Source organism: uncultured Mediterranea sp. (assembly GCF_902493215.1).
Lineage (GTDB): Bacteria > Bacteroidota > Bacteroidia > Bacteroidales > Bacteroidaceae > Bacteroides.
Window position 1 is genome coordinate 1 of sequence record NZ_CABUOL010000004.1, and the last position, 57,671, is coordinate 57,671.

Sequence of the window (57,671 nt, forward strand, 5' to 3'; positions counted from 1 at the left end):
AACTCGCGACCCCAACCTTGGCAAGGTTGTGCTCTACCAACTGAGCTATTTCCGCGTTTGCGGTTGCAAAGGTAGGCATTTTCCTTAAACCTGCAAACATTCCAGCCACTTTTTTCTGAAAATAATTTCAAGTTGGCAAACAGCTGTCTGATTATCAGCTCATTCTGTCACGATAATCTTCGTAAGAAAATTGCTTGAAGACTTTGGCCTCACCCTTTTCGGTCCACATTCCGATGGCCGGATGGTGGATTCCGTTGAACATATTGGTCTTGACAGTGGTGTAATGGATCATGTCCTCGAACACAATCCGCTCGCCAATCTGCAGTTCGTGGTCGAAGCTCCAGTCGCCCATATAGTCGCCGCTCAGACAGGAATTGCCTCCCAGCCGGTAGACGTACGGCCCCTCCTTCCCCATCTGTGCGCCGCGAACGGCAGGCTGATAGGGCATCTCCAGGCAGTCGGGCATGTGACAGGTGAAGCTCACGTTCAGAATAGCAGTGCGGATGCCACGGTTCTCCACGATGTCCACCACCTCGGACGTCAGCACGCCCGTCTGCCACGTGAAGGCCGAACCGGGTTCAAGGATGATGCGCAGGTTAGGATAACGCTTCCTGAGTCCCTGCAGCAGGCCGATGAGATGCTCCACGTCGTAGTCCTTGCGGGTCATCAAGTGACCGCCGCCCAGGTTGAGCCACTTCAGCTGGGGGAACCAGCGGGCAAACTTCTCTTCCAGGTGCACCAGCGTGCGCTCCAGCTCGTAGGACGACGACTCGCAATGGCAATGGCAGTGGAACCCCTCAATGCCCTGTGGCAGGCGGTCGGGCAGCTGCTCGGCCATCACGCCGAAGCGGGTGCCGGGAGCGCAGGGATTGTAGAGTTCGGTCTCTACCTCCGAATATTCGGGGTTCACGCGGATGCCGCACGAGATGCCGCTCCCCTCTGCCTCCACCATCGGATAGAAACGATGGAACTGCGACAGGGAGTTGAACGTGATGTGGCTGCTGCAACGCATGATTTCAGGGAAGTCGGCTTCGGTATACGCCGGCGAATAGGTGTGCGCCTTGCTTCCGAACTCCTCGAGCGCCAGACGTGCCTCATAGACGGAGCTGGCCGTGGAGTGGTCGATGTACTCGCGGAAGATGGGGAACGAACGCCACATGGCAAACGACTTGAAGGCAAGGATGATTTCCACACCGGCACGGTCGGCCACACTCTTGATGAGCGTCAGGTTCTTGCGCAGCAACTCTTCTTCCATAATGTAGCAGGGAGAAGGGAAAAGGGTAAAGTCTATCATGTATCTGTCTTTATTTATTGTTCTTACAAATTATTTATATCACTGATATTCAACTCATTCATTCATCTCATCCGGAAGCGGCCTTCCGCCGCCCGGAATCAGGCAATGTTCTGCCTCAAAGAAAGCAATGTTTCGGGGCAAAGAAAGCAATGTTTTCCCTCGAAAGAAGCAATGCTTTTCCACGGCTCATCCGATGACCTTGAAACGGGCAAAGCGCAGGAGCAGCTGTTTCTCGCCCGCATGCTCGAAGCGGATGGTGGCCTTGGCATTGTCACCCGCACCTTCCACCCGCAGCACCTCGCCGCGGCCGAAGCGTTCGTGCTCGATCAGTTGCCCTGTCTGCAGGCCTTCCCCGCCCGACGGAGCCGGAGCGCCCCCCGTCACGGCCTCCACCCGCTTCAGCTTGCGGGGCACGGTGGGCGCAATGAGCGGTTCGCGCGAGAATTTCCGTTCGCCTGCGGGCGATGGAGCTGACGTGCCATACTGGGGACGTGCGGCGGAATGGAACAGGTCGTCCGACGAACGGCGGAAGCGTTCGGCTCCCTCGTCCACCCGCCGGCCCAACAGGGAGTTCTGCGGCAGGCTCAGGTAGCGGGCGTCGATGTCGTGCAGGAAGCGGCTGGGACTGCCGAACTCGGTCTTGCCGTAGCGCATGCGCGTCTTGGCATACGACAGGAAACAGTGTTCCTCGGCCCGGGTGATGGCCACATAGAACAGGCGGCGCTCCTCCTCGAGGGCACGGGGCGAGTCACCTGCCATGGCACTGGGGAAAAGGTTCTCCTCCAGCCCCACCACGAAGACGTTGCGGAATTCCAACCCCTTGGCCGAGTGGACGGTCATCAGCGTTATCTTCTCGCCGTCGTCGTCCTTGTCCGAGTCCTGGTCGGTGAGCAGCGACACTTCGGAGAGGAAGTCGCCCAGGGCGATGCGTTCGTTGCCCTCCTCCAGCCGCTCGGCGCAGAAGTCCTTCAGGCCGTTCATCAGTTCCTCGATGTTCTCCTTCCGGCTGAGGTTTTCGGGCGAATTGTCCTGGCAGACGTCGTTGATGATGCCCGCCTGCCGCACGATGTCCTCGCCCAGCTCGCTGGCATTCTTCCGCCCCAGGTCTTCCATAAAGGAAGCTATCAGGTCGCGGAAGCCCTGGAGCTTGCCCGCCGTGCCCTTGTTGAAGTTCAGGCCGTAGGTCAGCGGCTCGCAGAGGACGGTCCACAGGCTGACGTTGTTCACCGTAGCCGCGGCCACAATCTTGCCCACCGTCGTGTCGCCGATGCCACGGGCCGGATAGTTGATGATGCGCTTGAAGGCCTCCTCGTCGTTGGGATTGGCCACAAGGCGGAAGTAGGCTATCACGTCCTTGATTTCCTTGCGCTGGTAGAAGGACAGGCCGCCGTAGATGCGGTAGGGCATGTTGCGCTTGCGCATGGCCTCCTCGAAGATGCGGCTCTGCGCATTGGTGCGGTAGAGCACGGCAAAGTCGGCATATCCATAGCCCGACTGGCGGCGCAGGGCGGCTATCTTGTTCACCACCATCTCGCCCTCCTCCACGTCGCTGTAGGCCTGGAGGACGCCGATGGGTTCGCCGAGGTCTTTCTCGGAAAACACGTCCTTGTGTATCTGCCGCTGGTTCTTGCTGATGAGGCTGTTGGCGGCGGACACGATGGTCTGTGTGGAGCGGTAGTTCTGTTCCAGCTTGAAGACGCGTGTGCCGGGATAGGTCTTGGTGAAGTAGAGGATATTGTCGATGTCGGCCCCGCGGAAGGAGTAGATACTCTGCGCATCGTCGCCCACCACGCAGACGTGCTGGTGGTTCTTGGCCAGCTGGAGCACGATGCTGTGCTGGGCCACGTTCGTGTCCTGATACTCGTCCACCAGGATATAGCGGAACTGCTCCTGGTAGCGGGCCAGCACGTCGAGATGGTCGCGGAAGAGCAGGAAGGTATAGAACAGCAGGTCGTCGAAGTCCATCGCGTCGGCCTGGCGGCAACGCTCCCAGTAGCGGCAGTACACGTCGCGCAGGGCGGGCACCTTGGCCGCACAGTCGTACTCATACGCTTCCTTGTTGCGGGCATAGTCGGCAGGCGACACGAGGTGATTCTTCGCGTTGGAGATGCGCGACTGGATCAGCCCCGGCTTGTACACCTTTTCGTCGAGCTGCATCTCCTTGACGATGGAGCGTATCAGGCTCTTGCTGTCGGCCGTGTCATAGATGGTGAACTGATGCGTGAAGCCCAGCACATCGGCCTCGGCATGCAGGATGCGCAGGAAGAGGCTGTGGAACGTTCCCATCCACAACCAGCGCGCCCGTTCGGGACCCACCTGCCGTCCGATGCGCGTCTTCATCTCGCGCGCCGCCTTGTTCGTAAAGGTCAGGGCCAGGATGTTCCACGGCTGGTAGCCGTTCTCCAGCAGCCAGGCTATCTTGTAGGTCAGCACGCGGGTCTTCCCCGAGCCCGCCCCCGCTATCACCAGCGAGGGACCGTCGTTGTAGAGCACAGCGGCCCGCTGGCTCTCGTTCAGTTCGTTGATATAGTCGGACATCATCAGTCTGTTTTTTCCTTATTATATAATGCGATGCAAAGATAATGCAAAGATACGGAAAAGCCACGAACATTTCCCCCGCCGAAGTGTTGTTATTACAAAGCATTCTTCCTATATTTGTACTACAGAGAGGAAAAAGGCAACTTTTTAACAACAACCAGATATGACACTCATTACACTAATAACAAGCATTATGATGTTCAACATGCCCACACTTCCGTATGCCCACAACGCATTGGAACCTGTAATCAGTCAGGCCACCATCGACTTCCACTACGGGAAGCATCTGCAAACCTATGTAAACAACCTGAACAACCTCGTACCGGGCACGGCTTTCGAAGGCAAGACGCTCGAAGAAATCGTGGCCACCGCCCCCGACGGCCCTGTGTTCAACAATGCCGGACAGGTGCTGAACCACACGTTCTACTTCCTCCAGTTCGCTCCTGCCCCAACCCGCCACGAACCCGAAGGCCCTCTGGCCGACGCCATCCGCCGCGACTTCGGCAGCTTCGACAACTTCAAGAAAGAGTTCACGGCAGCCGCCACCGGCCTCTTCGGCTCCGGATGGGCCTGGCTCTCGGCCGACAAGGACGGCAAACTGCACATCACGAAGGAAGCCAACGGCAGCAATCCGCTCCGCGCGGGCCTCACGCCCCTGCTCACCTTCGACGTATGGGAGCATGCCTACTATCTGGACTATCAGAACCGCCGTGCCGACCATCTGCAGGCATTGTGGAACATCATCGATTGGCCCATTGTAGAAGGACGTTTCAAATAAAGGATATGAAGCTCATCGTTGTGACACCGCCCACATTCTTTGTGGAAGAAGACTAGATCATCACCGCCCTCTTCGAAGAGGGACTGGACATCCTGCACCTGAGGAAGCCGGAAACCCCGGCCATGTACTCGGAACGCCTGCTGACGCTCATTCCCCAGAAATATCACAGGCGCATCGTCACCCACGAGCACTTCTACCTGCAGGACGAGTTCAACCTGATGGGCATTCACCTCAACGCCCACAATCCCAAGGAGCCTCACGACTACGCAGGCAGCCTCAGCTGCACCTGTCACTCCTTCGACGAGCTGAAGGCCAAGAAGCATTTCTACGACTACGTCTTCCTGAGCCCCGTGTTCGACTGCATCACCAAGACCGGTGTCACCGCCGGCTTCACTCCCGAATCACTGCGTGCCGCCGGACGCGAAAAGCTCATCGACAGCAAAGTGATGGCCTTCGGAGGCGTCACGCCCGACAACATTCTTCAGATCAAGGACTTCGGATTCGGAGGCGCCGTCGTGATGGGCGACCTCTGGAACAAGTTCAATGCCTGTACCGACCGCGACTATCTCGAAGTCATCCGCCACTTCAAGCACCTGAAGGAGATGGCCGACTGATCAAGCCAAGTCATATTATACACAAAAGGGGGCGTCCATTACTGGACGCCCCCTTTCTTATTATTCCATTTTTGATGTGTCATCAACCTTCAATGGCAGCCTGCGCCGCAGCCAGACGTGCGATGGGCACGCGGAACGGTGAGCAGCTCACGTAGTTCAGACCTACCTTGTGGCAGAACTTCACGGACGACGGTTCACCGCCATGCTCGCCGCAGATACCGCACTTCAGATCCGGACGGATGGCACGGCCCTTTTCGGTAGCCATCTGAACCAACTGGCCCACACCGTTCTGGTCGAGCACCTGGAACGGGTCTACCTTCAGGATCTTCTTCTCCAGATAAACCGGCAGGAAGGAAGCGATGTCGTCACGCGAGTAGCCGAACGTCATCTGTGTCAGGTCGTTCGTACCGAACGAGAAGAACTCGGCCGACGAAGCGATGCGGTTGGCTGTCAAGGCTGCACGCGGCACTTCAATCATCGTACCTACCTTGAACTCGATGCTGTCTCCCACTTCTTCGAACAGCTTGGCAGCTTCGGCACGGATTACCTTCTCCTGTTCCTTGAACTCGTAGAGGATACCCGTCAGCGGCACCATGATTTCGGGATGTGTCTCCACACCTTCCTTTTTCAGCTCAAGGGCTGCACCCAGGATGGCACGGGTCTGCATCTGCGTGATTTCGGGATACGTGTTGCCCAGACGGCAGCCGCGGTGACCCAACATCGGGTTGTGCTCGCACAGAGCCTCTACACGCTGCTGGATGTATTGCAGACTTACGCCCATGGCATCAGCCATCTCCTGCTGTCCCTTCAGATCGTGGGGCACGAACTCATGCAAGGGCGGGTCGAGCAGGCGGACAGTCACCGGATAGCCGGCCATCGCCTTGAAGATGCCCTTGAAGTCGGCCTGCTGGTAAGGCAGAATCTTCTGCAGAGCCTTACGGCGTCCTTCGGCGTCTTCGGCCAGAATCATCTCGCGCATGGCCTTGATCTTTTCGCCTTCGAAGAACATGTGCTCCGTACGGCACAGACCGATACCAACGGCACCGAAGTTACGGGCCACGGTAGCGTCGTGAGGCGTATCGGCATTCGTACGCACCTGCAGTCTGGCATATTTGTCGGCCAGCTTCATCAGTTCGGCAAAGTCACCGGACAGTTCGGCAGCCTTCGTTTCCACTTTTCCTTTGTACACTTCACCCGTACTTCCGTTCAGCGAGATGAAGTCACCTTCCTTCAGCACTACGCCGTCCACTTCCACCGTACGTGCCTTGTAGTCGATGTTCAGGGCACCTGCACCCGATACACAGCACTTGCCCATACCGCGGGCCACTACGGCAGCGTGCGAAGTCATACCGCCACGGGCCGTCAGGATACCTTCGGCCACAGCCATACCGGCCAAGTCTTCGGGCGAAGTCTCGATACGTACCATCACCACGCGCTTGCCGGCAGCACGCCATTCGGCAGCATCATCGGCAAAGAACACAATCTGTCCGCAAGCAGCACCCGGAGAAGCCGGCAGGCCGCGTGTCAACACCTTGGCCTGCTTCAAAGCCGACTTGTCGAATACGGGGTGAAGCAGTTCGTCCAGCTTGTTGGGCTCGCAGCGCATCAGGGCTGTCTTTTCATCAATCATACCCTGGCGGAGCAGATCCATGGCAATCTTCACCATAGCGGCGCCAGTACGCTTGCCGTTACGCGTCTGGAGGAACCAGAGCTTGCCTTCCTGCACGGTGAACTCCATGTCCTGCATGTCGCGGTAGTGGTTCTCCAGCTTCGTCTGCAGAGCATCCAGTTCCTTGTAGATTTCGGGCATGGCCTCTTCCATCGAAGGATACTTGGCGGCACGCTCCTCTTCGCTGATACCTGCCAGTTCGGCCCAGCGTTGCGAACCGATCTTGGTAATCTGCTGCGGTGTACGGATACCGGCCACCACGTCTTCACCCTGTGCGTTGATCAGGTATTCGCCGTTGAACAGGTCTTCACCCGTAGCGGCGTCACGGCTGAAGCATACGCCCGTAGCCGACGTGTCGCCCATGTTACCGAATACCATGGCCTGCACGTTCACAGCCGTACCCCATTCGTCGGGTATGCCTTCCATCTTGCGGTACAGGATGGCACGTTCGTTCATCCACGAGTTGAACACGGCGCAGATGGCGCCCCACAGCTGTTCGTAGGCGCAAGTCGGGAAGTCCTGTCCGGTCTGTTCCTTCACGGCAGCCTTGAAGCGCTTCACCAGCTCCTTCAGGTCTTCCACTTCCAGTTCGTTGTCCAGCTTCACGCCCTTGGCATGCTTCACTTCCTCGATGATGGCTTCAAACGGATCGATGTCCTCCTTGTTGCTCGGCTTCATACCCAGCACCACGTCGCCATACATCTGTACGAAGCGGCGGTAGGAGTCCCATGCAAACCGTGCGTTGCCCGTCTTGCGTGTCAGTCCTTCCACAACCTCGTCGTTCAGTCCCAGGTTCAGGATGGTATCCATCATACCCGGCATGGAAGCGCGGGCACCCGAACGTACCGATACAAGCAGCGGATTTTCTACGTCACCGAATTTGGATGACATCAAGCCTTCCACATGGGCAATGGCTTTCTCAACATCCTCTTTCAGCAGTTCCACCACCTTGTCGCGTCCCATTTCGTTGTATTCGGTACACACTTCGGTGGTGATGGTGAAGCCCGGAGGTACCGGTACACCGATCAAATTCATTTCGGCCAGGTTCGCACCCTTGCCGCCCAACAGGTTTCTCATGTCGGCCTTGCCTTCTGCATGGCCGTTTCCAAATGTATAAACTCTTTTTCTATCCATAATATTGAAAAGGTTTGAATGTGATTCTTTCATTTACTGTCCGCAAAGCTAAATATATTTCACATACTATAAAACTTTTTGCACAGAAATTTTAGCGAAAAATGCAATTTCGACATTGCAATCCTTATTATTTCCGCAAAAACCCGATATTTGAGGAAAATTGTCTATTTTTGCACCGTAATTAATTAGATTGGTGTAAAAGTGGCAAGAAAAAGAAAAGAACTTCCCCTGCTGGAAGAAGTAACCATTACGGACGTGGCTGCCGAAGGCAAGGCCATTGCGAAAGTCAACGATCTGGTCATTTTCGTCCCCTACGTCGTTCCCGGCGATGTGGTCGACCTGCAGATCAAACGGAAAAAACATCATTACGCCGAGGCCGAAGCGGTCCGGTTCCATCAATATTCACCGCAGCGGGCTGTCCCTTTCTGCAGCCATTACGGTGTATGCGGCGGATGCAAGTGGCAGGTACTGCCCTACTCCGAACAGATCCGCTACAAGCAGAAGCAGGTCACCGACAACCTCACCCGCATCGGTAAGATCGAGCTGCCCGAAATCTCCCCCATCCTGGGTTCGGACAAGACCGAATTCTACCGCAACAAGCTGGAGTACACCTTCTCCAACAAACGCTGGCTCACCGCTGCCGAGGTGGAGCAGGACGTAGTCTACGACCAGATGAACGCCGTGGGCTTCCACATCCCCAATGCGTTCGACAAGGTACTGGCCATCGACAAATGCTGGCTGCAGGACGACATCTCCAACCGCATCCGCAACGCCATCCGCGACTATGCCTACCTCCACAACTACACGTTCAACAACATCCGCACGCACGAGGGCATGCTGCGCAACCTCATCATACGCACCTCCTCGACGGGCGAGCTCATGGTCATTCTCGTCTGCCGCATCGAGCGCGACGAAGAGATGGACCTCTTCCGCCAACTGTTGCAGTACGTGGCCGACTCGTTCCCCGAAATCACCTCCTTATTATATATAGTGAACAACAAGGTCAACGACACCATCACCGACCTCGACGTCTTCACCTTCAAGGGCAAGGACCATATCTTCGAGGAGATGGAAGGCCTGCGCTTCAAGGTAGGCCCCAAGTCGTTCTACCAGACCAATTCCGAACAGGCCTACAAGCTCTATAAGGTAGCCCGCGACTTTGCCGGGCTCACGGGCAATGAACTTGTCTACGACCTCTACACGGGTACGGGCACCATTGCCAACTTCGTTTCCCGCCAGGCCCGCCAGGTCATCGGCATCGAGTATGTCCCCGAAGCCATCGAGGATGCCAAGGTCAATTCGCAGATCAACAGCATCGGCAACACTCTCTTCTTCGCCGGCGACATGAAGGACATCCTCACACAGGACTTCGTTGCCCGGTACGGACGCCCCGACGTCATCATCACCGACCCGCCCCGTGCCGGCATGCACCCCGATGTCATCAACGTCATCCTGGGCGCACAGCCCCGCCGCATCGTCTACGTCAGCTGCAACCCCGCCACCCAGGCGCGCGACCTCCAGCTGCTCGACGGCAGCTACCGTGTCAAGGCTGTCCAGCCCGTCGACATGTTCCCCCACACCCACCACGTGGAGAACGTCGTCCTGCTCGAACTGAGAGAACAACCCGCATCCCAGACAACCGCTTAACCCCTATCCGCTCATGGCACAAGAAAAGAGAACCGCAAGAGCCCGCACCCAATACACGGACTATCTCGTCCGCGAACCGATGGAACTGATGGAGTTTCTGGCTGCCCGCATGCCGCAGGCCAGCCGCACCAAGCTCAAGACACTGCTCAGCAAACGCGTCGTGTTTGTCGACAATGTCATCACCACCCAGTACAACTTCCCCCTGAAGCCCGGCATGAAGGTACAGATCAGCCGCTCCAAGGGTAACCACGAGTTCCACAACAAACTGCTGAAGATTGTCTACGAGGATGCTTACCTCATCGTGGTCGAAAAGATGCAGGGCCTGCTCTCGGTCAGCACCGAGCGCCAGAAGGAACGCACCGCCTGCACCATTCTCAATGAGTACCTCAAGCGTTCGGGCCGCAACAACCGTGTCTACGTGGTCCACCGCCTCGACCGCGACACGTCCGGCCTGATGATGTTTGCCAAGGACGAGAAGACGCAGCACACCCTGCGCGACAACTGGCACCAGATAGTCTTCGACCGCCGCTACGTGGCCGTTGTGGCCGGCGAGATGGAGAAAGACCAGGGCGTTGTCCACTCCTGGCTCACCGACCGCACCCTCTACGTCTACTCCAGCCCCACGGACGACGGCGGCAAGGAAGCCGTCACCCACTACCGCACCATCAAGCGTGCCAACGGCTATTCGCTCGTGGAGCTCCACCTCGAAACCGGCCGCAAGAACCAGATCCGTGTCCACATGCAGGACCTCGGCCATCCCGTCATCGGCGACGGACGCTACGGCTTCGAGGACCTCAATCCCCTCGGCCGTCTGGCACTGCACGCCTTCAAGCTCTGCTTCTACCACCCCGTCACGGGCGAACAGATGCAGTTCGAGACGCCCTATCCCGCCAGCTTCAAGAACCTGCTGGTCAAAGGCTGAAACACCGCAACGTCAACTACCCACCCTCAACTAAAAAGCCCATAAAGAGGGTGTGTCAAAATGAAGTGAGACAATTTTAACTCCCCTCCTTCCGGAAGGAGGGGTGCCCAAAGGACGGGGTGGTAGGTCATCGCAATTTGCTATGAATCTTATGCTCTATGTTTTCACCTACCACCTCCCCCTGTCGGGTACTCCTCCTTCCAGAAGGAGGAGAGTTTCAGATACCTTTATTTTGATACAACCTCGCTTCGGAGTAGCCCCGGAGGTTCAGCCCTTGACTTTTTCTTTTGGTATCTTTTCTTTTGCGTCAAGGCAAAAGAAAAGTACAGCAACTCTCAACCCTCAACTCTCAACCCTCAACTCTCAACTCTCAACTAAATTAAGATTTCCCCTCCTATCACAAACCTCTTTTCATTTTCCATTCTAAAAAGTTCATTTTAGTTCTTTTCCCCCTTTTTTTCAAGAATAAAAGAGTTTTATTTGTTACTAAACGAATATTTTCCATATATTTGCCGCAGTTTTCAGCGTATGGGCGCCGTCCGGCTGCAGCAACCATGTACACATGGCATTTTATTTTCCCGCACTGCAAGCCATAACTTATTCCAACTGAAAACCTTACACACCGGTATCACCTGCTCCGGAAAGCGCCTCTGCCTGCAAGACTAAAACAAACAAAACAAACAAAAATTACATTTTTTCGGATGAAACAAAGTTTACAATTCAATAACAAGTTATTGAAGTGTATCATTATTTTTGGAGATCTCTGTGTCATGAATCTCCTGTTTGTGCTTCTCTACCGCCTGTTCGATGAAGGGACGTTGGGGACAGTCTTTGTACACTCCATCCCCCAGATTCTTATCCTGCTCAATCTGGTCTACCTTATTTGTAATTATTCCCACGGAGTCATCCTGCACCACCGCATCGTGCGCCCCGACCACATCGTGCGCCGTTCGGCCCGCAACGTGCTGGTCCATGCCCTGGCCTTCGGCACCCTCTTCTCGCTGGCCGATTTCGGTCAACTCTCGCTCCGTTTCTTCGTTGCGTTCTATGTGGCCTTCTTCATCTGCCTGGCCTCTTACAGGCTCCTGTTCCGGGCCGTCATCAAGTGTTATCGCCGCCACGGCGGAAACTCCCGCACCATCATCCTTATCGGTTCGGACGAGAACATGCACGAGCTCTACGGCGAAATCTCCATCGACCCGGCCTACGGTTTCCGCGTGATGGGCTACTTCGCCCCTGCCTCGTCATTGGTCTATCCGGACAATGTCCCCTATCTGGGCAACGTCGACGACGCCCTTCCCTGGATCCGCCAGCACGGCGTCGAGATGGTCTACTGCGGTCTTTCCTCCTCCTACGGCCCGCAGATACTCCCCATCATCAACTATTGCGAGAACCATTTCATCCATTTCTACAGCGTTCCCAGTATCCGCAACTACCTCAAACGCCGCATGTACATGCAGCTCGTGGGCAACACTCCCGTGCTCTCCATCCGGCGCGAACCGCTGGCCGATGTCCAGAACCGCCTGCTCAAACGCCTGTTCGACATCCTGTTCTCCGGCCTTTTCCTCTGCACCGCCTTTCCCTTTATATACCTCATCGTGGGCACGGCCATCAAGCTGTCTTCGCCCGGTCCCGTCTTCTTCCGCCAGAAGCGCACGGGCATCAACGGGCGTGAGTTCTGGTGCTACAAGTTCCGCTCCATGCGTGTCAATGCCGACGCCGACCGCGTGCAGGCCACCCTCCACGATCCGCGCAAGACGCGCGTAGGCGAGTTCATCCGCAAGACCAGCATCGACGAACTGCCCCAGTTCATCAACGTCTTTCTGGGCCAAATGTCCGTCGTTGGTCCCCGCCCCCACATGCTCAAGCACACTGACGAGTACTCCCACCTCATCGAGAAGTACATGGTGCGCCACCTCGTCAAGCCCGGCATCACCGGCTGGGCCCAGGTCAACGGCTTCCGTGGCGAGACCAGCGAACTCTGGCAGATGGAAGGGCGCGTCAAGCTCGACATCTGGTACCTCGAACACTGGACCCCCGCTCTCGACCTCTTCATCATCTACAAGACGGTCAAAAATGCCATCCACGGGGAGAAAGAGGCGTACTGAGATTCAATTATCAATTATCAATTATCAATTAACAATTAACAATTATCAACCCCAATATGAATTCTTCATTCTTCGTTCTTCATTCTTCATTTTCAATTTTAAAGACATTCGGGTTGCTGGCTTTCTCAACCCTTCTCCTGGCCGGATGCCAGAGCTACAAGAAAGTCCCCTATCTGCAAGACCTTGGCGCCGTCACCGCCACGGCCGACAGCCTCTACGATGCCCGTATCCAGCCCAAGGACCTGCTCACCATCGTGGTCAGCTGCCCCGAGGCACCCGAACTGGCCGAACCGTTCAACCTCACGGTCTCCAACGCCATCAGCAACAACAATAAGAACCTGACCTCCCAGCCCGTTCTCCAGCAATACCTGGTGGACAACGCCGGCTGTGTCGACTTCCCCGTGCTGGGTACCATCCGCCTCGGCGGACTCACCAAGGGTCAGGCCGAGCAGCTCATACGCGAGCGGCTCCGTCCCCAGTTCCAGACGCCGCCCATCGTCACCGTCCGTATGGTCAACTACAAGATTTCCGTCCTGGGCGAAGTGACCCGCCCCGGCACCTTCACTGTCTCCAACGAGAAGGTCAACGTCTTCGAGGCCCTCGCCATGGCGGGCGACATGACCGTCTACGGCATCCGCGACAACGTCCAGCTTGTCCGCGAGGACAGCGACGGCCGGCGCCAGATTGTCACGCTCAACCTCAACGACCGCGACATCATCCACTCGCCCTACTACTACCTCCAGCAGAACGACATCGTCTACGTCACGCCCAACAAGACCAAGGCGCGTACCTCGGCCATCAGCACCAGTACCACCATCTGGTTCTCCGTGGTCAGCTCCATCGTGTCGCTCGCTACGCTCATTATTGCCATTGCAAAATAATTAATCAGCGGTTAGTGGTGAGCGGTAAACGGTTAAGTATGCTTACCGCTCACTACTGACCGCCCACCACTAACCACTAACCGCTAACCACTAACCACTATTTTCATGAAAGAAGAACTTTACGACGACCTGTTCGAAGAAAAAGAAGAGAAGACCGACTACAGCGCCCTTCTCTTTCCCTACCTCATCCGTTGGCCCTGGATTGTGGCTTCTGTCGTAGTGTGCCTCGCCCTGGCGTGGTTCTACCTCCGCTTTGCCACGCCGGTCTACAACATCAGCGCCACCGTCCTCATCAAGGACGACAAGAAAGGCGGCAGCATCAGCAGCGACCTGGCCCTCTTCCAGGACATGGGCATGCTCAGTTCGATGGACAATGTCGACAACGAAATCGAGATTCTCCGCAGCAAGTCGCTCGTCCGTAAGGTAGTGGCCGACCTTGGCCTCTACATCAGCTACAGCCAGCGCGACGGCCTCCGTCACCCCGACCTCTACGGAAACTCGCCCTTCCGGGTGGACTTCCCCTCCGCCGCAGCCGACAGTCTGTCCGACCCGCTGAAGCTCGAGGTGACCCTCCAGCCCGGTGGTGCCCTTCAGGTGCTGGCCACTCAGGACGAGGCCGAAATCGGCTCCGCCCGCTTCGACAGCCTGCCTGCCGTGCTGCCCACGCCTGCCGGTGTCCTCACCTTCCTGCCCGTAGCCGCCGTTCCCTTCCCTGATAAGGAAACGGTGGTCGACGTCACCGTCGGTTCCCCCATGGCCGTAGCCAAGGGCTATGCCGCCGGACTCACCGTCGAACCCACCAGCAAGACCACGTCCGTCGTTACGGTTTCTATCTCAAATACCAACATCCGCCGGGGTGAAGATTTCATCAACCACCTCATCGAGAACTACAACCGCGATGCCAACAACGACAAGAACGAAGTGGCCCGCAACACCGCCCACTTCATCGACGAGCGCATCGCCATCATCAACGCCGAGCTGGGTACCACCGAAGCCGAGCTCGAAGAGTTCAAGCGCCGTGCCGGCCTCACCGACCTCAGCAGCGACGCCCAGCTGGCCGTAGCCGAGAAGTCCGAATACGAGAAGCAGGTAGTGGCCAACGGCACCCAGCTCAACCTCGTCAACTACCTCATCGACTACCTGGGCCGCCCCGAGAACGCCCACACCGTGCTGCCCGTCAACATCGGTATCAGCAGTGAGTCCATCTCGACCCTGGCCACCGCCTACAACGAACGCATGATCGAGCGCCAGCGCCTGCTGCGCACCTCGTCGGAGTCCAACCCCGTCATCCGCCGGCTCGACACCGAGCTGTCCGGTCTGCGCCAGAGCCTGGCCACCAGCCTCCAGAGCGCCCGTAAGGAGCTGCTCATCACCAAGGCCGACCTCGACCGCCAGGCCAGCCACTACGCCGGACGCATCAGCGACGCCCCCACCCAGGAGCGCCAGTACATGAGCATCCAGCGCCAGCAGACCATCAAGGCCGAGCTCTACCTCATGCTCCTCCAGAAACGCGAGGAAAACAACATCACCCTCGCCGCCACGGCCAACAAGGCCAAGATCATCGACGACGCCATGGCCGGCAATGCACCCATCTCGCCCAAGGGTAAGATGATCTACATGCTGGCACTGGTAGCCGGTATCGGCCTCCCCGTAGCGATTATCTACATCCTGCAGCTGCTCAGCTTCCGCATCGAAGGCCGTGCCGACGTCGAGCGCCTCACCACCGTCCCCATCCTGGGCGACGTTCCCCTCAGCGACGAGGGCGACGGTCCCATCGCCGTCCGCGAGAACGAGAACAGCCTCATGACCGAGACCTTCCGCAACCTGCGCACCAACCTCCTCTTCCTGCTGGACGGCCCGCAGAAGAACGTCATCCTCGTCACCTCCACCATGAGCGGCGAGGGCAAGACCTTCATCGCCTCCAACCTCGCTGTCAGCCTCGCCCTGCTGGGCAAGAAGGTAGTCATCGTGGGTCTCGACATCCGCAAGCCCGGCCTCAACAAGGTGTTCCACATCTCCCATCGCCAGCGGGGCATCACGCAGTACCTCTCCTCGCCGCAGGACACCGACCTCACCGGACTCATCCAGCCCTCGGGCGTTCATCCCAACCTCGACGTGCTGCCCGGCGGCGTCGTGCCTCCCAACCCCACGGAGCTGGTAGCCCGTCCGGCGCTCGACGAAGCCATCACCCTGCTGCGCAGCCGCTACGACTACGTCGTGCTCGACACCGCCCCCATCGGCATGGTCACCGACACCCAGCTCATCGCCCGCACGGCCGATGTCAGCCTCTACGTCTGCCGCGCCGACTATACCCACAAGAACGACTACCGCCTCATCAACGAGCTGCAGCAACAGAAGCGCCTGCCCGCCTTGTGCACCGTCATCAACGGTCTGGACATGACGCAGAAGAAGTATGGCTACTACTACGGCTACGGCAAGTACGGCCGCTACTACGGTTATGGCAAGAAATACGGATATGGTTACGGTTATGGAGTCGAATCCGAACAGCAGACGCGCAAGTAATCCCGCCGCCCGCCAGTGGTTGGTGGCCTACGTCAAGTCGTGCATGGAGAAGAAGACGGTCGAGCGTCTCCGGGCCATGGGCATCGAGTGCTACCTGCCCGTCCAGAGCGAGATCCACCAGTGGAGCGACCGCCGCAAGCGGATAGACCGTCTGGTGCTTCCCATGCTCGTCTTCGTGCACGTCACGCCCCTGGAACGTCCCCTTCCGCTGACGCTTGCCGCCGTCCTGCGCTACATGGTGCTGCGCGGCCAGAGCACGCCGGCCGTCATCCCCGACGAGCAGATGGAGCGCTTCCGCTTCATGCTCGACTACAGCCCCGAGGCCGTCACCTTCAGCTCGACGACCTTCGAACCGGGCGACCCCATCCGTGTCATCAAGGGTCCCCTCAGCGGACTCGAAGGCGAGACGGTGACGCTCAACGGCAAACACCATGTCCTGGTACGCCTCGACCTCCTGGGCTGCGCCCATGTCGAAGTCCCCGTCGGATACATTGAGCGTCTTTAGGGGGGAGGGCGATTTTCTTTCCCCCTCTCATCCCCCATTTCCGTCCTGATATGCGCCCCCAGCGGCATTTCATGCGGAAACCCCTCAGAAAGGCACCGGCGGCATTAACGGAAAAAAACTATTTTTGTTTCATCGTAACCTTTAACTAAAGTCAGAATCATGAACAAAGTAGTATTATCCGTACTCTCGCTGCTGCTGGCAGCATCGCTGCACGCACAGACCACCGACAACATTGTCTATCTGAAAAACGGCAGCGTCATCAAAGGAGATGTCATCGAAAGTGTCCCCGACCGTCACATCAAGGTGCGTACCGCCGACGGCAGTATCTTCGTCTACCCGATGACGGAAGTCGACCGCATCGTCCGCGACGAGACCTCCCGGTCCAAATCAGCCTCCGACACACCTGCCGGTTGGCAGCAGCAGGGACACCGCGGCCTCGACTTCACGGTAAGCCTCGGTCCGGACATCAACTTCGGCAGCGGCAACAGTTCCCGTCAATGCCAAGGTCGACTTCAACTGCGGTCTGGGCTACATCGGTGCCTTCGGTAACGGCGCTTCGGCTTCGGCTACAGCGTAGGTCCTGCCAGTACCCCCTACACCACCTACGAGGAGACCAGTACCCAGTCCGACTATTCCAACGCCACCAAGGGCGAAGAAAACGATTTTTCCGAGGAACCCATCCAGCACAGCCTCTTCGCCCGTGCCAAGTACCGCCTCAACGACAACCGCTTCTCGCCCTTCTTCGCCGTGGATATGGGCTGGCACTTCTTCGGCTGGGACGACAATGTGGGCAGCATGAAGCTGGAGTATGGCTACGGCCTCGACAAGGACAAGCTGCGTAAGGTAGGCTTCTTCCTCACCCCCGCCGTGGGCGGTTCGCTGCGTGTGGCTCCCAACTCCTACCTCGACATCCGTCTGGGCTACGAACTGGGCACCAAGGCCATCGGCAACGCCGAAAGCGAGTGGACCGGCTACCGTTCTTTCAGCCGCACCGTGCAGAAGGGCAAGAGTCTCTCGGGCCTCACCATCGGTGTCAGCTTCGTCCACACCCTGAAGTATTTCAGTAAGTAAAAGAGCGCTTGCCTCTATATAGCATTTCACCACAGACCAAGCGGACAGTTCCAGCTTCTTCTGTGGTGAAATTTTTATCCGGTTACGCCACACACGACGCAATTCCAAAAGCACCGGCCAGTGCCGTTGCCACGGTGATAATCACCTTGAGCACCAGGCTCCACACATTTTTCTTCTTCGTTTCCATGTTGCTTAAAATTTAAATTAGCGGTTAGTGGTTAGCGGTTAGCGATTAATATCATTAACCATTTACCATTATTTTACAGCGGACTCTCATCCTGTCCGTCATCTTCACCTCCTCCGCCACCACCGCCGGACGATCCGCCACTGCCGCCACTGCCGCTACTGCCGGATGTACCGTCCGCCTGTACCAGTTCGAACACCATGTTGTTCGCGGCCCCCTTGGTGGTAGCCAGCGAGTCGTTCACCAGTCGGAAGGCGTTGTCCACGCGGAACTGCACCCTCACCTTGTCGATGTTCTTCACCGTGCAGTCCTTCTCCTCCTCCGTGGCAATGCAGTGAAAGGTCGTCCGAAAGATGCCGAACCCGTCCAGTTTCACACTGTTGCCGTCCACCAGTTTCTGTTTGATGTTGCGCACGAGGCTCTTGCACACGTGCAGCACGTCTTCCGCCGACATGCCACCCAGGTCTTCTATCTCCTGAGCCAGTCGTTCCAGGTCATACGTCTTTGCATCGCGGTTCTTCCGTTTCAATGCATACACCATCGGCGATTCCTTGTCGCCCAAAAACTTTCTGCGCTGAATGCGCTCTACTAAAGCTGTTGCCATACTAAATTGATAATTAAAAATTGATAATTAAATTAGCGGTAAGCGGTTAGTGGTTAGTGGTTAGCGATTAGCGATACTGACCGCTAACCGTTCACCTTTCACCGTTTACCGCTACAAAGATACCGCCTCTCCTCCCCCCCCCTTCCCCTTCCGTCGCCCACCGGCACGCATAGGCGCACAATGACACCTTTCCGCACCTTATTCCCTTTCGCACGCTTGCACAAATCCCTAAAAATGAGTAACTTTAAAGCAAAATAAAAGAGCAAATATGAAATATGAAATATCAACGCGCAGCCCGGGCCTAATCGGAGGGGCGTAAAGCGGAGAAGTGGCTTTTGCGTCAGGAAAGGCAGGCTGTCTGAGCGAAGCGAGTTCCTGCAGATTAGTCAAAATGAAGTGAGGCTATTTTAGCTCCCCTCCTTCCCGAAGGAGGGGTGCCCAAAGGGCGGGGTGGTAGGTCATCGCAATTTGCTATGAATCTTATGCTCTATGTATTCACCTACCACCTCCCCCTATCGGGTACTCCTCCTTCGGGAAGGAGGAGAGTTTCAGATACCTCTATTTTAATACAACCCCGCTCCGCAGTAGCCCCGGAGGTTCAGCCCTTGACCTTTTCTTTTGGTATCTTTTCTTTTGCGTCAAGGCAAAAGAAAAGTACAACAGCTTAAAGCAAATATGAAATATCAAATATCAATTTTCAATTTTCAATTAATTAAATAATGGAACCGACATTTGAAATCCGCAGCTACAGCAAGAGCGAGCTCGCCTCGCTCTACAGCCCCTATACCACACAAAAAGCCGCCGTCCGCAAGCTCAACCGCTGGATCGCCCTCCAGCCCGACCTCCAGGCCCGACTCCAGGCCACCGGCATCACCCCCTGTGCCAAGTGCTACACCCCTCTCCAGGTCCGCCTCATCGTCGAGGCCCTCGGCGAACCCTAAACACAACGCAACGTCTCATCCCCCACCTCTTTCAGCCGGGCAAACCGCCCGTTTAAGCTGGGCAAACCACCCGTTTAAGCTGGGCAAACCATTTGTTCAAGCTGGGGAAACGGATGGTTTAAGCTGGGGAAACAAGCACTTTTTCTTTCGCTTGCCCGAAAGAAAAAGATACCAAAAAGAAAGGGCCCCGTCTGCACTTCCGGGGCTACTCCAGCTCCCCTCCTTCTGGAAGGAGGGGTGCCCAAAGGGCGGGGTGGTAGGTCATTGCAATTTGCTATGAATCTTATGCTCTATGTTTTCACCTACCACCTCCCCCTGTCGGGTACTCCTCCTTCCAGAAGGAGGAGAGTTTCAGATACCTTTATTTTGATACAACCTCGCTTCGGAGTAGCCCCGGAGGTTCAGCCCTTGACTTTTTCTTTTGGTATCTTTTCTTTTGCGTCAAGGCAAAAGAAAAGTACAAAATCAATAAGCAATGCATAATGTACAATTAACAATGAGGAATGAGATCCTTCGGCAAGCTCAGGATGACAATACCTGTCATTCTCAATTTTCAATTCTCAATTCTCCATTAAAAAAGCGCTCACGCTCAACGCTCACCCGGCCCTCCCCGTCGAGCGAGAATGCCTCAGAAGCGGTTATACCCTTTTCCGTCGCGCCCCAGCAGCCCGCGTTCCACGGCCCGTTTGAGCAGTCGCCGCATGGTCGACTCCGGCAGTCCCTGGCGTTCCGCCTCCGCCGCCAGCTCCGAGTACGTGAACGTCGTCCCCATCGCCTCCAGCACCGGCCTCAGGCGGGCGAACGACTTCAGCGGCCGCACTCTTTCCTCGTGGCCCGGCAGCGACGAACTCAGCAGCAGCGTATGCTCCAGCAGCACCGCCGACACCGCCAGTGCCGCATCCAGATCCTCGTCCGTGCAGTAGCGGTCGTCCATGGCCCACAGCTCGTCCTCCGCCTTGCGCAGGGCCGTCATCACCGCCGCCATGCGGATGGCTATCAGCCCCATGCGCAGCACCGACGACGCGATGTGCTCGCCCCCTTCGGTCACCACCTCCTGCAGCTTTCGGCCGAAGAAGTCCGTGTGCCGCTGCCACTGCTCCGGCGTCAGCCTCACGTCCGTGCGCCGTCCCTTCATCATCTCGTGCATGTGCAGCACCTCCTTGCCCAGCTCCGTGAAGTAGTGCCGCAGGTCCGGTACGTCCTCTCCCCCGTTGGCCGGGCGCCACACGTACTGCGGCTGCACCTGGTAGAACGCAAAGCGGCTGAAGAGCCCGTCCTCCGTGTTGTGCACCAGCGACACCAGCTGCATCGGCGTGCCCGTCATGCAGATGGACAACATCGGATAGTGCACAAAGATGGGCTTCCCGTCCTGCTTGAACGACGTGCTGATGGGTTCATGGTGGAAGCAGGCCCGCAGCACGTCGTCCTGCCGTCCGTAGTCCTGCCCGATGGCCGAGGCCAGCGCGTCGATTTCCGACGTGTGCAGGATGCCGCCCATCCCCTTGTTCGCCGCCAGCTGCCGGTAGAGCATCGACTTCGACGTGTTGGGCGAGATGAGGAAATACACCCGCTCCGGTTCCTTCGGCTTCGGCTCCGCCTTCTCCCCCTTCTTCCCCTTGCGCATGCGTTCGCTGAAGTCCTCGTTCCACTGCTGGAGGCGTGCCTCGTAGGCCGCCTGCTCCTCCTCGCCCAGAGCCACATAGCGGTCGTGCAGCGGGTGCGACAGGTAGGACACCTGCGACACAATGCCCTTTCCCGTGCCCGCCGGTGCCACCACCGCCAGGTAGAAGTGCGGCCGCATGTCGTGCCGGTCGTAGCGGAAGTGCACGTCCGGCAGGCAGGCGCTCAGGTGCACCAGCATGGACAGCAGCACCATGTCGCGTTCGCGCCGGTCCTGCGCCACCTTCACCCCCTGCTGCAACAGGCGCGGCAGCGTGTCGAAGACGGCATCGTCCACATACGGCAACGCCGCCCGCAGCCTTTCATTATTTTCTGACAAATCCAGCTCCAGGTCACGGTCGTCGCCTCTCGACGGGGCGCTCGAAGGTGAGCGTTGAGCGTTGAGCGCTTCCGGCACCTGGACAGGCGGCGGTGTTTTCCGGCTAATATACTGATAACCAGCGCGCAGACTGCTTCGTATCTCCGCTGCGGCCAGCGAGGCGTCCGCCAGCTGTTTCACCGCCAGTTCCGTCAGTTCGTTCAGCTCCTGCGCCGAAAGATTTTTACACCTTGCCGTCCGTCCCAGCTTCAGCAGCAGCTCGTGGCGGTGCCCCTTCTCGAAACCGTTCTGCTGCACGAAGTAGTCCAGCAGCCCCTGCAGCATGCCGCCCCCTTCGTTCGGCAGGTTCCCGTCGGCCGTCTCCGCCTCCTGTTGCAGCCGCCGTGCCGCCTCGCGCCGGTCCTCGTCCGTCTCCAGTCCGCGCCACGCCATCATCCGCGCCCCGTAGTTCACGTACAGCTCCTCATCGTGTGCCGCGCTGCACAGCCGTCCCACGTTGCGGCATGCCTCGTCCACCCGGCATCCCGTCCGCTGCTCCATCCACCGTCCGATGACGCGGTATGCCCTGAGATACTCCTCCGTGCTTGTCACGTCCACGCGTATCACCGCCTTCACCCCCTGTCCCGAGACGGACGTCCAGGCCAGCATCACGCAGTCCGTCATCCGCAGCCGTTCCAGCAGTTGCGTGCGTGCCGGTCCCACGTCGTCCCAGTCGAACATCATCAGCCCCGTCAGCCGTTTCAGGTCCTTCTCCTGCCTTCCGCCCTCGAAGACCCCTGCCATCGTCGCCGCCGGCAGCGCGCGTTTCACCCGTGCCGCCTCCTCCTCGCGGCCTTCCGTCATCAGCCTCCGGTACTCGTCCGTCAGCCGTTTCACCTCCCCGTTCGTGCGAGTCCATTCCACGAATCGGGCCACTGTCATCTCCATCGGTTCCTTGTCATACAAATTGCGGAACCCCGAAATCCTTGTTGTTTCCATGATCTTAATTTATAATTGAAAATTGAAAATTTAAATTAGCGGTTAGTGATTAGTGGTGAGTGGTTAGCATCATTCTTCATTCACCATTCTTCATTCTTCATTCATCATTCTTCATTCTTATTTTACAAAGTTCTTTCTTCTTTTCCACCCCCGCAAATCCCCCTCAACGGCCCTCACCCCCACTCCACACCCTCCATCCGCAGCATTCCCCACCCCATCCCCGTTGAAAAAAAAAATTCAATCTTCCAAAAATCCGTAAATTAGCGGCGTAAACTTTAAAACATTACAACCATGAAAAAAAGTACAAAGTCGAAGTATGGATCGACGGAAAGCGCTTCCATACCCTTCAGGGAGAAGTCAATCATGTCCGCAACGTCCGCCTGGCCCTCACCGTGGTGTTCCGCAACTGCCTCCGTGCGCTCTACGCCCGCGGTTGTCCGCTCCCCAGCCACGAAGAGCAGCGCACCCTCGTCACCCTCCGCACCCTCGTCAATCAGCTGGAGCGCCGCTTCCTCCGCCAGCAGGCAGTGAAGCGGGGTGAAGAGCTGTAACCGGCCATCCGCCGGACGGAGTGCAGACGAAGCATCCCCTGCTGTCATGCTGAGCGGAACGGAGTGCAGACGAAGCATCTCTACTGTCATGCTGAGCGGAACGAAGTGCAGACGAAGCATCTCCTGCTGTCATGCTGAGCGGAACGAAGTGCAGACGAAGCATCTTGCATGCTTGCCGCAAGCCCTTCCGTTCCGCTCAAATTACATTCAACTCGAAAATCTCAAGAATTCCCTGCCCGAAATTTTGCACTTTTCCCGTCTTGTGCTATCTTTGTTTCAATTTGATGTACAACCAATCAATTACCCAGAAAATGTCTCAGATTCCCCATCATTCCATACAAAACTTCTCCAATAAAAAGAACTATTATATCAAAGGAGTTCCAACCATAAAGAATTGCAACTACACAACAATACACAATATTTCAGTTACTGGCGATGCTCCTAAAGCCATCATTCGAATACACAATCCCAATCAAAGGCATTATTTTAAGAAAAACAAGCATCGATGGAGTATTTATATTGCTAAAACAGGTCATAAATGGTATCCTATAGAATCCATGACAGAATATCTGTTAAATTTGTTAGGAAAAGATTTTGGCTTGAATATGGCCGAATCATCCATAGCCATGATTGGGGGACAACTTCGTTTCCTCAGCAAGTACTTTCTCACTACCCGATGGGAAGAATTAGTACATGGAGCTGATATATTTGCAGGTTATTTGGGTGACAAAGAATTGGTTGAACAAATCGAGGAGCAACAACTCTCGCGTGACTTATTCACATTGCAATTTGTAGAAAAAGCAATCGATTATCAATTCTCTTATCAAAAATCTGAAATAATGAACCATCTGGTCCGTTTGCTTCTGTACGATGCCTTAGTCGGCAACAACGACAGGCATTTTTACAACTGGGGAATAGTACGATCTATCAAACAAAGTTTTCAACCCTATTTTTCTCCAGTATACGATACCGCAAGAGGATTGTTCTGGAACGATGATGATGATAAAATTATCCGTTGCACAAGTGACAGACAACATCGAATCAATTACATCATCAAATATTGTAGAAAATCCAGGCCTAAGTTAGGTTGGGAAGGTGAAAAAAACATCAATCACTTCAAATTAGTAGAAAAAATCTATAATAATCAATTCTATATTTCAAAAACAGAAATAAAAGAATTATTTTTGCCGCCAGTTTTAGAAAAGATGTTTGCAACTATAGATGTTAATTTTTCTCATTTATTCTGTAAACAGCGGATTTTACTAATAAAAGACTGTATTGAATATCGGTATAACGAAATTTGTAAGTTGTTACAATGATGCATAATAAGATAAGCAAGAAATTTTCATGGTTTATAAATAGTAAAGGGAAAAACAATACTACTGAGGATAAGCCTGTTGACTTTATTTTAAAGTTTGACAAGCTGGAGATTGGTATTTTGTCCTTTACGGATAACACATGGTTTTTCTCTTATTCGGAAGATTTCAAAAGCCAAAAAGAAATACTGCCATTAGTGAATTTCCCTACTGTCAACAAGGAATATATGTCTGATGAGCTATGGCCGTTCTTCGTTTCACGTATTCCAAGTAAAGCCCAGTTGCAGTTGCCTAAAGACACAGAGAATAAGGCAATCACTACACTCTTAAAGATATACGGGCGTAAAACGATAGCCAATCCCTATCAGCTTGTGCCCGTACAATAAATCGTTGTCTTCCGAACGTACAGGAGCATTGCAAGCGATTATGCGAAAGGCAGGAAACATCACCTTGTTCCAAGCTACCTTCCACCCCGAAATCCAGTTTCACGCAATGCCCATCTTTCATAAGTCCGTTACGACCAACGGCGAAACAATTGATTTGATGCCCTTGCTAAAACAGGTATAAATAAAGGCCATTGTACATTCTCTGTCCCGCCTCATACCATAAAAATAAAAAAAGAGGAGGACGCCCCCAACGTCCTCCTATAAACCGTGAGCCAGAACCCACAAAACAAGAGGCCATCCTCCCCTTTCAGGTTCATAATGGTTCATTCCAATAATTTTTCATTTTTCACGCCCCATTTTCAATTATCAATTATCAATTATCCATTAAAAAATTCTTCATTAGCTTCGCTCAAAACCACTTCTGATTTTTTTCACTAAGGAATAGTCGTCATTCATAATTCTTCATTTAACAAGATTCACCATTTACCATTCACCATTTATCATTCCACTTGTCATCCTGAGCACCGTCGAAGGATCTACTAATGAGTAATGAAGCTCACCGCTTACCACTCACCGTTAACCGCTAATTTAATTATCAATTAAAGAAATTCTTCATCTAATACGTTCTTCTTTCATTATTTATTCGTACTTTTGTCAAAAATACAGTTCATTGATTTCTGTATTAACTAAGACATATTTATGTTAAACCTTAGAATTTAGTTGTAACTAAACTATATTATGTCTACTTTTGCACTTGAAGAAATAGAAGCTGTTAAAGGAAAACAAGTGTTCCACAAGCTTGTCATAGATAACGAATGTCCATTTGATAAGTTTGAGGCCGAAATCGAGACATGTTATAAATCAGAATTAGTAGGTATATATGCCATCATGAACCAAGTTGCCAATTTGAAAAGTGTCCCATACACAAAATTTCACTTTTATGATCAAACAAAAGGTGAGCATCGGGAATTTGAATTCAAGAGTAAGCATCTTCGTGTATATGGCATTACTCAAGCAGACGGAAAAATCATCATTACAGGAGGGACCAAAACCAACCAAAAAAAAGATGAGACCCTATTTCGCAAATATAAAAAAGACTATATAGAATTCAAACAACAATCAGATAAAAGCTCCAAACCATGAAACGAGAAGATTTATTGAAGGATCCTGTTTACTGGACAAGTAACCTTCAAACGGAATTATACAGACAAATAGAATCGTTCATGCAAAAGCATCAGATGAATCAGAAACAACTGGCCGAATATCTCGGCTGCTCCAAAGGATACGTTTCCCAACTTCTTTCAGGAGACTACGACCATAAACTGAGCAAATTTGTAGCATTGTCGCTGGCTATTGGCAAGATACCAGAATTCAATTTTGTTGATGTGGACGAATATATTGAAAACGACAAACAGCCCTATACCAGCATCGTTTCCAATGATCTTTTTATCACATCACCCAATCGCGATCAATTTACTTCTGATAATTATATAATAGCAGCCTAGCCATGCCATCAATTCCATATAAAATACAGCAAATCAAAACATTGCAATTTGCTATTTTCCCTGAAAAGTTTATTAATGGAGAAAGAGTACAAACATCCGCCTCTTTCAATTTTTCATACAATACCTCAATCAGCAGCATTCGTTGTACCGCCACCATTCATTTTATGCAAAATGAAGAACTACTACTGACAACAGAAGTCCAATGTTTCTTCAATATTGCTCCAGAAGGCATCACACAACTACAAAAAGAACAAGAAATCCCCGTTGGTTTTCTGCAATATATGGGTACCATTACTACGGGTACCGTACGTGGCATTATCCATGCCAAAACTGAAGGAACCGTACTGAATTCCATTGTACTTCCGCCCCTTAACCTGACGGAAGCCATTACAGAAGGAATGCGTATAGAATCAGTAAAATAAAATTTTGCATTCACATCATCACAAACAAACATGAATATCGTTTATTTAATCGGTAATGGATTCGATTTAAATCTCCGACTCCCAACCGACTACAAACACTTTTACGAGTATTATGTAACTAGTCACTCAACGTCAGAGATTATTGAACGACTTAAGAGACACATTCGCAATTATGAGGATCAAAACTGGTCAGATTTGGAAGTGGGCTTAGGGGAATATACTGCCCAGCTCTCTACTTATAAAGAACTGGAGGAGATTTTCATTAATCTCAACTTGGAGCTGACTAAATACATACAGATGATTGACAATCAACTCCCCCAATACTCCCAATCCTATAAAGATAAATTTTTAAACGATTTACGTACTCCCTATTCCTATTTAACATCAAAGGAACAGGCTATCATGATGTCGCATTACCAATCGTTCTCTTCAGACATATATACAAACATCGTTAATTTCAATTACACACATACAATTGAGCACATTACTCAAATCGAAAAAGGTAAACATATATCAATAGGACAATATGAAAAACGAAGTGTATATTTACGTCCAATTAATCACCTTCATCGAGAAATCGGCGACCGAGGGATCATTTTAGGGGTCAATGACGAAACACAAATCACCAATCAGGAACTAGCCTCCGATATACGTGCTAAAAACTTATTAATCAAGCCAGTTTGCAATGAACAACTAGGCTGGCTCAATGATGTTACCTGTAAACAAAGGATACAAGGTGCAAATTTACTATGCCTATTCGGGCTTTCACTAGGGAAAACCGACCGTTTGTGGTGGCAAATAATTGGAAAGCATATGGAAATGTCAAACTGCCACCTGATTTATTTCCACTATACAGATAAGACATTTCCTTTAGAACAACTAGAAATCAATTACAAATTATCACTTAAAGAACAATTATTGGACACACTAGAGATAATGAAAAATAAGCACGAAAATGTTCTCTCTAGGATTTTTATCGTTATTAATAGTAACATGTTTGTTAATCCCGAATTAACCCAAAGTATCGATGAAAACTTTATCGACATGATATTTTAGATCTAAAAATATGGAAAACAATAACTTAATAAAAAAGGCCTTGATAATTTGTTCGATATTATCTATAATAATGTTATTTCTCTTCGCATGGAAACAAGATTATGGGACAAAATGGCCTCTAGCGACCGATATTATAGGTCAATATGGAGATTTTATCGGAGGAGTTATAGGGACAATATTAAGTATTGTACTCCTATATTCCACTTTCCAATCTCAAATAAAAGAATCCAGAAAAAATGCAGATGTTTTTACAAAACAACAATTTCACGAAATATTCTCTCATTTAATACAACAACATAATTCTATTATCAACAATTTTTCTATGCAATTTCAATTAGATAACGAAACTAGCATTTCATTATCTGCAAAAGAAGCCATTCACTTCTATTTAGCACAAATGCAAAGAGATTTTGATAAAAACAAAGAGCATGGTCGTAAAGCCGCTGTAGAATACTATATGAATTTCTATGCTTCAAACAAAGATTTCGCACCAATTTATTTCAGAATTCTATACCGGATTTTCGATTTAATAAAAACGACAAATATTGATGCGAACGAGAAAGTAAAATACGCTAAAATCATAAGGGCTCAGCTGACAGATTCTGAACTTATTATGATTAGATATAATGCCATGACCAAATTAGGAAAGAATATGCAAAATTATATTGTCCAATATAATCTTTTAAAGCATATGCCACCTCTAAGCTTACTTGAATTCGGAGAATGGAGAGCATTATTTATAGAATCCCTACAAAATAAAGCCAACATCATATTATATACGACACACAAACTAATTCACGATCTTATAACATCAACAACATTAACAACATTAGCATATACCAGCAGCAAAACCAAATACAACATCAATGTATCAAAAACAAAAGATGGTAGTCAAGTAAAATTAGACTTCAATCGCCGTCTACACCTAACAATGGGGACTTTTGATGAGTTCTATTGTTTTGAAACTATTTCATTAGAACAGATTGAAGGACTTTTTGAAGCATGGATCAAGGAAATTTTTATTTTCTCTTGTTTTAATGCTAATCGGATTACAATTGAGAATTCTGTAGATTGTTCTAAAAAAAACAACGAACATTTCACGATAATAGTCACAAGTAAAAATAACAAAGTCCTTATTATCTAGAAACATCTCACCATGGAAACAACCGACGTAGTATTTATAGATACCAGCGTATTCATCGCAGAAAATTATTTCAACCAGAAGAACCGCATCATGACCCTGTGCGATTTGGCCGCCAAGAGACGCATTCATCTGGTCACGACCGCCATCACCAGCCGTGAAATAGAGCATCATGTGATAACTGACATGCGACAGGCCTTTGAGAAACTTCATAAAGACTGCAAAGCCCTACGCAATGACCCAACGATAGAAGCCTATCTGGATTCACATAGTAAAAGCCAGATTGTCAGTTTCGCCCGGAAGCTTTACAGCCAATACCTACGACACTCCCAAACCCACGTTATCGGTTACGAATATTGTACCGATACCCAAGCCATCTTCGAAAAATACTTCGGAAAAGAAAAGCCTTTCGGAGAGGGGAAAAAGAAAGATGAGTTTCCAGACGCATTCGCCCTACAGGCTTTGGAGAATTATTGCAAGAAGACAGGACTTAAAGAAATCCTTGTACTTACCTGTGACAATGACCTAAACCAATACAAGAGCCAATACCTTCGTCCGCTCAACCACATGGCATATGTCCATCAGAAACTTTCAGAGGATACCAGATTCACTTCTTTTGAGACAATGTTACACGACGAGTGTCAACGTCTTCAAGAAGAAATCCGTACCCAAGTATACGAAATGCTGGACAACGAGACCTTGTATTATTACCGATTCCAGTTAGCAGAAATATCCGAAATCGATATTACCGCATGCGATGTCAAAGTCAACCCCAACCAATACTATATCACCGAAAGTACCCCCGCTTTCATAGAAGCAGAGATTTTGCCCGAGGTGACATTCTCTGTTGACGTGCATCACCAAGATCTGGACTACGGCTATTACGACCGGGAGGACGGTTGTTGGTATGGCGAACAATGGACCACTACCACGTTTGACAGGACCTTAGACATGAAAGTTCTGCTTCATTTTGATATAGATAGTGATTCCCTCGAAATAGCCGACTTGGATTTGGATGCCATTGAAGATTCTATCTGAGATGCAAACAATTCATTAACCATTAATCATTCACCATTAAAAAGCATTATCTTCGCCTCCCCAACATACGGAACATTGCAAGCAGTTATGAAAAAGATAGAAATCAACATCCACGAATTCGGTCCATTGTCCGGCCAGACCATTACCCTGGCCCCGTTCATGATATTTACCGGAAAGTCCGGCCTCGGCAAGAGCTATGTCAATTACCTGACCTATTACTTCTTTTCATCCTTCACCGAAGGCCGCCTGAAAGACCTTGTCGAATACAAGCTCCGTGAGAGCCGCCCCGACCAGCCGCTTACCATCACCGAAGACGAGCTTCGCCAATGGCTGAACGACGAAGCCGAACCCTTCATGTGCGAATTGCTGGGCAACGACCGGCTGACCTGTCAGGTAAATTTCGCGTTCCATCTGGAAGAAAAGCAGCTTACCATTTCCTATACCAAAGAAGACCTGACCCCCGAACTCCCGAAAGAACTGGAAGGCGAACAGATGATAATATACTATGTCACCGTCAACGCATCGTCCCCCATCCGTTCCATTGCCCATACCCCTGACAGGACGACCGACCCTACCGCCTCTTCCCTAGCCCGGGCCCTCGGCTATTACCTGCAAGACCATCTGTTCGGAGAAGAATTTTCCCGTTCCGTCCTGTTGCCTCCGGCCCGTAGCGCCTATGCCAGCAAACTCTATACGGCCCAGGACAGAGCCACCTCCTCTGCCGACCTGTACCACCGTGCCCTGCGTGATGCGGGCCTGAGCCGAATCGGCCTAACCGTCGGAAAGCCCAGCCGCCGGCTCATCACCCCTCTGGTCGAAAAGATGCTTGGCGGGAAACTGACCTACCGGAAGGGCCGCTTCACGCTGGAACTGCCCGACGGCCCCAAAATCCCCCTCACGGCCTCCGCCTCCTCCGTCCAGGAGCTGAGTCCGCTGCTGTTCCATCTGATGAACTGGTCCAACATCCCCCACATCCTCTGTCTGGAAAATCCCGAAGCCCAGCTTCACCCCGACATGCAGGTCGAAATCGCCAATCTGCTCGCCATACTGGTCAACGAATCCTCCTTCCTTCACCTGACCACGCACAGCGACTACTTCCTGCAACGCATCAACCAGCTTATCAAGACCGGTTACATCCGGCAGGAGCAGCCCAAGACCTTCAAAAAGCTCTGCAAGGAACACAAACTCAACAGCCGCCTCTACCTGGACGCCAGCCAGATCAAGGCCTACTATTTCCATGCGGACGAAAACCGCCGTGTCCATATCGAGGAACTGGCGATTGGCCGGAACGGCATCCCCTTCTCCACATTCTTCGACACCGTAAAAAAACTGAGAGACGAAGACGACTTCCTCAACACCCTCCTGTAAAACGCATTCACCATTCATCATTAACCGCTAATCGCTTACCACTCACCGTTAACCGCTAATTTAATTTTCAATTATCAATTATCAATTATCCATTTAAAAAAAATCATGGCATGATTTTTTTTACTACCTTTGCCCCGACAAACAAAACAACAAGGGTTCGTGTCTCCTGACAGCGCTTGGGAGGGGCGAACGCGTAGCGTGCAAAATAATGCCATTTTTCTAAATTATCAAACTATCCAACAGCTATAAAATTGAACTATATCTAAACATGTATCCATTTAGCGCAATTAAGAAATATATAGATAGCAAAGATCAAAGGAGTATAGAGTCTTTAAAAAATTCCATATACATGCTCATCATAAAAATCATGTCAATGGGCATTAGTTTTTTATATGTACCTTTATTAATTCACCAATTAGACACTACAAATTACGGAATATGGTTAACATTAACGTCTATTATTTCATGGTGTAGTTTTTTAGATATAGGATTGGGACATGGTCTAAGAAATTTATTAGCAAAAGCTATTGCCCAAAATGAACAAAAAAGAATAAAAAGTCTTGTTGGTACATCTTATGCTATCCTAGGATGTGTTATCATAATACTTATACCACTGACTCTCATTATATTTCCATTATTCAACTGGGCGCGAATATTGAATGCTCCAGACTCCATGAATAAAGAATTGCTATACCTTGCTATTATTGTTACAATCTGTTTTTTCCTTCAATTCGTCCTGAATTTAATCAAATCAATTCTATTCGCTATTCAAAAGCCCGCATTATCATCGTTCATTACATTCATATCACAATTTACTGCATTTCTTATCGTATATATTCTGTCTTTACAGCAAACCAATTACTCATTAATTACTTATGGTGGAATAATTTCATTAGTACCTGTGATTACCACATTATTAAATACTATACAATTGTTTAGAACCAAATTAAAATCTATGTCATTTTCAATAAAAGACATAGATTTCTCTCTAACAAGTTCCTTATTCAATTTAGGAATAAAGTTCTTCTTTATACAATTAACCGCAATCATGTTATTTCAAACAAACAATATCATCTTAACTCATGTCGCAGGACCTGAAAAAGTTACTGATTTCAATATATCATATAAGTACATAGGTATCACATCTATGATTTTTACGATTATCATTACTCCAATATGGTCTGCGACAACAGATGCATATTACCGTAAAGATTACGATTGGATTAAACAGACTATTAAAAGATTAAAGAAGATATTTTTACTGATGACAATATCAGGCATACTTTTAGTATTAATTTCAAAATGGATATATCACATTTGGATTGGTAATCAAATACAAGTTGATTATGGTGTACAAATACTTGTTCTATTGTATTTTACTGCAAGTATGTGGTGTGGAATTTATTGTAATATATTGAATGGTATAGGAAAAGTGAAGCTGCAATTTATTATTACATTTATTGAAGCTATAGCACATATTCCTCTTGCAATATTATTAGGAAGAATATACGGAATATATGGGGTATTAGCATCCATGTTCCTTATGACGTTTATTAACACTATTTGGGAACCCATACAAATCAAAAAACTTTTAACTAATAAAGCAAAGGGAATATGGAATTCATAAACAGAATAAAAAGCAGAATAAAAAACAAAATAACAAAGAAATCCAATAAAACAATAGCAATATATAATATAAATTATGACGCTTCAAAAAAACAAAAGAAAATAGCATTTATTTATCGCGAAACTTTATTTTCCAACCCTATTAAACTGGAAAATATTAGACATGTAAATGTTCTACACCAATTTCAAATGATAAAAGTTTTAATAGAACATAATTATTGCATTGATATATATTCATGCTCTTCATATACCCCCAATCTAATAAAAAGCGATTACTATGATACGATTTTAGGTTTTGGAGCAAATTATATAGAACTATGCAAACATAATAAACAAGCCATAAAGATTCTATTTATAACAGAAAATGCACCATGGATAGTAAAGAATAAATTTGAAGAACGCCTTAAGTATTATCGTGCCAGACATCATAAGAATCCATACTCTATTTCAAGAACCCAGTTCTACAATAAAGAGATGTTTGACATATCAGATATAGGGATTGTTATGAATGGTAGTCATAATCTAAAAGAAATAAGTAAATCATTCAATAAATCCTATCAAATTAATGTAAATGCTCTTTTTAATCCCAACATTCAATCAGTACCTTTCAAAGATTATAAAAAAATAAGGAAGAACTTCGTATGGTTTGGTTCAAACGGACTAATACACAAAGGATTAGATATTTTAATAGACGCATTTTCCTTACTTCCTGATTATACTTTGAATGTCTACGGAGCTCCTGAAAAAGAATTAAGAGAATTCAAAATACCCAGTAATGTTATAATTCATTCAAGTGTAAATGTATATTCAAAGGAATTCATCAATGATGTTGTCTGCCAAAATACCTTTACATTATCCTTGTCATGTTCCGAAGGAATGATGTCTGGGATAGCAACATGCATGGCACACGGCCTTATTCCTATTACAACTGTTGAAACCGGATTTGACGATTTTAAAGACAATATTATTTTTAAATCCCATAAACTAGAAGATGTTATAGACACCATCAAAGGTACTACAAAATTGGATGAGCAGCAATTACAACAATTGTCATCAAGAACTTTCGAATACAGCCAAAAAGCTTATTCTATTAACAATTTCACAAATAAATTCAATGACATTATTTCCGAAATTGAAAAGCAGCCTATATTATAATCATGAATAATATTATAGTATTAAAAAGATTTAGATTACCAATATTTGAATATTTCTATGTATTCATTATGATTATATATATGGCACAGTCCACTCCTGAAACAGGAAGAATGGTTGGCCTGATATCAGGGAATCCTATTCCATTCTTATTCCCTATAATTCTAACTTTCATATTATGCCAAAGGCATTCTATAACATTCAATAATAAATATCTACATCTTACACTAATAATATATGGAATATGGGCTATATGTTCACTTACTAAATATAATATCTTCAATACCAAAGAATTATCATATCATTTTTTTATGGTATATGCTATTATAATAGCCTATATACATAACCAAATTTTTGGTTATAAATTATTCCATATTTATGAGCACATACTAGTTTTGCTTTGCCGCATCGCTCTCATCGGCTGGCTCATAGCCATTTTAATTCCATCTACAAATTCTTTTTTCAGATTATTTCCTGAAACAGGCTATGGGAACCATATTTTCTATATTTTCAATTGGATGGATCCAGCTAAGGGACAAATATATGCTGGTATATTACGAAACGCTGGTTGTTCATGGGAACCGGGTAGATTTGCAATCATGATAACTCTTGCTATATATTGCAATTTATGTAATAATGGAATTAAATTTAAACAGAATATAAACATCTGGATTTTACTTATAACACTAGCTACAACACAATCTACTACTGGTTATTGCATTTGCTTAATATCATATAGTATCTTTCTTGTAAAAAGATTCAATATTAAATACCTAACAATCACTATATTATTCTCTATATCTGCAATTTATGCAATTTCCCAAATTGATTTTATAGGGAATAAGATTTCTACTAAAATTAAAGAAGCCAATGATGTATCAAGATTAGAGGAAAGCTTTGCTTGGCAAGAAACCGTATTCAAAAAGGGTGAACAATCATATGCCATCGACAGATTAGACGCTATGGTATTTGAATGGATGAATTTCAAGAATGATCCAATATTAGGATATGGTAGAAACACTGAACATTCCTATTTTTATAACAATCTATCAACCAATTGTTCATTAGCTAATGGATTAATGGTTACTTTCAGCATGTACGGAATATTCCTAGGTTCCTTTTTCTTTTATATTCTTTTCTTATCCTCAAAAAAGATTGCTAAAGATAGTAACTATAGCAGGCCAATAGCTTTATTCATTCTAATATGCCTATCGGCTATCTCATACACAATTTTATCGATCCCTATTTTTACAACATTTTGGTTTTATGGTTTATTCTCTTCTAATATACATAAAGCCCATAAAATTAAATGCAACTAAATTCGTATAATCACTAACTAATAATTATGAAAATATTTTTTATAATAAAAAATCACTTTCCACATGGATTGGCAACCACAACCCGTGCAATTAATTATTGTAAAGGATTTATCGAAAACGGTATTGAATGTGAAGTTATTATACCTATTGCTTTTGAAAGATATGAAGAACAGACAATAAATAAGGAATACAAAGGAGTATATGAAGGAATTCCATTTCAATATATATCAAAGACACCTAAAAGAAGCAAGCACTTATTCTATCGCAAGATTAAAGATATTCTTGATTATGTAAAAACTCTTATCTACGTATATAAACATGTCACAGAGAAAGATATAGTTCTAGTATATGAAGGTGGAAATGTCTGGTTCAGATTCCTAGCTCAAACGGTTCATTGCAGAAAGAGCCATATCGTCATGGAATTAAATGAACTACCCTTCGGTACTGGCATAGAAACAAATAAAACAAAGAAAAAGAGAGAATATATCCTAAAAAATATATTCCCACTGTACGATGGTTTCATCACCATTTCTGAAAACTTATCCAACCTAGTATTAAAATATTCTCCAAATTCAAAAATCCTCAAAGTACCTATTATTGTTGATTCATCTATTTCTGAATGTGTTAAATCTATTTCAATTAATAGGCCATATTTATTTCATTCCGGTTCTTTATCAGAACAAAAAGATGGTATTATAGGTATGCTTGAGGCATTTGCAATTGCAAATAAAAAACTAAACTATCAATTAGATTACATATTAACTGGCTACCCCGAAAAGTCAAGAGACTATCATTTAATTACACATATCATAGACAAATACAAGTTGGCAGATTATATTCATTTTGTTGGATACCTAGCAAATGACGACCTTAGAGCATATCAAAAAAATTGCCTTGCCATGATTATAAACAAATACGATACTCAGCAAAACAAATACTGTTTTTCAACAAAGTTAGGAGAATATTTATCCTTTGCCAAACCAATAATAATAACAGATATTGGTGAAGCAATGCATTATTTAAACGAAACAAATTCATTTATTGTCAAGGCTGGATCGTCCCAAGAAATAGCTGAAAAAATAATCCACATTGTTCTAAACGAACAAGATGCAATTAATAAAGGAAAAGAAGGATATAAATTAGCCAAAGAAATTTTCAATTACAAATATCAAAGTAAGCGAATTATTCCTTTTTTTAAAACAATAATTGAATCATAACATCAATTATTATTTTTATAAAACACTTTTCAAACAATCAAATAACAAAGAAAGCTGTATGAAAATAGTACATATTATTGATACCTTCAAAGGTGGCGGTATTGCAAATTTCTTATTATCGCTATTACCTGCTCAAGGTAGATTAGGACATAATATTACATGTATTATCGTGGAAAAATTCGACAATGAATATTGTTACAACCTATCCCAAAAACTCAAAAAAAACAATGTAGAAATTATATGCCTAAACAAACTACAAGCCAACAAAATATCGCTCATTAGATCTTTACTAAAATGTCGGCGATTATTAAAACATTTACATCCTGACATTGTAAACACTCATGGTCCAATGAGCCATTTCATAGGAGGATTCTCTACAATGTTCACAAACCTGTCACAATGTTGTACCATTCATAGCGCTCCTGAAAAATGGGGGAAAGATATAAGATGGATTTGCTCTAATAAGCCACTTATCTTTTGTTCTAAAGCTGCATATGAAAACCGCGCGCAACAAAGTAACTGCATGATATCTATAGACAATGGAGTAGCTCCAGAATTAATACAAACTTCTTCCATTACAAATTTAAGATCCGAATTAAATCTACAAACAGACGATAAAATTGTAGTGTTAGCAGGATCACTACGACCAGTCAAAAATTATGAATTCTTAAAAGATATTGTTGATGAATTAAACAATACATCCATACATTTCTGCATATGTGGAGGAAATTATGGTACAGGATATATTGATGCCGATACATTTAACGGCTATCCAACAATACATTGTATAGGACTTCGTTCTGATATGTCTGCTATAGAGAATGGGAGCGACTTATTCTTAAGTTGTTCCCTACGTGAAGGGTTACCAATCTCTGTACTTGAAGCTTATTTCAACGGAATACCTTGTGTTTTATCACCAATTCCACAACACAAAGCTATTGCTCAAGACATAACAGCTTGTATCATCCCAGAAGATTTCACACCTAAAGCATTTGCAACAGCGATTCTAAAATCATTGAAAAATCACGAAACTCACAATGAGATATATTTAAAAAGAAAAGCAAATATAAACAAATTTACAATAACCAATACCGCTAAACTATACATTAATTTTTACGAACAAATAAAGAAGTAATGCATAACAATATATCCTATACACTAAAAAATGATTTATGCACAGGTTGTGGTATATGCAAAGGCGCCTGCCCATCAAATGCAATCTCAATAATCACACAAAATGGAAGATTCCTTCCTAAGGTAGATACGGCATTATGCAAAAATGACAAAGGTTGTCACAGATGTATAGATACATGTCCTGGGATAGGTATTGATCTTACAAGAATAGCTCAAGAACAATTTACTAGTAATAGTACAAAATCGGATAAAATGATTGGCCGTTATTTGAAGTGTTTTGTCGGGCATAGTAACAACCAAGAAATCAGATACCACTGTGCTTCAGGAGGAATGACCAGTCAATTTTTAATATATTTGTTAAACAAAAAATATATTGATGGTGCAATAGTTACAGCATTTGACCCAAGCAATGAATTTTTAGTAAAAACATATATTGCGACCAATGAAAAAGAGGTTTTAGCAGCGAAAGGTAGTAAATATTCTCCTGTTTCTTTTCATAATATCGTAACAGAAATAAAAAAAGCTCAAGGTAATCGATATGTAATTGTTGGATTACCATGTCATATACATGGCTTTAGAAAATTAGAATCTATAGATAGAAGGTTTAAAGAAAAAATAATTGGTTATTTTACAATCTTTTGTTCTTCTGGAAGAACTTTCAATTTAACAGATTATTTATTTAGAGAAAGAAAAGTTGCTAAACAGAACTTGACTTATTTTTCATACCGAGATGAAGGTTGCCTTGGTTCAATGGTTATTCAAGAAAAAAATGGTAGAAAAATTGTAGACAAATATCAGAACTATTATCATCCGCTCAGAAGTTTCTTTATTCCGCGTAGATGCCTGTTCTGTATAGATCATTACGGAGAATTAGCAGATATATGTTTTGGTGATATCCACATAGAACCATATATACAAGACAAAATCGGAATCAACTCCATTATTGTAAGAAAACAACAATGGCTAGATTGGATATTAGAAGCCCAAAAAGAAGGATATATTGAAATACAAGAAATATCCTCTACTATCTTAAACAGTTCGCAAAAGATGTCTAACAAAAAGAAAGGACGAAATGGAGAATTCATCAGTCTAAATAAAAGGTTTGGACGGGAAATACCCAAATATGATGTAAACTATTTAAAACCTGCCTCAATAAAGACAATATTCAACTATATACAAAATAGATGCCAGCAATTTATCGGTTGTCACAAATCATTATGGTGGTTAATAGCCCCTCTAAAAAAAGATACAAGTAACTTGAAATAATTAAAGTATGATCAAAATAGGTTGCGTAATAGCGTACAATGATAATCATAATAATTACGGCACATCCCTACAAGGGTATGCAATGTTAAAGAAAATCCAAGATTTAGGATACTCTTGCGAAGTAATACGTTACATCAAGAAACTTTCTTATAAACAAAAAATACAATATATCATAAATGCTATCCGGGCTGGAGAAACTAAAAATATCATCGCCCGTATTACAAAAAAAAATAATTTACGAAAACATCCTCAATATGCAGAAGGCATAAAGCAACGAACCAAAGTAGTAAACAAATACAAAGAGATCAAAATTATCCCCTATTTTCACAAGTTCATTGGATTTCAGGCATTACAGGAAGGAACAAAAATATACGATGCCATTGTAGTAGGGAGCGACCAAGTTTGGTCCCCATTAAGCCTTCCCAATAAATTTTTCAATTTACTATTTGTCGACAAGAATATACCTAAAATAGCATATGCGAGCAGCTTTGGAGTTAGTGAAATTCCAACCTTTCAAAAAAAAGCTACCGGCAAATACTTAGACAGATTCCAAGTGATAGGTGTCCGAGAACAAAGAGGAAAAGAAATTGTAGAATCACTTTCTCACAAAAAAGCTCAAGTAGTTGCAGATCCTACATTGCTTCTCGACAGAAAAGAATGGGAAAAGGAAATTAGAGAATCAAAAAAACTTGAATCACAACCATTTATCTTTTGCTATTTTTTGGGGAATAATCCCAATGCAAGAAAAGCGGCTAACGAATTAAAAGAAAAAACCGGATATAAGATTATAACAATCCGGCACATGGATGAATATGTTCCCGAAGATGAGTTTTTTGGAGACGAGGCACCTTACGACATTGACCCCAATGACTTTATAGCATTGATCAGTCAAGCGGCCTATGTTTGTACAGACTCTTTCCATTGCACAGTATTTTCTATCATTTTCGAAAAACAATTTATGACCTTCTACCGATTTGCCATAGGTAGTAAAACTGCTAGAAATTCCAGGATTGACAGCCTATTTGCTGTACTGGGAATTAACAGAGAAAGAATTTATTCAAATGAAATATGTGAAACCATTAATCACCCAATAGATTATATTTCCGTAAATCAACGCTTATCTCAACTAAGAGAAGAATCTATAAAATTCTTGACTAATGCTTTAAAATATAAATCATGATTAATAAACAAATCAGTAATGCCGTTCTAATGATTGGTGTGTATTATAAAAACAATGCACCCGGAGGAATGGCAGCGGTCATTCAATACTACAAAAAATATTTTGAACAGCTAAATTATGTAGCTTCATGGAAGTTAGGAAGCAAGTTCACCAAAATTCGATTTTTCATTATTTCATTCGTACAAGTCCTTGTACAACTCATTGTAAATAGAAAGATAAAAATTGTTCATATTCATTCTGCAGCAGACCAATCATTTTGGAGAAAATCCATATTCATCAAACTGTCCAAGCTATTTAAAAAGAAAGTCATATTACATATACACGCTTCTCGATTTAAAGACTTTTTCAACGAAAGCAACAAAAAACAAAAAATCATTTCCAATATATTAATGGCCGATACTGTAATAGTACTTTCAAAATCATGGAAAGATTGGTTCACACAAATCGGAATCCCAGCCAATAAAATAATTGTACTTAATAACATCGTCGATTATCCACTTATTTGCAACAGCGATAATTCAGACAAAAAAATCAAGATGTTATTTCTTGGCGAATTAGGAGATCGAAAAGGGGTTTTCGATGCGTTAAAAGCTCTATCAATAAGTCCTAAAGAGTATTTGAACAAATTATCTTTTAGAATAGGCGGAAATAAAAATGAAGAAAAACTGAAGAATTACATTACAGAGCATCAACTATCTTCATTCGTCAGTTTTGAAGGATGGGTTGCTAATAAGAAAAAAGAAGAGCTACTCAATTGGGCTAACCTATTTATATTACCGTCATATAATGAAGGATTACCAATATCTATTCTTGAGGCAATGAGTTATGGTTGTGCAATTATTTCAACACCAGTAGGAGGGATACCAGAAGTATTACATGACCACACAAATGGTATTATTGTCCAGCCGGGTGATATTAACTGCATTAAGAATGCAATAGATTTCTTTGTTAACAACCCCGAAATATGTCAAGATTATGGACAAAAAAGCAAAGATTTTGTAAAACCATTCTTACCCGACAGTGTAATAAATGAATTAAACAGCATATATAAACAATTATTAAACAAATAGGTTTATCATATGAAGAAAGAAAAAAAAATAAAGATTTGCCTTACATGTAATAGTGGTGGACATTTCCAGCAACTTAAACTTGCATTAAAATATGTACCACTTGAGAACTACGAATCGTATTGGATTACAGATAAGGCTAAAAATCTGCAAAAGACTCTCAAGGGAGAAAAACATTATGCCTTTATAAAACCAGCATTGAATAGAATCTACTGGATTATCAATGCCTTACAATCTCTTTGGGTATTATTCAAAGAAAAACCAGACATAATTATTTCTACAGGAGCAGGAGTTTCTTTTCCGACTATGTATTTCGGAAAAAAAATCTTCAAAAGTAAAATCATCTTTATTTGTTCTGCAGCCAATGTAACAAAACCTTCCAGAGTTCCTTATAAGGTGTATCCTATAAGTGATTTATTTTTAGTACAATGGCCAGAATTAAAAGAAATATTCCCTAATGCTATTTATATTGGTGTCTTATGATATTAGTAACAGTCGGAACACATAACCAAGCTTTTGATCGATTGATTAAAGCAGCTGATAATTACGCAGCGACAACAGATGAAAAAATTATTATCCAAAAAGGTTGTTCTTCCTATTCATGTATTCATGCTGAATCTTTTGATTATTGTTCAAAAGAAGAAATGTCTAAACTTATAGAAGCCGCAAGTATTATAATTATGCAGGGAGGATGGGGAGCTATGTGTGAAGCCATTGATAGGAAAAAAAGTATTATAGCAGTTCCTAGAATTGAAGGTATAGAACATATCCATGACCAGGAACAAGTTGTTCGCAAATTAGAATCATTAGGTTGCGTAATTGGTGTATATGACATAAACAAACTGCCCGAAGCTATACAAAAAGCAAAAACATTCCATTTTGCACCTCTTCAAAGAGGAAATGCCTTTATAATTAATGAAACCATTAACAAATGGTTTCCAAGATAATTAAATTTTTATATATATCATCATGGAAAAAATTTTAGTTACAGGTGGTTCAGGCTTTATTGGAACAAACCTTATTGAATACTTAATAAATAACACCCAGCTAGAAATTTTAAGTATAGATATAGTTAATCCCAAAATAAAACGGCATGAAAAGTTTTGGAAAAGAATAGACCTGACAAACAGCTCTTTATTATCTAAAACAATACAAGATTTCAAACCAGATTACGTTATCCACTTAGGAGCTCGTACCGATTTAAGAGGAGAAAAAATATCTGATTACAATGCTAACATCCAAGGAGTATCCAATCTATTAGATGCTCTTGAAAACATCCCCAACTTAAAACGTGCTATATTCACATCTTCAATGTATGTATGTGAACCTGGATACATGCCTAAAAACTCGGAAGACTATGCACCACATACTCTATACGGAAAGAGTAAAGTTGAGACTGAAAAAATAATCAAAAGTAGAAATCCTCAATATACATGGTCTATCGTCAGACCAACTTCTATATGGGGACCTTGGTTTGGTGAACCATATGACAAGTTTTTCTGTATAGTTCTAAACCATATGTATTTTCATATGGGAAAACGTGCATGTAAAAAAACATATGGATATATAGATAATTTTATCTATCAAGTAATGTCCATCTTACAAGCTCCTCAAGAACAAGTTGCAAAAGAAGTTTTCTACTTAGGAGATTATATTCCCTATGATATAACAGAATGGGCGAATGAAATAGGCCACTATGCCCATATTAAAATCCCTCATGTTCCTTTTTTCTGTTTTGTTATTATGGGGTGGTTTGGAGATTTTCTCAAGAAAATAGGAATAACCTTTCCTATGACAAGTTTCAGATTACATAATATGACAACAGACAATGTGCATAATCTGGATAAAATTAAGGCTATAGCGCCCAATTTACCGGTAGAGCGTATAAAAGGAACAGAAATCACTATTAATTGGATTAAGAATGTAGAAAAGGAACTACACAAGAGTAAAAGACAATGAAAGTTTCCATAATTACATCCTGTTTTAATCGCGAAAAAACTATTGCACAGGCTATAGAAAGTGTTTTGTCACAAGATTACCCAAACATCGAATACATCGTTGTAGATGGAGCCAGCAAAGACAATACCTTGGCAATAATCAACCGGTACAGAGGACGTATCTCTCATATAATTTCCGAACCAGACAATGGAATGTATGAGGGAATAAATAAAGGAATTCGCGCAGCAACAGGTGATATCATAGGGTTACTGCATTCAGACGACTTCCTGTTTTCTACCAATACTATCAGCCGTATCGTAAAGCGATTTGAAGAGACTCAGGCCGACTTCATATATGGTAATGGGTTATTCGTGGATTCTGACAATACTGATAAGGTTGTAAGAAACTGGATGGGAGGAAAGTACAGCAAATGGAAAGTGCGTCATGGATGGTTACCTCTACATCCTACTTGCTATATCAGAAAGTCGTGTATGGACAAGTGGGGGCTTTATGATGAAAGTTATAAAATTGCCGCCGACTCGGATTTCTTATTCCGTTATCTTTATGAAGCAGACTTGAAAGTAGAATACTTGAATGAGTATATCGTGAGAATGAGAATGGGAGGATTGAGTACAGACAGCAAACGGAGAAAGATGATGTGGGAAGAGGACATACGAATGTACAAAAGTCATGGTATGCCCCCTACCCTAACCAAACTTGAAAAAATGGCATGGAAAGTGCCGCAGTTCATTTCAGCCAAACTGAAAAGATTTTAAATATGGATTTCATGAAGCAGGTATTATGAATCCTGTAATCCCATTTTTCGGAAATTTATTATTACGCTGATTATACAAAGAAATAAAATGAAGGATTATAAGATTGCAGTAGCCGGAACGGGCTACGTAGGACTTTCGATCGCTACGCTGCTGGCGCAGCATCACCAGGTGACGGCGGTAGACGTCATCGCCGAGAAGGTGGAGAAGATAAACAACCGCATCAGCCCGATACAGGACGAGTACATCGAGAAGTATCTGGCGGAGAAGGAACTGAACCTGAGGGCGACACTGGACGGACGGAAGGCGTACAGCGACGCGGACTTCGTGGTGATAGCGGCACCGACAAACTATGACCCGGTGAAGAATTACTTCGACACGAGCCACGTGGAGGAGGTGATCGACCTGGTGCTGGAGGTGAACCCGCAGGCGGTAATGGTGATCAAGAGCACGATACCGGTGGGGTACTGCCGGAGCCTGTACGTGAAGTATGCGCAGCGGTTCAAGGAGTCGCCGGAGATGGAGGGACGGAAGCTGAACCTGCTGTTCTCGCCGGAGTTCCTGCGGGAGAGCAAGGCGCTGTATGACAACCTGTACCCGAGCCGCATCATCGTGGGCTATCCGAAGATGATGGACGACGGACGCTTCGGGGAGGAGAACGCTGCCATACGGGCCATAGCGGACGTGCCGAGGCTGGAGGAGGCGGCGCATGCCTTCGCGGCACTGCTGCAGGAGGGTGCGCTCAAGGAGAACATCGACACGCTCTTCATGGGGATGAAGGAGGCGGAGGCGGTGAAGCTCTTCGCAAACACGTATCTGGCGCTGCGCGTGAGCTACTTCAACGAGCTGGACACGTATGCGGAGGTGAAGGGGCTGGACACGAAGGCCATCATCGACGGCATCTGCCTGGACCCGCGCATCGGGACGCACTACAACAACCCGAGCTTCGGATACGGGGGCTACTGCCTGCCCAAGGACACGAAACAGCTGCTGGCGAACTATGCGGACGTGCCGGAGAACCTGATTCATGCCATCGTGGAGAGCAACCGCACACGCAAGGACTTCATAGCGGACCAGGTGCTGCACAAGGCGGGGTATTATGACTACTACAACCGGGGGACTTTCGACCCGCAGAAGGAGCAGCCGTGCATCATCGGGGTGTTCCGCCTGACCATGAAATCGAACAGCGACAACTTCCGCCAAAGCTCGATACAGGGGGTGATGAAGCGCGTGAAGGCCAAAGGGGCGGAGGTCATCATCTACGAACCGACGCTGGAGGACGGCTCTTCGTTCTTCGGCTCGAAGGTGGTGAACAATCTGGAGGCTTTCAAGCAGCAGGCACAGGCCATCATCGCCAACCGCTACGACACCTGCCTGGACGACGTGAGGGAGAAGGTGTATACGAGGGATTTGTTCGGGAGGGACTGAGAGCAAATATCAAATATCAAATATCAAATATTAAATATCAGGTATCAAATATCGGGTATCAGGTATAAAATATTACTCAAGTTTCGCACTTGCGAAACTTGCAGGAGTTAAAGCCAATAGAATAAACAAAAGACTGTAAGATTGTATTAAAGATGGAACTTGAAATTCTGGATATACTAGATTGCAAAGACTATGAGCATGAACGCATCGTTCTGCAAGTAACAGATAACTGTAATTGCTGGCCTTTCATGCTCTTTAAAAGCCAATCGGGAAGTAACGGTACAAAATCGGCCTTTATTTTCCCAAATCTGGAAGTACAGAAAGGGGATATGATAACCATCTACTCCAAAAAAGGAAAGGACTACAAAATACGTCTATCGAACGGCTACAAAAATCACTGTCTGTTTTGGGGAGAAGATAATTCTGTTTGGACAGATTCAAGAAATGCAGCAATGCTGGTTAAAATAGAAGAGTACAACTATAAGGTTTTCTAAACACATATATGAACTTCTTATTCTGGAACATAAAAAAGAATACGAGCGAAGACTTTTTAAACAAAATATCAGAGCTAAGAGAAGAACAGAAGATAGACGTTCTAATGTTGGCAGAATTACCTGAAGAGGATATAGAGGTGGTAGAAAACAAGCTCAAGACGCAAACAGAGAACAAATTCAGACGAATAGGAGGTCTTGTTTTTAAAAAAGTCGTTATCTTTGCATCAAACGACATTCAGATATCACCTTTTGACGAAACAGGCAAGAGAATCGGCGCCTTCAAAATAAAAAGTGATGTCTTGGACAAAGAGGTATTATTGTTCGTCATTCATTTTTATGACAAACGGAATACCCCAAGTGATGAACAAAACGAAAAGATACCCCTAATAAAGGAATACATTGAAGAAGTGGAAAAAAGACAAGGTGACAACGAGCATTCCATCATCTGTGGAGACTTTAACATGAATCCTTTTGAAACGTCCATGATAAAGGCTGGAGGAATGCACGCGGTAATGGACAAACAAATTGCCGAAAAAGGAACAAGAACCGTTGAAGGCAGAAAATACACATTCTTCTACAATCCGATGTGGGGCTTTCTAGGAGACAATGGCAAAGGGGATGTGTCTGGTACGTATTACTATAGAAGCAGTAACCATATAGAATACTTCTGGCATCTGTTAGACCAGATTCTCCTAAGAAAAGGATTATTAGAATATCTGAATGATTGCGAACTAAAAATTGTGACAACAATTAAAGGCGAGAATTTGTTAAAAAAAGATGGGACAATCAAGACAGAAGGACTGTCGGACCATTTGCCAATAAAATTCTGTCTTACTATTTAAATGACAAAGTATGTGTAAAAATTTGTGGCCCACAATAGAGGCAAACCAGGAAGAAACTCCTAAAAACATCCTGAAGCAACAGGCTGATTATTTAAGCCAAAATACTAAAGGCAGAATTGTAGGAGAAATTGAAATAACAAATGGTGCAACTTATGAAATGCCTACCAATCTAAGAACTCCCCAAAGAAGAGGTGAATTGGAGTTGTGTGTCAGACTAGTCGTAACCGTACCAAGCATGGGGTATGTGAGATATCTCTTGGTGAGTATGCTCCAAAACCCGGTACAAACTTACCCCTGCCTCCTGAAAGATGAACTCAACGAAACAGAATATACCATTACAGATCTGGAAACTTTCATCGGACGCTTGAAAGAAATACTACAAAGCGAAAAAATGAAAACATTATTGTCAACAATAATGCCCAACGAATAACAAGTATAATTTGTAATCTATCTACTTTTTTTCTATCTTCGCATCATAACTAACCAATCGGACAGAATTATGGAGAAAGTGACAACCATAGCATCGTACATTTACCAGCGTTACCGGCAGGACTACGGCAAACGCATGGATGAGATGAAGTTGCACAAACTTCTTTATTTCGTCCAAAGGGAGGCCATCATTCAAACGGATGAACCGATATTCAAGGAACAGTTTGAAGCGTGGAGATACGGACCTGTAATGGTGGAAATAAGACGGATGTATAAGGATGAATGCCTCACGGAAAAATTGACGCAGGCAAGCATCGAAAAATACAAAAGTGTATTTGACATGGTATTCGCCACCTATGCACAAAAGGATTCGTGGAGCCTGAGCAGCATCACACATGGAGAATACTGCTGGGAAAAGGCACGAAAGGGAATTCCCAAAGATGAAAACTGTGACAGAAGGATTGACACCGACGACATCAGAAAGGATGCGGAAAGGGTGAAAATCCGCAGACTGCTCTATAACAAGCTAAACAGCGCTACTGAACAACGGATATGAAAATAACCGAACGACAAAAGGAGGTTATCTCCTCACTCATCTGTGAACGTTTGTCTGCCAACAATAGCAATCTGCGCTGTGTAGGGGATTTTTCCAATTCCAAAAACGAAAGCCTGACACGTACCTTGCAAAACGAGGCTTTTGAGGAAGATGGAAAAGGGAACATTGCATACTATGTAATCAAACATCCGAACGGGAACATCCTTTTCTACTTTTCTTTAAAATGCGGCTCTCTCTATGAAAGTATCAGAGGTATGGATTCCCTTAGCAAAGCCCGTGAACTCTACGATGCTGTGATTGAAATGAAAAATGACCCGGAACTGAACGAGAACGACAGAAAACTCATCGATTCGATTATCGAACGAATCAGGACCGGCAAAGGTTTAATCAAAAATGAACTGGCCCAACTGTCTTACAGCAAGAAAAAACAAATCATTAAAGAACTGGAACATCAGTCGGAAGATGACTTGAAAAGGGTAGGCAAAACTTTTGCAGGTATAGAGATTGTGCATTTCTGCGCGAATGACAACCACCGGGATGACTGGGAAAAACTGGGAATGGGGCAAAAACTGGGAGCTGTAGTTTTCTGGTGCTTTATTGTACCCAAAATACAGGAAGTGATGAAACATATCGGATGCGAACATATCTATCTGTTCGCCGCTGACATGACGCCTGACGAAAACCTGGTCAATTACTACAAAACTTATCTGGAATTTGAAAATACAACTGATTACGGAACAGCCATATCATTGTATGACTACGGATGTAAATTCATGCATCAGAAAACAGAATCTCTTAAAGAAAGGCAGATGAGGTTTTTCGAACACTTCAACCGCGACGAAAATGCCGTGTAAAAACGGCCTATATCTGAAAAAGAGTGCTACGACGCCTGCCTGGATGACGTGAGGGAGAAATATCAGATATAAAATATAAAATATTAAATATCGGGTATAAAATAAATGATGGTGAGATCCCTCGACAAGCTCGGGATGACAGGATTGCATAATTTTCAACCCCTCCACCCTCCACTCTCAACCCTCCACTCTCAACTCTACAAAAACTCTCCACCGGTAACTGTTTTCCTGAACGAAGTGAAGGATCTCATATTCCGGTAATGATGGCAGGCGGGAGGTGTGAGAGAGAAGTGGAACAGATGTTGTTTTTCTGAGAAAAAATTGCTTTCTTTGCAAAGAATTTAAAACATAAGGCAGATGACCCGAGATGATATTTTAAAACTGAAAGCTGTGACATTGTATATTCTGAAGCAATGTGGAGGGGAACTGGACTTTATCCATTTGTTCAAAATCCTGTACTTTGCTGAAAGAAGTCATTACGCCGCTTATGGAAAACATCTGGTAGCTGATACTTTCTGTGCCATGGAACGTGGACCTGTGCCTTCATTCCTTTATGATGCAGTAAAGGTGGCCACAGGTATCAGTGGGTGTACGGATGCAAGTGCATTGAAACTGATTTCGTCTGCATTGGCTCCCGCGGGTGGAGAATGTCGTTACTATATAGTCCGTGCGCTGGAAGAACCTGATATGGACGAATTGAGCCGCGCAGCTATCGCTTCATTGGACAAGTCCATTTCTGAAAATCAGAATAAAGATGCCCGACAATTGTCTGAGGAATCTCACGACGAGGCATGGAGAGAAGCTTGGGACCATAAGCACGCCTCACCCATGAAAAGTATTTCGATAGCGAAAGCCGGTGGTGCAGAAGACGGTTTTGCTGCATACATTGCCGAACAGGAGAAGTTGGACAAGTATTTGGCTGATGATGGGAAGTATTGCTGACAAGTTATCAGAAAAACAAAAGGAACGACTTGTCACCTCCTCCATTTCAGAAGGTGATGTCTTCCGAATGCATTTGGGAGATGAAGAAAACGTAAAAGGAAAAAACAGCGGTGACGACGGCCGAAACAAGTACTTTATTGTCATAGGACATGATTCTGAAGGAAATGCCATCGGCTTTGTTTTAATTGACACTCAAATCAATCCACACTTGCCGGAGAAACGCAAGAATATGCACTATCCATTGTCTGCTAAAAAATATAACTTTCTTGGAGGAATCACTCGGTTTGTAGATTGTTCTGATTTAAAAATCATATCTAATAAAAGATTTTCAGAATTGTTCGGAAAGAACAGCCTGAAAGGGTGTATTCAAGCGGACGATTTGTCGTATATCAAAACTGCCGTTGCCGACTATGAAGACGCTTCACCCAAATTATTGAAACGTTTTGGACTGATATAATGCGAATTAGACTCAATTCTGAAACTATTGTAAATACTGAAATGAAACACTATAAGATAGCAGTAGCCGGAACGGGCTACGTGGGACTCTCGATCGCTACGCTGCTGGCACAACATCACCCGGTGACGGCAGTGGACGTGGTACCCGAAAAGGTGGAGAAGATAAACAACCGGATCAGCCCGATACAGGACGAGTACATCGAAAAGTATCTGGCGGAGAAGGAACTGGACCTGACGGCGACGCTGGACGGACGGAAGGCGTACGGCGACGCGGACTTCGTGATCATCGCGGCACCGACAAACTATGACCCGGTGAAGAATTACTTCGACACGAGCCACGTGGAGGAGGTGATCGACCTGGTGCTGGAGGTGAACCCGGACGCCACGATGGTGATAAAAAGCACGATACCGGTGGGCTACTGCCGGAGCCTGTACGTGAAGTATGCGCAGGTGTTCAGAGAGACGCCTGCCCTGCAAGGAAAGCGGCTGAACCTGCTGTTTTCGCCGGAGTTCCTCCGAGAGAGCAAGGCGCTGTATGACAACCTGTACCCGAGCCGCATCATCGTGGGTTATCCGAAGATGATTGCGGGGCTGGACGAGGAGAACGAGGCCATCCGCTCCATCGCCGGGGAGAACCTGGAGGAGAAGGCGCGGGAGTTTGCGGCACTGCTGCAGGAGGGGGCCATCAAGGAGAACATCGACACGCTCTTCATGGGGATGAAGGAGGCGGAGGCGGTGAAGCTCTTCGCAAACACGTATCTGGCGCTGCGCGTGAGCTACTTCAACGAGCTGGACACGTATGCGGAGGTGAAGGGACTGGACACGAAGGCCATCATCGACGGCATCTGTCTGGACCCGCGCATCGGGACGCACTACAACAACCCGAGCTTCGGATATGGGGGCTACTGCCTGCCGAAGGACACGAAGCAGCTGCTGGCAAACTACCAGGATGTGCCGGAAAACCTGATTCACGCCATCGTGGAGAGCAACCGTACACGCAAGGACTTCATCGCAGACCAGGTGCTGCACAAGGCGGGGTATTATGACTACTACAACCGGGGAGCGTTTGATCCGCAGAAGGAACGGACGTGTACCATCGGGGTGTTCCGCCTGACCATGAAATCGAACAGCGACAACTTCCGCCAGAGTTCGATACAGGGGGTGATGAAGCGCATCAAGGCAAAAGGGGCGACGGTGATCATCTACGAACCGACGCTGGAGGACGGGACGACGTTCTTCGGATCGGTGGTGGTGAACGACCTGGAGGCCTTCAAGCGGCAGTCGGATGCGATTATCGCCAACCGCTATGACGCGTGTCTGGATGACGTGAGGGGGAAGGTGTATACGAGGGATTTGTTCCGGAGGGACTGAGAGCAAATATCAAATATCAAATATTAAATATTAAATATCAGGTATGTCATTCTGAACGAAGTGAAGAATCTCGAAAGCCATTGCTTGTGTGAGGAGATCCTTCACTTTGTTCAGGATGACATTACTATGTGATAACTCATTACTATTTTTGACACAGCCTCAGTTTCAGATACCTCTATTTTGACTCTCTCGGAAATTGTCTCCACTCTCCACCCTCAACTCTCCACCCTCAACTCTCCACCCTCAACTCTCAACTCTCCACTCTCAACCCTCACCCATTTTCAATTACCTGGTGTCAAGTGACTCTATTCCATACTGAATTATGACAAATATAAAGAATTTCCATCTGTGCTGAAAACAGAGGGAAAAAGTCTTGGACGTTTCCATATTTTTTCGTTACCTTTGCCGCCGGAAAGGCCGTTACGCCCATGATTGACGATAAAAAAGGCAAAGAAATGGAAATTTCAGCACAGATAAGTACAGACCAAAAGTTATATAAAAATATGGAAAAGAAAAATGTAGCCTTGATTACAGGCATCACGGGTCAGGACGGATCGTTTCTGGCAGAATTCTTAATGGAAAAAGGGTATGACGTGCACGGTACCATCCGCCGCTCGTCGGTGGACTATCGCGAACGCATCGCGCATCTGGAGGGGAAACCGAACTTCCACCTGCACTATGCGGACCTGACGGACTCGATGAGTATGCTGCAGGTGGTGAGCAAGGTGCGTCCGACGGAGATATACAACCTGGCGGCACAGAGCCATGTGCAGGTGAGCTTCGACTCGCCGGAGTTTACGGCGAACGTGGACGCAACGGGCGTGCTGCGTGTATTGGAGGCTGTGCGCCTCTGCGGACTGACGGACACGTGCCGCATCTACCAGGCTTCGACTTCGGAGCTGTATGGCAAAGTGGAAGAGGTGCCGCAGAACGAGAATACGCCGTTCCACCCCTACTCGCCCTATGCGGTGGCGAAGCTGTACGGGTTCTGGATTGTGAAGGAGTATCGCGAGGCGTATAACATGTACTGCTGCTCGGGCATCCTGTTCAACCACGAAAGCGAACGGCGCGGTGAGACGTTTGTGACGCGCAAGATTACGCTGGCGGCGGCTCGCATCGCGCAGGGCAAGCAGGAGAAACTGCTGCTGGGCAACCTGGACTCGCTGCGCGACTGGGGCTACGCAAAGGACTACGTGGAGTGCATGTGGCTGATATTGCAACAGGAGAAGCCGGAGGATTTTGTGATCGCAACGGGCGTGCAGCACTCGGTAAGGGAGTTCTGCTACCTGGCCTTCAAGCATGCGGGCATCGAACTGGAGTTCAAGGGCGAAGGCATCAACGAGAAGGGTTACGACAAGGCCACGGGCAAGTGTGTGGTGGAGGTGAGCGAGGACTTCTACCGCCCGACGGACGTGGTGAACCTGTGGGGTGACCCGACGAAGGCGAAGGAGAAGCTGGGATGGAACCCGCAGACGACGTCGTTCGAGGAGCTGGTGCGCATCATGGTGACGCATGACATGCAGAAGGTGGCGGCGGAACACGTGGCCAGCGTGATGCGGACGAATCTGGCGGAGTATCTGGAGAAGGGGATCGTAAAATAATGGAGAATGGATAATGGAGAATTGAAAATTAATTATCCATTATCAACTATCAATTATCAATTCAAGCAGTGGAAAAGACAGCAAAAATATATGTAGCCGGACACCGGGGTATGGTGGGATCGGCCATCGTAAGGGAACTGCAACGGCAGGGATATACGAACATCGTGACGCGTACGCACAAGGAACTGGACCTGACGCGACAGGACCAGGTGGAGAAGTTTTTCGCGGAAGAACAGCCGGAATATGTGTTTCTGGCTGCGGCGAAGGTGGGAGGCATCGTGGCCAACCAGGAGGCGCTGGCTGACTTCATGTACGAGAACATGATGCTGGAGATGAACGTGATACATGCGGCCTGGAAGAACGGATGCCGGAAGCTGGAGTTCCTGGGGTCGTCGTGCATCTATCCGCGCATGGCTCCGCAGCCGATGAAGGAGAGCTGCCTGCTGACATCGGAACTGGAGAAGACGAACGAGGCGTATGCGCTGGCAAAAATCAGCGGACTGAAGTATTGCGAGTATCTGAACAAACAGTACGGGACGGACTACATCAGCGTGATGCCGACGAACCTGTACGGACCGAACGACAACTATCACCCGGAACACAGCCACGTGCTGCCGGCCCTGATACGGCGCTTCCACGAGGCGAAGGTGCAGGGGCTGAAGGAGGTGACGTGCTGGGGCGACGGCAGTCCGCTGCGGGAATTCCTGTACGTGGACGACCTGGCCAACCTGTGTGTGTTCCTGATGAACCGCTACAGCGGCAACGAGACGGTGAACGCGGGTACGGGCAAGGAACTGACCATCCGCGAACTGACGGAGAAGGTGGCGAAGATTGTGGGCTACGAGGGACGCATCCTGTGGGACCCCACCCGACCGAACGGCACACCGCGCAAGCTGCTGGACGTGAGCAAGGCGAAAGCGCTGGGATGGGAAGCACGGACGGAACTGGACGAAGGCATCCGACTGGCCTACGAAGATTTTTTGAACAATCCGATGAGGGCGGAAAGGTAAAGAGTCCGCACACGGTGAAATAAAAGAAAAAACAAGCATTTCTAAAATAAATGCTTGTTTTTTTGCATAAACGACTTAACTTTGCAGCGGCTAAACGCCAAGTATACAAAAAAGAAACAAGACTTACCGAAAACGTAAACGACAGCCTGCACGGGACAGGCGGAAGCGTAGCTGTATACATTCCTCTCATTGCAAGACACTTATCTTACATCTGTAATCTTAGTAAAACGTCATGACTATTGCCGTCGATTTTGATGGAACCATCGTGGAACACCGCTATCCACGAATCGGAGAAGAAATACCCTTTGCCACCGAAACACTGAAAATGCTCATCAAGGACCAGCACAGACTGATACTCTGGACCGTGAGGGAAGGCGAGCTGCTGGAAGAGGCAGTGGAATGGTGCCGCAAAAGAGGGGTGGAATTTTATGCCGTGAACCGGGACTATCCGGAAGAGGAGAAAGGAGACAGGGGGTTCTCCAGAAAAGTGAAAGCGGACCTCTTCATCGATGACCGGAACCTGGGAGGACTGCCGGACTGGGGAGACATCTACCGCATGATAAAGGAACGGATGACCGCAGAAGAGCTGTACCTGGGAAAGAACCGGGAAGAGAACGGCCGCACGGGGAAAAGGAAGAAAAAAAGAAGCTTCCTGGGACTGAAATTCTGAAAAAGGACGTCCCTCCCCTCTACCCTGCCCCCAAAAAGACGGGGAGCAGCACGGAAGAAGAAGAAGAAACAAAACAAACAAAATACAATGATATGAAAAGTTTTTCCAAATTGAAACGGTGGGCAGCCGCAGGAGTACTCCTCGGCGTGTCGGCACTGGCCGCAGCACAACGGACAGGCAGTGCTTATGCCGCCAACGAAAAATGGTTCATCACCGGTGCCGTGGGTGTACACGGATATGTGGGTGATGCCGACAAAGACAGAACATTCGGCGACAGAATATCGGTAGGCGCAGAAGTGGGTGCCGGAAAATGGTTTACCCCGCTGATAGGTGCCCGACTGATGGTGGGTGGCATGCATGCCAACGGAAACCGGGTGGAAGGTAGCGGAGAGTCGTGGAACTTCGTACACATCCATGCCGACGCCCTGCTCGACCTGAACACCCTGCTGAAAGGGGCAGACGAGGAACGCGTGTACAGCTGCATCCCCCTGATGGGTATCGGAATGGCCGTGGCTCCCTATGACGGAACAAGAAGCACGGTGGCATTCAGCCTGGGCATACTGAACCGGATCAGACTGGCCGAACAGCTGGACCTGAACATCGAAGCCAAAGGTACCATCGTGGGCGACAAACTGGACGGGGAAGTGACCGGAAGCCGCGGTGAAGGATCGGCTGCACTGACCGTGGGGCTGGCATACACCTTCTGAACAAACGAATTTCATAAAACGAACCCGAGAAAATTAACGAGAACATGATAAAGAAACTGATTCTAACAGGAATGCTGGCGGGGTGCATCGGAATGACACACGCGCAGAACATTGAGTACAAGGATCCGTTCGTGACCAATCAGGAAGATCTGTCGTTCGCCGAAAGATGGGCTTTTAAAACCAACATGGTAGGATGGGTACTGATGGCACCGAACATCGGACTGGAATATGACCTGTCGAACTCGATTTATGGAAAATGGACCGTGGGAGCACAAATAACCTGGAACGGTACCACCGGACTGAAAACGGACCAGAGCATACAGGCCAGGGTGAACGACTACCGCCTGGAAGTGAGAAGGTACAAGAAACCGGGACTGACCACGAAAAAGGGAAAAAACAGCATACCCAAATTCTGGAGAACCTACTATTGGGGAATATATGCCGCATACGGCGACTACGGACTGCTGTGGGGAAAAGGCAAGAAAGGACAATATTACTCGGCCGGACTGAGCGGCGGATGGCAAATCCCGCTCTACGGATGCAGGAACAGAGGAGAAGTGGCACTGGACCTGGGCATGAGCCTCGGACTGGTGGGTACGAAGTTTGACAAATACCGGGTAGAGAACAACCAGGTGGTGAAAACCGCTACGGAAGACTGGCATGTGGTGCCCTTCCCCGTACCGACGGAAATAAAAATAGGACTGGTGTACCGGTTTGATTCCATCAAGAATAAATACAAAAACAGATAATGAGCAGCATGAATATGAAAAAGAACAACTATAGGACCTGGGGAAAATGGGCCGCTCTGACAGCACTGATGATGGTCATGGCCTGCAACGTACAGGCACAACTGCTGGCGGCCAGGACAAACGCACTGCTGTGGGGAAACCTGACTCCCAACATCGGACTGGAACTGGTGACATCGGCGAGAACCAGTGTGAGCGGAAACGTATTCTACAGCCTCGACGCAAACCCGATGGACTGCAGTACCAAGGGAGCAGAGGTACAGCTGAGATACTGGATCAGCGGAAGACCGATGGTGAGAAGCTTCGTGGCACTGGGCGTACAGGGCATGAGATATGACGCGGAATGGTCGGACAACAGACACTTCGGTGACGCCGTGGGGCCGGGAATCGTATACGGATACTCGCTGCCGCTGGGCAAACGCTTCAACATCGAATTCAGCGCAGGTATGTCCATCATGTGGTTCAGAGAAAGAAAATACCCCGTGGGAACAACCGAACCGGAAGGAGACTATAACTTCAAAGGGAACAAGGTGATGCCGATGGGACTGGGAGTAACATGTACATACATCTTAAAATGAAAGGAAACATGAAAAAATATATCGCAACTATTGGAATCGGCCTGCTGGTTGCAGCTGTCGGAATTCAGGAAGCGGCTGCACAAAAAATGACGAGGGTCTCGGGAACCGTGTACAACATTGCCGGGAAAAAGAGGGTCCCCTTTACAGACGTGACCGTCAGCGTATATGCCACCAAAACCGTGGCCGAAGGAAAAGACCTCGTGGAACTGCTGAACAGCGACAACGAGGACAAATATCTGGAACTGGACAGGGAGGCACACACACAGACCGACGCAAACGGATACTACGAGGTGATGGTGCCCGACAACGGAGCGCTGGTGTTCAAGGTGGGACTGAGCCCGGCCGTTCTGGAGGAAGTGAAGCAGCGCATGAAAATAGACAAGGAGTTTGACGACGGCATGCACCTGAAAAGTGTGGTGGTGACAGGCGTAAGAACCCTGCTGAACCCCGAACCGAAGGCACCGAGAATGACCGGAAACCTGTTCATGCCCTACAATACCTTCAACATCCCGCCCCACATGGGCAATACCTTCTCCCGACTGATTATCCAGCCGTATGTGCTGGACTGCCAGACAAACGACACCGTGGCCTTCGGCAGACCGGTGGTGATAGACGGAAAGGAATATGGCATGACCCAGGAAAGAAAACTGGGATGGGACATGGACCGCGACCCGCTGAAACCCTATATCCTGAAGGATGAGTACCTGAGCAAGCAGTCGATCAACGTGGAATGGGCCGACACAATCATCGTCCCCGACCCGGACCGCTCGTACAGCTGCTTTGCAACGGTGAGCATCGAAGACTATGCAGCCGTGGTGTACAGAACCTTCAAAATAAACACCTGCCAGACCAAACGGCCCCTGCAGTTCCTGCAAATGAACCTGGCCGCCACGGAAATGAACCTGGCCGACCACAAGGAGAAAGCACAGATTGAAAAGAGAAACACGGCGGATAAGGTGACGCTGAGCTTCAAGATCAACACAGCCGAACTGGAGGACACACAGGACAACAAGGAGAAGCTGGACATGCTGAAGAAAAAGCTGACCGACATAGCCGAATCGCCGGGTAGCGTGCTGAAGGAATTCCACGTGACGGGTACGGCTTCGCCCGACGGTAACGCGGACGTCAACCTGAGACTGGCC

55 protein-coding genes (1 of these 55 running past the window's edge) are annotated in these 57,671 nt (G+C 47.3%); 48 read left to right on the forward strand and 7 right to left on the reverse strand.

All coding sequences use genetic code 11. The annotated features are described in order from the left end of the window. Positions 1 to 154 precede the first annotated feature (154 nt). Both nspC and RDO88_RS03445 read right to left on the reverse strand, forming a co-directional pair. Positions 155 to 1,294 (reverse strand): carboxynorspermidine decarboxylase, encoded by a 1,140-nt coding sequence (nspC, locus tag RDO88_RS03440; protein ID WP_307758034.1) that lies wholly within the window; start codon positions 1,292 to 1,294, stop codon positions 155 to 157. Between the two features lie 186 nt (positions 1,295 to 1,480). After that, on the reverse strand, positions 1,481 to 3,832 hold the full coding sequence (locus RDO88_RS03445) for a UvrD-helicase domain-containing protein (protein WP_307758188.1): 2,352 nt from the start codon (positions 3,830 to 3,832) through the stop codon (positions 1,481 to 1,483). A gap of 193 nt (positions 3,833 to 4,025) precedes the next feature. On the opposite strand from RDO88_RS03445, the gene RDO88_RS03450 reads away from it, so the two are divergent. Next, on the forward strand, positions 4,026 to 4,610 hold the full coding sequence (locus tag RDO88_RS03450; RefSeq protein ID WP_374043891.1) for a superoxide dismutase: 585 nt from the start codon (positions 4,026 to 4,028) through the stop codon (positions 4,608 to 4,610). Positions 4,611 to 4,666: 56 nt separating this feature from the next. Beyond that, on the forward strand, positions 4,667 to 5,224 hold the full coding sequence (locus RDO88_RS03455; protein ID WP_307758189.1) for a thiamine phosphate synthase: 558 nt from the start codon (positions 4,667 to 4,669) through the stop codon (positions 5,222 to 5,224). Between the two features lie 82 nt (positions 5,225 to 5,306). Here RDO88_RS03455 and ppdK read toward each other — a convergent pair whose 3' ends face one another. Next, on the reverse strand, positions 5,307 to 8,027 hold the full coding sequence (ppdK, locus tag RDO88_RS03460; protein WP_307758036.1) for a pyruvate, phosphate dikinase: 2,721 nt from the start codon (positions 8,025 to 8,027) through the stop codon (positions 5,307 to 5,309). Positions 8,028 to 8,228: 201 nt separating this feature from the next. On the opposite strand from ppdK, the gene rlmD reads away from it, so the two are divergent. The 8 genes from rlmD (at position 8,229) to RDO88_RS03500 (ending at position 17,684) form a co-directional block, all read left to right on the forward strand. Next, positions 8,229 to 9,674, forward strand: coding sequence for a 23S rRNA (uracil(1939)-C(5))-methyltransferase RlmD (rlmD, locus tag RDO88_RS03465; RefSeq protein ID WP_307758037.1), 1,446 nt, complete (start codon positions 8,229 to 8,231; stop codon positions 9,672 to 9,674). A 13-nt stretch (positions 9,675 to 9,687) separates the two neighbouring features. Beyond that, positions 9,688 to 10,596 carry an RluA family pseudouridine synthase gene (locus RDO88_RS03470; RefSeq protein WP_307758038.1) on the forward strand — a complete coding sequence of 303 codons (909 nt, stop codon included), beginning with the start codon at positions 9,688 to 9,690 and terminating at the stop codon, positions 10,594 to 10,596. A gap of 701 nt (positions 10,597 to 11,297) precedes the next feature. After that, the gene (locus RDO88_RS03475) at positions 11,298 to 12,704 is read left to right on the forward strand and encodes an undecaprenyl-phosphate glucose phosphotransferase (protein WP_307758039.1); all 1,407 of its coding nucleotides are present in this window, start codon (positions 11,298 to 11,300) and stop codon (positions 12,702 to 12,704) included. 56 nt (positions 12,705 to 12,760) lie between these two features. Next, positions 12,761 to 13,585, forward strand: coding sequence for a polysaccharide biosynthesis/export family protein (locus RDO88_RS03480; protein WP_307758040.1), 825 nt, complete (start codon positions 12,761 to 12,763; stop codon positions 13,583 to 13,585). Positions 13,586 to 13,690: 105 nt separating this feature from the next. Further along, positions 13,691 to 16,108 carry a polysaccharide biosynthesis tyrosine autokinase gene (locus RDO88_RS03485; RefSeq protein WP_307758041.1) on the forward strand — a complete coding sequence of 806 codons (2,418 nt, stop codon included), beginning with the start codon at positions 13,691 to 13,693 and terminating at the stop codon, positions 16,106 to 16,108. Then, positions 16,074 to 16,613: a UpxY family transcription antiterminator gene (locus RDO88_RS03490; protein WP_307758190.1), complete on the forward strand. Its 540-nt coding sequence runs from the start codon at positions 16,074 to 16,076 to the stop codon at positions 16,611 to 16,613. The genes RDO88_RS03485 and RDO88_RS03490 overlap by 35 nt, the downstream gene beginning before the upstream one ends. 159 nt (positions 16,614 to 16,772) lie before the next feature. Beyond that, positions 16,773 to 17,162 (forward strand): hypothetical protein, encoded by a 390-nt coding sequence (locus RDO88_RS03495; protein WP_307758042.1) that lies wholly within the window; start codon positions 16,773 to 16,775, stop codon positions 17,160 to 17,162. Positions 17,163 to 17,360: 198 nt separating this feature from the next. Continuing rightward, the gene (locus RDO88_RS03500) at positions 17,361 to 17,684 is read left to right on the forward strand and encodes a hypothetical protein (RefSeq protein WP_307758043.1); all 324 of its coding nucleotides are present in this window, start codon (positions 17,361 to 17,363) and stop codon (positions 17,682 to 17,684) included. 82 nt (positions 17,685 to 17,766) lie between these two features. Here RDO88_RS03500 and RDO88_RS03505 read toward each other — a convergent pair whose 3' ends face one another. Continuing rightward, positions 17,767 to 17,871: a smalltalk protein gene (locus tag RDO88_RS03505; protein ID WP_307758044.1), complete on the reverse strand. Its 105-nt coding sequence runs from the start codon at positions 17,869 to 17,871 to the stop codon at positions 17,767 to 17,769. Between the two features lie 73 nt (positions 17,872 to 17,944). Then, on the reverse strand, positions 17,945 to 18,472 hold the full coding sequence (locus tag RDO88_RS03510; protein ID WP_307758045.1) for an HU family DNA-binding protein: 528 nt from the start codon (positions 18,470 to 18,472) through the stop codon (positions 17,945 to 17,947). Between the two features lie 719 nt (positions 18,473 to 19,191). Here RDO88_RS03510 and RDO88_RS03515 point away from each other — a divergent pair. Continuing rightward, positions 19,192 to 19,413 carry a DUF4248 domain-containing protein gene (locus tag RDO88_RS03515; RefSeq protein ID WP_374043892.1) on the forward strand — a complete coding sequence of 74 codons (222 nt, stop codon included), beginning with the start codon at positions 19,192 to 19,194 and terminating at the stop codon, positions 19,411 to 19,413. Positions 19,414 to 20,041: 628 nt separating this feature from the next. Here the strand turns inward: RDO88_RS03515 and RDO88_RS03520 are convergent. Next, complete coding sequence (locus RDO88_RS03520) at positions 20,042 to 22,390, reverse strand: DUF3987 domain-containing protein (protein ID WP_307758046.1); 2,349 nt, start codon at positions 22,388 to 22,390, stop codon at positions 20,042 to 20,044. A 275-nt stretch (positions 22,391 to 22,665) separates the two neighbouring features. Further along, positions 22,666 to 23,061 carry a hypothetical protein gene (locus tag RDO88_RS03525; protein ID WP_307758047.1) on the reverse strand — a complete coding sequence of 132 codons (396 nt, stop codon included), beginning with the start codon at positions 23,059 to 23,061 and terminating at the stop codon, positions 22,666 to 22,668. A 191-nt stretch (positions 23,062 to 23,252) separates the two neighbouring features. Between RDO88_RS03525 and RDO88_RS03530 the strand changes: the two genes are divergently transcribed. From RDO88_RS03530 to RDO88_RS03710, 37 genes are all read left to right on the forward strand, one after another. Further along, positions 23,253 to 24,260: a HipA domain-containing protein gene (locus RDO88_RS03530; RefSeq protein ID WP_307758048.1), complete on the forward strand. Its 1,008-nt coding sequence runs from the start codon at positions 23,253 to 23,255 to the stop codon at positions 24,258 to 24,260. Next, positions 24,257 to 24,643: a hypothetical protein gene (locus tag RDO88_RS03535; protein ID WP_307758049.1), complete on the forward strand. Its 387-nt coding sequence runs from the start codon at positions 24,257 to 24,259 to the stop codon at positions 24,641 to 24,643. Before RDO88_RS03530 ends, RDO88_RS03535 begins: the two co-directional genes overlap by 4 nt. 738 nt (positions 24,644 to 25,381) lie before the next feature. Beyond that, on the forward strand, positions 25,382 to 25,786 hold the full coding sequence (locus RDO88_RS03540) for a hypothetical protein (protein WP_307758050.1): 405 nt from the start codon (positions 25,382 to 25,384) through the stop codon (positions 25,784 to 25,786). Further along, complete coding sequence (locus tag RDO88_RS03545) at positions 25,783 to 26,148, forward strand: helix-turn-helix domain-containing protein (protein WP_307758051.1); 366 nt, start codon at positions 25,783 to 25,785, stop codon at positions 26,146 to 26,148. Before RDO88_RS03540 ends, RDO88_RS03545 begins: the two co-directional genes overlap by 4 nt. A gap of 2 nt (positions 26,149 to 26,150) precedes the next feature. Then, positions 26,151 to 26,570, forward strand: a complete 420-nt coding sequence (locus RDO88_RS03550) for a hypothetical protein (RefSeq protein ID WP_307758052.1) — start codon at positions 26,151 to 26,153, stop codon at positions 26,568 to 26,570. 30 nt (positions 26,571 to 26,600) lie between these two features. Then, positions 26,601 to 27,626, forward strand: a complete 1,026-nt coding sequence (locus RDO88_RS03555) for an AbiH family protein (RefSeq protein WP_307758053.1) — start codon at positions 26,601 to 26,603, stop codon at positions 27,624 to 27,626. 10 nt (positions 27,627 to 27,636) lie between these two features. Continuing rightward, entirely contained in the window at positions 27,637 to 28,770 is a 1,134-nt protein-coding gene (locus tag RDO88_RS03560) for a putative phage abortive infection protein (protein ID WP_307758054.1), read from the forward strand. A gap of 12 nt (positions 28,771 to 28,782) precedes the next feature. Beyond that, on the forward strand, positions 28,783 to 29,805 hold the full coding sequence (locus RDO88_RS03565) for a PIN domain-containing protein (protein ID WP_307758055.1): 1,023 nt from the start codon (positions 28,783 to 28,785) through the stop codon (positions 29,803 to 29,805). Between the two features lie 87 nt (positions 29,806 to 29,892). Next, positions 29,893 to 31,173: an AAA family ATPase gene (locus tag RDO88_RS03570; RefSeq protein WP_307758056.1), complete on the forward strand. Its 1,281-nt coding sequence runs from the start codon at positions 29,893 to 29,895 to the stop codon at positions 31,171 to 31,173. A 268-nt stretch (positions 31,174 to 31,441) separates the two neighbouring features. Beyond that, positions 31,442 to 32,800, forward strand: a complete 1,359-nt coding sequence (locus RDO88_RS03575) for an oligosaccharide flippase family protein (protein ID WP_307758057.1) — start codon at positions 31,442 to 31,444, stop codon at positions 32,798 to 32,800. Next, positions 32,788 to 33,954: a hypothetical protein gene (locus RDO88_RS03580; RefSeq protein ID WP_307758058.1), complete on the forward strand. Its 1,167-nt coding sequence runs from the start codon at positions 32,788 to 32,790 to the stop codon at positions 33,952 to 33,954. The genes RDO88_RS03575 and RDO88_RS03580 overlap by 13 nt, the downstream gene beginning before the upstream one ends. A 308-nt stretch (positions 33,955 to 34,262) precedes the next feature. Continuing rightward, on the forward strand, positions 34,263 to 35,270 hold the full coding sequence (locus RDO88_RS03585; RefSeq protein WP_307758059.1) for a hypothetical protein: 1,008 nt from the start codon (positions 34,263 to 34,265) through the stop codon (positions 35,268 to 35,270). Positions 35,271 to 35,296: 26 nt separating this feature from the next. Beyond that, positions 35,297 to 36,487: a glycosyltransferase gene (locus RDO88_RS03590; RefSeq protein ID WP_307758060.1), complete on the forward strand. Its 1,191-nt coding sequence runs from the start codon at positions 35,297 to 35,299 to the stop codon at positions 36,485 to 36,487. A gap of 58 nt (positions 36,488 to 36,545) precedes the next feature. Next, positions 36,546 to 37,622, forward strand: a complete 1,077-nt coding sequence (locus tag RDO88_RS03595; protein WP_307758061.1) for a glycosyltransferase — start codon at positions 36,546 to 36,548, stop codon at positions 37,620 to 37,622. Then, positions 37,622 to 38,887: a Coenzyme F420 hydrogenase/dehydrogenase, beta subunit C-terminal domain gene (locus RDO88_RS03600; RefSeq protein ID WP_307758062.1), complete on the forward strand. Its 1,266-nt coding sequence runs from the start codon at positions 37,622 to 37,624 to the stop codon at positions 38,885 to 38,887. Before RDO88_RS03595 ends, RDO88_RS03600 begins: the two co-directional genes overlap by 1 nt. A 7-nt stretch (positions 38,888 to 38,894) precedes the next feature. Next, positions 38,895 to 40,067 (forward strand): polysaccharide pyruvyl transferase family protein, encoded by a 1,173-nt coding sequence (locus RDO88_RS03605; protein WP_307758063.1) that lies wholly within the window; start codon positions 38,895 to 38,897, stop codon positions 40,065 to 40,067. Then, the gene (locus RDO88_RS03610) at positions 40,064 to 41,137 is read left to right on the forward strand and encodes a glycosyltransferase (RefSeq protein WP_307758064.1); all 1,074 of its coding nucleotides are present in this window, start codon (positions 40,064 to 40,066) and stop codon (positions 41,135 to 41,137) included. Before RDO88_RS03605 ends, RDO88_RS03610 begins: the two co-directional genes overlap by 4 nt. Positions 41,138 to 41,146: 9 nt before the next feature. Beyond that, positions 41,147 to 41,617, forward strand: a complete 471-nt coding sequence (pssD, locus tag RDO88_RS03615; protein WP_307758065.1) for a PssD/Cps14F family polysaccharide biosynthesis glycosyltransferase — start codon at positions 41,147 to 41,149, stop codon at positions 41,615 to 41,617. Further along, positions 41,614 to 42,081 carry a glycosyltransferase gene (locus RDO88_RS03620; protein WP_307758066.1) on the forward strand — a complete coding sequence of 156 codons (468 nt, stop codon included), beginning with the start codon at positions 41,614 to 41,616 and terminating at the stop codon, positions 42,079 to 42,081. The genes pssD and RDO88_RS03620 overlap by 4 nt, the downstream gene beginning before the upstream one ends. A gap of 22 nt (positions 42,082 to 42,103) precedes the next feature. Further along, the gene (locus tag RDO88_RS03625; RefSeq protein WP_307758067.1) at positions 42,104 to 43,093 is read left to right on the forward strand and encodes an NAD-dependent epimerase/dehydratase family protein; all 990 of its coding nucleotides are present in this window, start codon (positions 42,104 to 42,106) and stop codon (positions 43,091 to 43,093) included. Then, positions 43,090 to 43,848, forward strand: coding sequence for a glycosyltransferase (locus tag RDO88_RS03630; protein WP_307758068.1), 759 nt, complete (start codon positions 43,090 to 43,092; stop codon positions 43,846 to 43,848). Before RDO88_RS03625 ends, RDO88_RS03630 begins: the two co-directional genes overlap by 4 nt. A gap of 87 nt (positions 43,849 to 43,935) precedes the next feature. Further along, positions 43,936 to 45,273: a UDP binding domain-containing protein gene (locus tag RDO88_RS03635; RefSeq protein ID WP_307758069.1), complete on the forward strand. Its 1,338-nt coding sequence runs from the start codon at positions 43,936 to 43,938 to the stop codon at positions 45,271 to 45,273. Positions 45,274 to 45,425: 152 nt separating this feature from the next. Next, entirely contained in the window at positions 45,426 to 45,767 is a 342-nt protein-coding gene (locus RDO88_RS03640) for a hypothetical protein (RefSeq protein WP_307758070.1), read from the forward strand. An 8-nt stretch (positions 45,768 to 45,775) separates the two neighbouring features. Next, positions 45,776 to 46,609, forward strand: a complete 834-nt coding sequence (locus RDO88_RS03645; RefSeq protein ID WP_307758071.1) for an endonuclease/exonuclease/phosphatase family protein — start codon at positions 45,776 to 45,778, stop codon at positions 46,607 to 46,609. A 10-nt stretch (positions 46,610 to 46,619) separates the two neighbouring features. Continuing rightward, positions 46,620 to 47,039: a hypothetical protein gene (locus tag RDO88_RS03650; RefSeq protein ID WP_307758072.1), complete on the forward strand. Its 420-nt coding sequence runs from the start codon at positions 46,620 to 46,622 to the stop codon at positions 47,037 to 47,039. Positions 47,040 to 47,108: 69 nt separating this feature from the next. Then, on the forward strand, positions 47,109 to 47,594 hold the full coding sequence (locus RDO88_RS03655; RefSeq protein ID WP_307758073.1) for a type II toxin-antitoxin system antitoxin SocA domain-containing protein: 486 nt from the start codon (positions 47,109 to 47,111) through the stop codon (positions 47,592 to 47,594). After that, on the forward strand, positions 47,591 to 48,448 hold the full coding sequence (locus RDO88_RS03660) for a hypothetical protein (protein WP_307758074.1): 858 nt from the start codon (positions 47,591 to 47,593) through the stop codon (positions 48,446 to 48,448). Before RDO88_RS03655 ends, RDO88_RS03660 begins: the two co-directional genes overlap by 4 nt. Before the next feature lie 357 nt (positions 48,449 to 48,805). Then, on the forward strand, positions 48,806 to 49,390 hold the full coding sequence (locus RDO88_RS03665; RefSeq protein ID WP_307758075.1) for a type II toxin-antitoxin system antitoxin SocA domain-containing protein: 585 nt from the start codon (positions 48,806 to 48,808) through the stop codon (positions 49,388 to 49,390). Further along, positions 49,371 to 49,847 (forward strand): hypothetical protein, encoded by a 477-nt coding sequence (locus RDO88_RS03670; RefSeq protein WP_307758076.1) that lies wholly within the window; start codon positions 49,371 to 49,373, stop codon positions 49,845 to 49,847. Before RDO88_RS03665 ends, RDO88_RS03670 begins: the two co-directional genes overlap by 20 nt. 41 nt (positions 49,848 to 49,888) lie before the next feature. Continuing rightward, the gene (locus RDO88_RS03675; protein ID WP_307758077.1) at positions 49,889 to 51,217 is read left to right on the forward strand and encodes a nucleotide sugar dehydrogenase; all 1,329 of its coding nucleotides are present in this window, start codon (positions 49,889 to 49,891) and stop codon (positions 51,215 to 51,217) included. Between the two features lie 503 nt (positions 51,218 to 51,720). After that, positions 51,721 to 52,818 carry a GDP-mannose 4,6-dehydratase gene (gene gmd, locus RDO88_RS03680; protein WP_307758078.1) on the forward strand — a complete coding sequence of 366 codons (1,098 nt, stop codon included), beginning with the start codon at positions 51,721 to 51,723 and terminating at the stop codon, positions 52,816 to 52,818. Between the two features lie 68 nt (positions 52,819 to 52,886). Then, positions 52,887 to 53,828 carry an NAD-dependent epimerase/dehydratase family protein gene (locus RDO88_RS03685; protein WP_307758079.1) on the forward strand — a complete coding sequence of 314 codons (942 nt, stop codon included), beginning with the start codon at positions 52,887 to 52,889 and terminating at the stop codon, positions 53,826 to 53,828. 232 nt (positions 53,829 to 54,060) lie between these two features. Further along, positions 54,061 to 54,498, forward strand: a complete 438-nt coding sequence (locus RDO88_RS03690; protein ID WP_307758080.1) for a BT0820 family HAD-type phosphatase — start codon at positions 54,061 to 54,063, stop codon at positions 54,496 to 54,498. A gap of 92 nt (positions 54,499 to 54,590) precedes the next feature. Further along, positions 54,591 to 55,205: a hypothetical protein gene (locus tag RDO88_RS03695; RefSeq protein WP_307758081.1), complete on the forward strand. Its 615-nt coding sequence runs from the start codon at positions 54,591 to 54,593 to the stop codon at positions 55,203 to 55,205. A 44-nt stretch (positions 55,206 to 55,249) separates the two neighbouring features. Then, complete coding sequence (locus tag RDO88_RS03700; RefSeq protein WP_307758082.1) at positions 55,250 to 55,954, forward strand: DUF3575 domain-containing protein; 705 nt, start codon at positions 55,250 to 55,252, stop codon at positions 55,952 to 55,954. Positions 55,955 to 55,968: 14 nt separating this feature from the next. Further along, positions 55,969 to 56,529 (forward strand): DUF3575 domain-containing protein, encoded by a 561-nt coding sequence (locus RDO88_RS03705; RefSeq protein ID WP_307758083.1) that lies wholly within the window; start codon positions 55,969 to 55,971, stop codon positions 56,527 to 56,529. A gap of 8 nt (positions 56,530 to 56,537) precedes the next feature. Beyond that, positions 56,538 to 57,671: the 5' portion of a hypothetical protein gene (locus RDO88_RS03710; protein ID WP_307758084.1), read on the forward strand. 1,104 nt of this gene lie beyond the right edge of the window; only the first 1,134 of its 2,238 coding nucleotides appear in the window; its start codon is at positions 56,538 to 56,540; the stop codon falls past the right edge of the window.

Bases quoted from the DNA above. Each gene is read 5' to 3' on its own strand.
- RDO88_RS03625 (WP_307758067.1), top strand. From the start codon at position 42,104: ATGGAAAAAATTTTAGTTACAGGTGGTTCAGGCTTTATTGGAACAAAC.
- RDO88_RS03480 (WP_307758040.1), top strand. From the start codon at position 12,761: ATGAATTCTTCATTCTTCGTTCTTCATTCTTCATTTTCAATTTTAAAG.
- RDO88_RS03560 (WP_307758054.1), top strand. From the start codon at position 27,637: ATGGAAAACAATAACTTAATAAAAAAGGCCTTGATAATTTGTTCGATA.
- RDO88_RS03515 (WP_374043892.1), top strand. From the start codon at position 19,192: ATGGAACCGACATTTGAAATCCGCAGCTACAGCAAGAGCGAGCTCGCC.
- RDO88_RS03670 (WP_307758076.1), top strand. From the start codon at position 49,371: ATGATGGGAAGTATTGCTGACAAGTTATCAGAAAAACAAAAGGAACGA.
- RDO88_RS03570 (WP_307758056.1), top strand. From the start codon at position 29,893: ATGAAAAAGATAGAAATCAACATCCACGAATTCGGTCCATTGTCCGGC.
- RDO88_RS03510 (WP_307758045.1), bottom strand. From the start codon at position 18,472: ATGGCAACAGCTTTAGTAGAGCGCATTCAGCGCAGAAAGTTTTTGGGC.
- RDO88_RS03575 (WP_307758057.1), top strand. From the start codon at position 31,442: ATGTATCCATTTAGCGCAATTAAGAAATATATAGATAGCAAAGATCAA.
- RDO88_RS03605 (WP_307758063.1), top strand. From the start codon at position 38,895: ATGATCAAAATAGGTTGCGTAATAGCGTACAATGATAATCATAATAAT.
- RDO88_RS03675 (WP_307758077.1), top strand. From the start codon at position 49,889: ATGAAACACTATAAGATAGCAGTAGCCGGAACGGGCTACGTGGGACTC.
- RDO88_RS03695 (WP_307758081.1), top strand. From the start codon at position 54,591: ATGAAAAGTTTTTCCAAATTGAAACGGTGGGCAGCCGCAGGAGTACTC.
- RDO88_RS03485 (WP_307758041.1), top strand. From the start codon at position 13,691: ATGAAAGAAGAACTTTACGACGACCTGTTCGAAGAAAAAGAAGAGAAG.
- RDO88_RS03555 (WP_307758053.1), top strand. From the start codon at position 26,601: ATGAATATCGTTTATTTAATCGGTAATGGATTCGATTTAAATCTCCGA.
- RDO88_RS03655 (WP_307758073.1), top strand. From the start codon at position 47,109: ATGGAGAAAGTGACAACCATAGCATCGTACATTTACCAGCGTTACCGG.
- RDO88_RS03630 (WP_307758068.1), top strand. From the start codon at position 43,090: ATGAAAGTTTCCATAATTACATCCTGTTTTAATCGCGAAAAAACTATT.
- RDO88_RS03545 (WP_307758051.1), top strand. From the start codon at position 25,783: ATGAAACGAGAAGATTTATTGAAGGATCCTGTTTACTGGACAAGTAAC.
- RDO88_RS03690 (WP_307758080.1), top strand. From the start codon at position 54,061: ATGACTATTGCCGTCGATTTTGATGGAACCATCGTGGAACACCGCTAT.
- RDO88_RS03580 (WP_307758058.1), top strand. From the start codon at position 32,788: ATGGAATTCATAAACAGAATAAAAAGCAGAATAAAAAACAAAATAACA.
- RDO88_RS03535 (WP_307758049.1), top strand. From the start codon at position 24,257: ATGATGCATAATAAGATAAGCAAGAAATTTTCATGGTTTATAAATAGT.
- RDO88_RS03700 (WP_307758082.1), top strand. From the start codon at position 55,250: ATGATAAAGAAACTGATTCTAACAGGAATGCTGGCGGGGTGCATCGGA.
- nspC (WP_307758034.1), bottom strand. From the start codon at position 1,294: ATGATAGACTTTACCCTTTTCCCTTCTCCCTGCTACATTATGGAAGAA.
- RDO88_RS03600 (WP_307758062.1), top strand. From the start codon at position 37,622: ATGCATAACAATATATCCTATACACTAAAAAATGATTTATGCACAGGT.
- RDO88_RS03530 (WP_307758048.1), top strand. From the start codon at position 23,253: ATGTCTCAGATTCCCCATCATTCCATACAAAACTTCTCCAATAAAAAG.
- RDO88_RS03645 (WP_307758071.1), top strand. From the start codon at position 45,776: ATGAACTTCTTATTCTGGAACATAAAAAAGAATACGAGCGAAGACTTT.
- RDO88_RS03635 (WP_307758069.1), top strand. From the start codon at position 43,936: ATGAAGGATTATAAGATTGCAGTAGCCGGAACGGGCTACGTAGGACTT.
- RDO88_RS03585 (WP_307758059.1), top strand. From the start codon at position 34,263: ATGGTATATGCTATTATAATAGCCTATATACATAACCAAATTTTTGGT.
- ppdK (WP_307758036.1), bottom strand. From the start codon at position 8,027: ATGGATAGAAAAAGAGTTTATACATTTGGAAACGGCCATGCAGAAGGC.
- RDO88_RS03665 (WP_307758075.1), top strand. From the start codon at position 48,806: ATGACCCGAGATGATATTTTAAAACTGAAAGCTGTGACATTGTATATT.
- RDO88_RS03490 (WP_307758190.1), top strand. From the start codon at position 16,074: ATGGAGTCGAATCCGAACAGCAGACGCGCAAGTAATCCCGCCGCCCGC.
- RDO88_RS03520 (WP_307758046.1), bottom strand. From the start codon at position 22,390: ATGGAAACAACAAGGATTTCGGGGTTCCGCAATTTGTATGACAAGGAA.
- RDO88_RS03640 (WP_307758070.1), top strand. From the start codon at position 45,426: ATGGAACTTGAAATTCTGGATATACTAGATTGCAAAGACTATGAGCAT.
- RDO88_RS03660 (WP_307758074.1), top strand. From the start codon at position 47,591: ATGAAAATAACCGAACGACAAAAGGAGGTTATCTCCTCACTCATCTGT.
- pssD (WP_307758065.1), top strand. From the start codon at position 41,147: ATGAAGAAAGAAAAAAAAATAAAGATTTGCCTTACATGTAATAGTGGT.
- RDO88_RS03550 (WP_307758052.1), top strand. From the start codon at position 26,151: ATGCCATCAATTCCATATAAAATACAGCAAATCAAAACATTGCAATTT.
- RDO88_RS03595 (WP_307758061.1), top strand. From the start codon at position 36,546: ATGAAAATAGTACATATTATTGATACCTTCAAAGGTGGCGGTATTGCA.
- RDO88_RS03450 (WP_374043891.1), top strand. From the start codon at position 4,026: ATGATGTTCAACATGCCCACACTTCCGTATGCCCACAACGCATTGGAA.
- RDO88_RS03525 (WP_307758047.1), bottom strand. From the start codon at position 23,061: ATGCTTCGTCTGCACTTCGTTCCGCTCAGCATGACAGTAGAGATGCTT.
- RDO88_RS03590 (WP_307758060.1), top strand. From the start codon at position 35,297: ATGAAAATATTTTTTATAATAAAAAATCACTTTCCACATGGATTGGCA.
- RDO88_RS03620 (WP_307758066.1), top strand. From the start codon at position 41,614: ATGATATTAGTAACAGTCGGAACACATAACCAAGCTTTTGATCGATTG.
- RDO88_RS03505 (WP_307758044.1), bottom strand. From the start codon at position 17,871: ATGGAAACGAAGAAGAAAAATGTGTGGAGCCTGGTGCTCAAGGTGATT.
- RDO88_RS03475 (WP_307758039.1), top strand. From the start codon at position 11,298: ATGAAACAAAGTTTACAATTCAATAACAAGTTATTGAAGTGTATCATT.
- RDO88_RS03565 (WP_307758055.1), top strand. From the start codon at position 28,783: ATGGAAACAACCGACGTAGTATTTATAGATACCAGCGTATTCATCGCA.
- RDO88_RS03705 (WP_307758083.1), top strand. From the start codon at position 55,969: ATGAAAAAGAACAACTATAGGACCTGGGGAAAATGGGCCGCTCTGACA.
- gmd (WP_307758078.1), top strand. From the start codon at position 51,721: ATGGAAAAGAAAAATGTAGCCTTGATTACAGGCATCACGGGTCAGGAC.
- RDO88_RS03495 (WP_307758042.1), top strand. From the start codon at position 16,773: ATGAACAAAGTAGTATTATCCGTACTCTCGCTGCTGCTGGCAGCATCG.
- RDO88_RS03470 (WP_307758038.1), top strand. From the start codon at position 9,688: ATGGCACAAGAAAAGAGAACCGCAAGAGCCCGCACCCAATACACGGAC.
- RDO88_RS03445 (WP_307758188.1), bottom strand. From the start codon at position 3,832: ATGTCCGACTATATCAACGAACTGAACGAGAGCCAGCGGGCCGCTGTG.
- RDO88_RS03650 (WP_307758072.1), top strand. From the start codon at position 46,620: ATGTGTAAAAATTTGTGGCCCACAATAGAGGCAAACCAGGAAGAAACT.
- RDO88_RS03540 (WP_307758050.1), top strand. From the start codon at position 25,382: ATGTCTACTTTTGCACTTGAAGAAATAGAAGCTGTTAAAGGAAAACAA.
- RDO88_RS03610 (WP_307758064.1), top strand. From the start codon at position 40,064: ATGATTAATAAACAAATCAGTAATGCCGTTCTAATGATTGGTGTGTAT.